Raw genomic sequence first — 55,006 nt, 5'->3', positions numbered from 1 at the left:
CAACAAGCCACGACGAGCGATGTCCTCGGCCAACTCTTCAATCGACACACCGGCCTTGATGCGCCGGACGTTGGACTGGCTCAGCACCAGTTTGTCAAAGGGGATGTCCCGTGAGGACGACAGGGTGATCTTCTGGGCAGCTTGGGCCATCAGGTCTTCTCCACGGCGGGCGCCGGGAGCCACTCTCCCGATCTCACTTCCCGCCACCCTCAAACCGACCATTCTCTCACTTTTGTACTGGACATAGGTGCCAACGACAGACCGGCAGGGCGGCGCGTTTCAGTTGGATGATTTATGTAGCAACGCAAAGTTGGCCATGGCCAACTCTTGTCTTGGTGCAACCGGCTAGGATCCTCGATAGGTAGCTATCAGGGCTTTTGACCTGGTCGATCTTGCAGGCCATTTGATCTGCCACCTGAATGGCTTCTGCCAGGCCAAGCAAAGACACCGCCCTACCCAAAAGAGCGCTGTCTATTCTCAGCATCTTACCAAATTCAAATAGCAGCTGTAGGAGGCCGTGTTCTGTGGTGGGGTGGTCTGGATAAAAGGCCGGGATTTCGGTCAAGCAAGCCCACAGCTCTGTCATCGAGCGCGGTAAGGTTTTTTTTGTATATGATTTTTGAGTCTCTTTGTGCCGGACATTTTGTCCGTCTGAGCCGGTCGTTTTCTTCGAGTTAGAAGACGGTGCTTGTTCTTGGCGTTGTTCGTGTTCTGGATCGTTGGCCGTGGCCAACTCTTCCAAATGCGGTACGCTTGGAGTGACTACCTTACTCTGCAGGATGCATTTAAGTCTGCTGATGACGCTGCTTGCCTGAAGTAAAGTTACTCCGGTTCGACGCATAAAGTTGCGGGCAGCTTCGACGAACTCTAAGGCCTCGCCTTGCAGGCAAAGGGTGAGGCATTCACCGCGCAGTTTTTGGATGTAGGCTTTCATGCCTCGAAGTTCGTCGGCTTCCTGACGATGTTTCTGAGACAGTGCAAGGATTTCGCCAGACCGTGCGAGCAGGGGCGATAAGTCGATGCCGAACGCGCCGATGACTTTACCGTTGCGCATAATTGGGAATCGTTTGCCGTTGGAACTGTCACGCCGTTGGATCAGATTTGCAGCTTCAAGTTTCTCAAGGTGCCGCCGAAGTTGCCTGTCCGTTATGCCTTTCGCGCGAAAACATAAAGTGTCGTTGCAAGCGAACACGGTCAGCAGGGTGAGTGGCGTGATTGGGCTGTCATTCCCGGTTTTCGGATCGTTGCAGGGAAGGCAGCTCAAGAGTGCGTCAAGCACAACGACTGAAGACGGTCGCAAGCCGAGTGCGCGACTTGTGGTGTTGACGGCCGCCATGAGCGCGCGCCGGGTTACAGGTGCGAAGTTTGGCTGCTGTTCGATCGTGCCAATACCGGCGAAAGAATCGAAGATTGAAGGCGCACAACTCAACTGTGCCTCGACCTCGATGGTCGTGACTGCTTCTTGTTCCATCTGTTTTCAGACAGCAAAAGGATACCGGTCACCGAAATCGGTGTTGCAGTGATTCGATTTTTTGGGTACCAATAGATTGCGAGTAAATCGGGACCCTCTGGAGTGCTTCACCGCCTTCGGGGGGTTTCTTTTTGCGCTACGTCTGCCTCCTTTTTGATTGTTTCTTGTCTGTTTGATCAGGGTTGACCATGGCCAACCCTATAAAAATCAATCACTTAACCGTTTTGGCTTCATGATTTTTCTTTCCACTCCTTGTAGAGGCGCTCAAGCTGTGCCTCCACGAAGTTGATGAACCCGCGCTCCTTTTTGTCGGAAACCTCGATCAAGAGACGCTGGCCTTTGGACCTGAAAGCCACCGAAGTTGCGGGCATTTGTTTGAGGGGGGCAGGAGAGGGGCCCTTGGCGGCAGACTCCGCTGCGTTCTGCTGTGCATCCGCGACCTTCTGCAGCGCATCGATGACAGCGCTGAGCTTCTCGGCCGCAGTGCCTTCTTCAGGAACAAGCAAGAGGACAGAGCTGTCTGAAGGGGCGTTTTCCGTTTTGACCAGACGACGCAGTTCCAGCCATGGGCGCCGGCCTGCTTCATGCGCGGCGCCAATTTTGTAGATCACTGCGTCGGGCACGTCTCGGGCAACGCCAATCAGCTTGCTTAGCGTTCCCTTGTCGACAGCTAGCACATCGCCGATCTCGGCCCGGGTAAAGCCCTGGTCCTCCAGCTTGGTGGCGAAGATGGCTTGTTCGATGAAGCTGCGCTCTAGGCGCGCAGAGTTTTCCAGGGCCTGCGAGACAAGCGCCTCGCGGTGGTCCATTTCCTTGACATAAGCCTTGACCTTGATCCCAAGCACTCGGCACGCGGCAATTCTGCGGCGTCCGTAAACCACCTCATAGCGAGGGCCAGGGCCGCGGCGATAGCGGAGCAGTGCAGGGAGCTGTTGTCCTGATGTCCTGATGGACTCGATCAGATCATCGAGCCCTTCTGATACGTCAAAACGATCCGCGATTTCAGAATCGCCGATCTCATTGACATCCACGTCCTGGGCTGCCTGTGCCGAGACCTGAGAAAGGACGTCTGACATGCTCTTCAGGGAACGAGGCGAGCTTTCGTCCACCTTCGACCCGGCCTCGGCAGCAATTAAAGGCTTTGAGCCCATTTGTGCTAGGCTCTTGGCAAGAAGATCACGCTTCATTTGTGCCCCCTCGACCCCATGCTGACTGGATCATCTTCTCAATGTCATTTGAAAAGCTCATCACCGACTCTAGGGCTCGCTCATAAGTCTTTCGGTTCTTGGTCGTAGCGAGGTCCACTTCGAAGATTGTCTTCTGCGAAAGGCCAGCCTCGCTAACCGCCGAAGACTTCACGAAGGGCGTCTTGATCACACTGTCGCCTAGCAATTGCTTGAGCCATTCAGACAAGTCCTGCTGCGTGCTGATAGCGGTGTCGAAGCGCGTCAGGAGGTAGGCGAAATTGTCATACGCGCCGATGCCACCGTTCGAGTACAGGACTTCCAAAACGCCCGACGCCATCGTCAGGAACTGGCTGGCCGAGGCCAGGTCGACACGCTCAGGGATGATGGTCATGAGAAGCGACGTCGATGCACAGACCGCTGCCATCGTCAGATAGCCAAGCTGAGGCGGGCAGTCGATTAAAACGATGTCATAATCGTCTTCAACCTGTCGTAGCGAGTCGCGGATCCGATTGAAGAAGACGGGTTGTTCGCCACGGCTCAGCGCGGTTGGAGTTTCGGTTTCGAATTCCGAAAGCATGATCCCACCGGGCACTAGATCCAGGTTCGGGAAGTAGGTCTTGCGCAAAACGTCCACGATTGGCACCCGGGACGTTTCGCCATCGTTGTAGCGAATTGCATCATACAGCGTGCCGCCGTGGCGGAAGTCGATCTCTGGCTGGTATCCAAAGAAGGTCGTCAGCGAGGCCTGAGGGTCTGCATCCACCAAACACACACGGTATCCACGCAGGGCGAGCCGCATCCCGAGAGTCACGGTGGTCGTAGTTTTGCTGGATCCGCCCTTGAAGTTGACGGTTGACCAGATTTGAAGCTTGTCACCATGTCGCCGACCGGGAAGGAACTGAAACGGATCCTTTGCATTCTGAGCCAGAATGTTGCGGATCTGGAGGATGTTCTCGGCGGAATAAAGGCGCTTGTTACCCGGTCCCTGTTCGACTTCTGGAATTCTGCCGTCGAAATGCGCCTTGCGCAGATAGCCGTCGCTCACCCGCAACAACTCTCCGACCTCTGCGCTTGTGAAGGCGCGGAGTGTCTTTTCTTCCTTCGGTGCCAGAAAAAGCTTCGACATATGTTCAAGGGCTTCAGAAAGCCGCTCTGCGTCTGCCTTGAGCTTGTCATGCAACACTTGGTGCATCATCATTCGCCTGTCTCGAGACATCTCTTAAGCGTTACCCGTGATCTGCAGTCGATCGGTGCCAGCAGGAACGCAGTGGACGTCGTTTTCTTAGTTTTCGCGTTACAGATATGACGCCCGTCGGGAAGAAACTCAAGGCAAATCTTGTGCAGCTATCTTGTGTTTTCTGCCGACCATGGCACCATATGATGCGAAAAGGCTAAAGTGACCTGTTAAAGGTTGGGCGTAGGATATTGTAAAGATTACAGAAAATGTTGTGAGACTTATCCACAGGACCCGACGCCCTCGAGCCCACGCGTGATGCTTGGAAAATCTCTGACAAGGCTCAGTAACGCTGCAGCATACCTGACCAGGGCGATCGTGTTCGCGTGAGCATCGCAAGCGATTCTTCGTCTGAGCCTGTCGGTAGAATGCCTTTTGGCCTAATGGCACCGAAAAGCGTTACCTACTATAACAGTCCCAACTTCTTCGCCCGCTCCAAGATCATCTTGACCGATGACGGCTCCCACTTGCTGCGGCCCCTAGGTGTCCGTTCGCGCATGGTCTCTAGCCGGTCGCAGATGGCTTGAAGAGTCATCTTCGGATCTGCGCCTTTGATGCCCGCGACGATGGCGGGCAGGCGATCATCCTTGTCGGACGCGGAGGCGCGGGAAAGGATGGTGTCCGGCAGCAGGCCTTCGCGGACGAAGCTTTTGGCAGCACGGATCAGGCGGGGCAGGGACCATGGCTGCGCCTCGCTCGGCAGACCTGAATTGACGATGCGCAGCACGTCTTCCCAAGGCAGGCCCGGTCTCAGACGGCGCACTTCCGGCACCCAATGTTCAGCACTGGCATTAAGCTTCTGGAAATGGCTTTCCACTCGCGCGGCTCTTGCCTTACGGATTGCCACGGGATCGCCCGACTTTAGCCCTGGGTTGCCGCCAACCCGCCCTGCCGCCTTCGCAGATCGCAGCCCGGCCTTGGTGCGCTCGCGTATCAGTGCCCGTTCAAACTCGGCGGCTGCGCCCAGGACCTGCAGGGTAAACTTGCCCTGCGGCGACGCCGTGTCGATCGGATCCTGCAAGGACCGGAAATGCGCACCTCTTGCCTCCAGCCGCGCGATGATTTCCAAGAGGTGAGAAAGCGAGCGGGCAAGGCGGTCGATCCGAACCACGACAAGTGTATCGCCAACGCGCAGTTGATCCAGCACACGCGCCAGAACAGGCCTGGTGCGACTGCCGCCCGAGGCTTGCTCTTCGACAATTTCCACGCAGCCTGCGGAGCGCAACTCCAGAACTTGGGGCAGGGCGGTTTGATCTTCGGTGGAAATACGCGCGTATCCGATGAGTGGCACGGGGCAGGGGGCCTCTTTGCAATTGCGGATGTCAGGAGTAAACGACCGTTTGTAAACGGATGCAAGGGCGCTCTCTATTGCTGAGGTCAGCGAAATGCCCTTGGTTTCCTAGGGCTGCGCGCGATCAGAGAGATCTCGCAGGCATTCGCGCGCGCGTGCCATATAAGGAGTGCAGACGCACCCCAAGAAAACCCTTGGGTAAAGTGCAAAACGTGCGTATTTTGCACATATGAAGCCTCAAGCATCTGCTCTACATGATAGTTTTGATGACCCTCTGACCGGGGTGGAAGAGGCCGAGGAGAGATCGGAAGACGATTTGTGGTTCCTGCCCGGTCCGATCGAAGACGAGCCCGACGATCTGCCGCCCGGCCCCAGAGCCGAACCCCGCGCGACGGCGGTTCTTGATGACTGGCGGAAGGCCGAGGCGGGTCATGCCGCGCGGCTCGCCCGCGTCGCGGGGCGGATTGGCGCTCTGGACGAACGATTGAAGCGTGGGCCTGAGGGCTGGCGCCACAGGCTCGCCCTGATCGAAGCAGCCGACCTAAGCTGGTTCGCAGGCGACCGCATCGGGCCGGATCGACTGGCGCTCTGGATCGCCCTGCGCCTGTCTGGAGTTCAAGACGACACGGCCGCCTTGGCACGCGTCGGATGGGCGGTGCGACGCCTGACGGGAGGGCCAAGGCCGGAGGTGGACCTGGCCGCTTTTGTGGATCGCCGTGACCCTGAAAACTTGGCGAATGAGGCGGAGTCCTTCGCGGATCGTGCGGGGGGTTGGCTGGACGTGATGGCGCAAGCTGCTGATCTCCACCCGATCAGCCGCGCCTGCATGGGGTTCCACCTTTGGAGTTTGGCGGGTCTCGGGCAGCACGGAGACCGTGTGGAAGCGGCTGTAACGGCCGCGCGGATTGCGACCAGCGAGGGCAGGGGAGCGATATTTGTCCCTCTCGCCATGGGCGGGGCAGGGGGGCTGCGCGCCGGTGGTACAGCCGCTGACCGACTGGTGCGATGGTTCGACGGGATGGAGTCGGCAAGCCGGACCGCGATGCGGCACCTCGACGACATCGAGGCTTGGTCAGCGCGGTCCGAAACCGAGATGGCCACGCTCTCGGGCAGGACACCCCCAGCCTTGCGCGCGGTGCTGACCGAATGGCCTCTTGTATCCGCCCCAATGGCTGAGGTGCTGACCGGCGCCAGCCGCGCCGCCGTCCAGCGCAACCTCGCCTGGATGGAGACGCGGGGTCTAATCCGCGAGGTGACGGGGCAGGGGCGGTATCGGATGTGGCGCGCTGCGAATTGACAGCCCTTCACAGGCGTGGGGTGTCAGCCGTCCGGAAAAAAGTTGTCCTCAACATGCATCGTGCGGTTCAGGATGTGAAGGACGATGATCGGATCACCGCAAGACTGGAGCGCATGCGTCGTTCCGACTGCTCTGTCAACGGGTATCAACAGCTTCTGCGACAGCAGTAGGTTGCTCCCGCCCGTCTTCCGGCATCAATCTGAAGAGAAGGGATGCGAGAGCAAGCCAACCGATCAGGCTCAGGCCGAGTACCCGGGCACTGTAGAGCGCGGCCAAATCCGGAGGAATGACCGGGACGGAAGCAGGTGGCTGCGGTGCCCCGAGAAGGTGGGGGGCCACCATCAAGGCAAGCCCTGCGAGACGCCCAGGCCAGGACTTGACCCCACTGGCGAGGAAAAGCCCCGCCACCGTCGCCGTCGCCGCCGCCGACATGACCCACCACATTTGCCTGTCCGACAGATCAGCGGCCAGCATGCCTGGCAACTCCGGTGGCAGTCCCAAGCTGGGTGACAGGGCGAAAGCAGCGAAGCCGGAAAGGGCGAGCGCGGGTGCAGAAATGCTGTGTGGACCCCACAGGGCACGGTGTGTTGCAAGAGCAGCTCCCGCGACCAGGCCAAAGCCTGACCAGGTCAAGACCAAAGTCAGGACCGTCAGGCCGTTTCGCACGACGATACCAACCTCTTCGTCAGCGTCGTCGGCATCGTGCGCAGGCAGGACAGGATCGCCACTCGATCCCGAGGGGTCATCTTGCGCCACCCCCATCAGGACAAGTTCGCCGGTCTCGTATCGCTCGGCTTCGATGATGAGTGGCTGGATCAGAAAAAACTGCAGAAAGGCAACCGCGAGACCTGTAATAGCACCCGCAATCACCCCGCCGGACAACAGGGATCTCGTCATGTCAGCGAACTCGATCTGTCAGTGGCAGGGAAAGCCAGTGGCGTGGCGGGTATCATGTGTTGCGGCATGCAGCGCATCTGAAGAGGCAAAACCTGCCGCAAAGATGAGAAACGTACCAAGGACAGCACTGGTCAGGATGGGCCGAACCAGACCTGCGTGCTGTACGGACGCGGTGGAAAGAGTGGTGGCAGACATGATGTTTCTCCGCCCGTCACACCCGACGGGATTGGGGTTAAGCCTCCTGTCTGGCCGGTCTCCTGGCTCACGGTCACTGCAACCCTTCGCCTTCCCGGGCAGTTGCCCAGTGGCATATCGAAGGGCCACTACCGCATACAGTCGCGGGGGCGGCTGAGGCGTCGGGTGCCGCTATTGGGTCCACCCTTCCTCATTCCCGATTGAGTTCGGGGACTCTGCATCCCATGAACACCAAACAAGATCACGATCATGCGCAGGCCGTAGAATGTCAATGCGCTTGAAGCCCGGCAGCCTTTTCGGAGCGGGACGCGGGAGTTCGTTCATCCTGGCCACCATTACTGCCTTGATCGGGGCCATTCACGAGGTCTGCTAGGATCGGACAGTCCGGGCGGTGATCGCCGCAGCACGCATCCGCCAGATGGCGAAGCGTGTCCATCATTGCCTGCATTTCACGAATTCGAACTTCAAGACCGGCGATCTGCTCAAGCGCAATCTGTTTCACATCGGCGCTCTGCCGTGAACGATCCTGCCAGAGCGCCAGCAACTCCTCGATCTTCTCGACGGAGAAGCCCAGATCCCGCGCCCTTCGGATGAAGCGCAGAAGCTGAACATCGGTCATCGTATAGACGCGATATCCTGCAACCGTCCTTCCTGCTGCCGGAATGAGTCCGATCGACTCATAGTAGCGGATCATTTTGGCAGAAACGCCCGAAGATTTTGAAGCTTCACCGATGTTCATCTCAGGTCCTCCTTACACGGCGATTGAAGGTGCAAAGCGCCGCAGTCGCAGAGCGTTGCCAAGGACGAAGACCGACGATAGCGCCATCGCGGCGGCGGCGAAGATCGGCGACAGCAGGATTCCGAAGGCGGGCCAGAGCGCGCCTGCCGCAACCGGGATCAGCAGGGCGTTGTAGATGAAGGCCCAGAACAGGTTCTGGCGGATGTTGCGCATGGTGGCCTTGGACAGCGCGATGGCATCCGAAACCGCAGTCAGCCTGCCCGACATCAGTACGACGTCCGCCGCCTCGATGGCAATGTCGGTGCCGGTGCCGACGGCAAGGCCCACATCCGCTTCGGCCAGGGCGGGAGCATCGTTGATCCCGTCGCCGACATAGGCCAGCGGCCCCAACGCCTTCAGACGTTTCACAGCAGCGACCTTGCCGTCGGGCAGCACCTCGGCCGCAACTTCGTCGATGCCAAGCTGGCGGGCGATGGCGTTCGCCGTGCGGCCATTGTCGCCGGTGATCATGGCAACCTTCAGCCCCAGCAGGTGCAATGCCCGGATCGCCTGCGGCGTGGTTTCCTTGATCGGGTCCGCAACGGCGATGATCGCGGCAAGCTTGCCGTCGATGGCGGCATAGAGCGGTGACTTGCCCTCGTCGCCGAGCCGGGTCGCGGTATCGCCGAAGCCCGAGACATCGAGGCCGAGCTTGACCATGTAGCGGTCGGCGCCGACGTCGACCCGCTGTCCGCCCGCCGCCGCCGTCACACCGAAACCGGTGACGGAATCGAAGGCAGTGACCTCGGGAAGGATCAGGCCCTCGGCTTCGGCCGCGGCGACGATGGCGCGGGCGATCGGATGCTCGGACTTCGCTTCGACAGCCGCCACCACTGCCAGCACTGCGGCCCGGTCGAAGCCCGGCGCCAGCGCCATGTCGGTCAGGCGCGGCTTGCCCTCGGTCAGGGTACCGGTCTTGTCGAACGCGACCACCTTGACGCTCTGCAAGGCTTGGAGGGCCTCACCCTTGCGGAAGAGCACGCCCATTTCGGCACCACGCCCGGTGCCGACCATGATCGACGTTGGTGTGGCCAAACCCATGGCGCAGGGGCAGGCAATGATGAGGACGGCGACGGCGTTGACCAGGCCAAAGGTCAGGGCCGGATCAGGCCCGAAGATCAGCCAGACGGCGAAAGTCAGGACGGCAAGCGCCATGACGACGGGAACGAACCACATCGTCACGCGGTCGACCAACGCCTGGATCGGCAGCTTGCCGCCTTGCGCGGCTTCGACCATGCGGATGATCTGAGCCAACATCGTAGCCTCGCCCACCGCCGTCGCCCGGAAACTGAAGGCGCCGGTCTGGTTTACTGTGCCGCCGGTCACGGTGCTGCCCGGTGCCTTCTCGACCGGCACGGGCTCGCCAGAGATCATGCTTTCGTCGATCCAGCTTGCGCCCGTCGTCACCTCGCCGTCGACCGGCACCCGCTCGCCCGGGCGGACCTCGACGACATCGCCCGGGCGGACTTCGGCGACCGGCACTTCGACCAGGCCGCCATTGCGAAGGACACGGGCGGTCTTGGCCTGAAGTCCGACCAGCCGCTTGATTGCCTCTGAGGTCCGGCCTTTTGCGCGAGCTTCAAGCAGACGACCAAGGAGGATCAATGTGACGATGACTGCCGCCGCCTCGAAATAGACATTCTGGGTGCCTGGGGGAAGGATTCCGGGGGCAAAGGTTGCCACGAGGGAATAGCCGAAGGCAGCCAACGTTCCGACCGCGACTAGGCTGTTCATATCAGGCGCCAGACGCGCCAAGGCCGGAAACCCCTTGCGGTAAAACCTGAGGCCAGGGCCAAGGAGGACCACGGTCGTCAAGGCGAACTGAATGTACCAGCTGTTCTGCATGCCAATGCTGTTCATCACCGCCATGTGGACCCACATGAACAGATGCGATCCCATCTCGAGGACAAAAACCGGCAGAGTCAGAGCCGCAGCAAAAAGCACATCGCGCCTCAATGCGGCTTCCTCGGCCGTTTTCTTCGCGGCGGACTCTTCTGACATGATGGCGGTTTCGGTCGCTGCCCGTGCCACGTAACCCGCATCCGCGATTGCGCCGATCAGGGAGGCAAGATCCGCCGTTCCGGTGGCCGTGGCGCGTTCCGTGGCCAGATTGACATTGGCTGCGGTCACACCGGGTACCGTTTTCAAGGCCCGCTCCACCCGTGCGACGCAGGAGGCGCAGGTCATCCCCTCGATGATGAGATCGATCGGGCGCGTTGGCACATCATAGCCCGCGTCCTCGATTGCCTTGACCAGAGCCGACCGGTCGAGGTCTGGCCCGATGATTTCTGCCCGTTCCGTCGCGAGGTTGACGGCTGCGGTTTTTACCCCGGAGACCGCCTGCAGTGCGCGCTCAACGCGCCCGACACATGATGCGCAGGTCATGCCCTCGACGTCGATCACGATCCGGCCGAGGTCTGCCGTGGCGTTCTGAGGGGCTTGTATGTTCATCGCGGCACTCCAGTGGCGAGTTACTCCGCTGACTGAGATAAGGCTTCCCATGATGGTAAGGTCAAGCCCTGATTTCAATTTGTCTGTTCACGGATTTGTTCCCTTGACCTTACAACGGTGGGAAGGCCCATATCGAGTTGCATGAGGCGATTGTCCAAAAGGAGACACTCATGCAGTTCCATATCGAGAACATGACCTGCGGCGGCTGCGCACGCAGTGTGACCAAGGCGATCCAGGCGGTGGACCCCACCGCTAAGGTGAGCGCAGATCCGGCCTCGCACAAGGTCGAAGTGAAATCAGCGGCTTCTCGCGACCGATTGGTCGCTGCGCTGACTGAGGTCGGCTACGCGCCTGCCTGACAAAACATAACCATCGAAGGAAAATCTGAATGAACAAACGTACTCTCGCGCTGTCTATTGTGGCTGTTGCTGTTGTCGGCGGGATCGCATTTGCCCAGCAAACCATGCAAGGCATGGACCACTCCAACATGGGTGGCATGGGCATGGGGGATATGGGCATGATGAGCCATGCGACCCTGATACCCCCGGAACTCGCCAATGACCCGGCTACCGTCGCCAGCGCTGCCGCGATGGACAAGATGATGGCCGACATGATGGTCCCCTATACCGGCGACCCGGATATCGATTTCGCCCGGGGCATGATCCCGCACCACCAGGCCGCCATCGACATGGCGAAGATCCAGCTAGAATTCGGCACGGATCCCGGGATGCGCGAGCTGGCTGAAGCGATCATCGCGGCGCAGGAATCCGAGATCGCCACGCTCAAGGCCTTTCTCGCCACCAAGGGCTTGTAAGCCCGGGATGATCTTAGGCGGCGCGGTCGGGATCGGCCGCGCCGCGTGCGATACGAGACGCAAAGGAGTTCGGTTTGATGGCCAGTAACGCGCAGAAACCGGACATCCACCCGCCGATGGCCGGAATGGACCATGCCGGGATGGGCCATGGTGCTAAGCCCGCCGTTGATCACACCGCGATGGGGCATGCGCCACAGGGGGGTAGTGCACACGCAGGACATGGCGACATGGTGGCCGATTTCCGCCGCCGGTTCTGGGTATGCCTCGTCTTGACTGTCCCAGTCTTGGTGCTGTCGCCGATGGTGCGGGACTTTACGGGGCAAGGGATGGCACCCCTGTTTGCTGGCGAAGAGTGGGTCGCGCTGGCCCTGTCTTCGATCATCTATTTCTGGGGCGGCTGGCCCTTCCTGAAAGGGGCACTTCCGGAAATCCGCAGTGGTCGTCCGGGCATGATGACGCTGGTCGCGCTTGCCATCTCTACAGCCTATTTCTACTCGGCTGCCGTCACGCTGGGACTGCCCGGCGGAGAGCCGTTCTATTGGGAACTGGCCACGCTCGTCACGATCATGCTTTTGGGCCATTGGCTTGAAATGCGGTCCGTCCTCGGCGCTTCTCGCGCTTTGGAGGAACTGGTCCGCCTGCTGCCCGATACCGCACTGCGCGTTACCGCGGACGGTGGAACGGAGGACGTGCCCGTCGCGGCCTTGATCGCCGGCGACCGGGTCGTGATCCGCCCCGGTGCGAAGGTGCCGGTCGATGGAAAGATCATCGAAGGCACATCATCCTTCAACGAGGCCATGCTGACCGGGGAATCGAAACCTGTCACGCGGTCTGCGGGCGAGGTTGTCATCGGCGGTGCGGTAAATGGCGAAGGTGCCGTTACCATCGAGGTGAAGGCGACGGGCGAGGCAACCTACCTGTCGCAGGTCATCGCCATGGTGAAAGTGGCGCAGGACAGCCGCTCGCGTACACAGGATCTGGCCTCGCGCGCAGCGACTGTCCTGACTTGGATTGCCATCACCGTCGGCCTCGGATCGTTCGGTTACTGGTATGCGGTCGGAGCGGGGGCGACCTTTGCGCTTGAGCGGATGGTGACAGTCATGGTCATCGCGTGTCCGCATGCGCTTGGCCTTGCCGTGCCGCTTGTCGTGGCCGTCTCGACATCGCTGGCAGCGCGCAATGGACTGCTGATTCGCGACCGTGCCGCTTTTGAGCGTGCGCGGGATCTGAATGCCGTGGTCTTTGACAAGACCGGCACGCTGACTGAAGGCAGATTCGGCGTGAGCGATCTGGTGTTGCTGCAAGATGGCGACGAGACGACCGCCTTGCGTTTGGCGGCATCGGTTGAAAGCCAGTCGCAGCATCCTATCGCCACGGGAATTGTCGCCGCAGCAAAGGCCCGTGGCATTGAATATCCGGCCCCGGAAGGCTTGCAGAGTATCACGGGTGCGGGCGTCAGGGCGCGCGTGGACGGGCGGGAAATCGCGATTGTCAGCCCCGGTCATCTCCGGCGGCAGGACAGGCCTGTAACCGACCCCCGCCTTGCTCTGCTGGAGGAGGCAGGCAAGACAGTCGTGGTGCTGGAGGTGGGCGGCCAGCCCTATGCGCTGCTGGCCCTGGCCGACATCGTGCGCGCGGAATCGCGTGATGTCGTGGCGCGTCTCAAGGCCAGGGGTGTCCGGTCAATCATGATGACGGGAGACGCAGAGGGTGTCGCGAAGTCAGTCGCCGCAGAACTCGGCCTCGATGAATACTTTGCCCAGGTCCTGCCGGATCAGAAGGCTGCCCGTGTGAAGCAGCTGCGAGCCCGGGGTCTGAAGGTTGCAATGGTCGGTGACGGCGTAAATGACGCGCCAGCGCTCGTCGAAGCCGATCTTGGGATTGCCATTGGTGCGGGAACGGATGTCGCCGTGGAATCCGCCGACGTGGTCCTGGTGCGTTCTGACCCACGGGATGTGGAGGCCATTCTTGGCCTGTCTCGAGCGACATATTCGAAGATGGTGCAAAACCTGATCTGGGCGACCGGATACAACGCATTTGCCATTCCAATGGCTGCTGGCATCACGTTCGGCACCGGCTTCCTGATGACACCCGCAGTCGGCGCCGTATTCATGTCGGCATCGACCATTATTGTAGCGATCAATGCACAACTCCTGCGGCGATACAGATCGAGCTAAGAAGACATTGAGCGCTTGGGACGACCAAGCGGGCTTTTCGGTAAGCTGTGAGGGGCGGCGCGATCAATCCAGAATGGCCATTCAAGCCATGCCGAGCGGGAACCTGGAGCAGGCTGCGTTGCGCTCTTTCAGCCCATGCCGTGAAGTCCGTGGAAGCCGCCTGTGACAATCACGGGTACGACGAACACAGCGGCCAAAATGACGATCACGACGCGCTGCCAGAGTTTTCGGTGCCGCCAGCAGAGAAAGACAGTGGCGAACAGAACCAGCCCAAGTTCCACCACGCCGATGATACCGCCGTAATAGTTCGGGTCCCAGTAGCTGACCGGACTGCGGAATACCCAGTCCGACACGGGCCAGAATTGGCGGCGGGCATCGTCACGATGGGTGACGAAGTCGGTGGCCGCATGCAAAAAGCCTGCTCCTGCAAAGGCGGTGAGAATGAGGTGACGTCGCCAGTGTCCAAGAGCAAGAAGCAGCCCCCAGACGAAAAAGCTGTGATCGACGGCAAAGACGGCCTGCCATGAGTCCGAGTAGAAGAGGCTTCCGAAGACTTCATGCTGGGGAATTCCAGCCAGGCGGGTCGACCAAAGCACCAGCGCAAACATCGGAACATCAGGGGCGAGGCCGCCCAGCATGGCCGCTACCAGAGTGGTCGGCACGACGGCACGCGCAAAGACTACAGCCCCGATCAACATATGGGTTGGTGTGTTCATCGTATCAACAGGCCGGAATTGGTTCGGCCTTCTCCTCTTGCGCAATCTGCCGAAGGAGTGAGAGGGGAACCGCACCGCTGAGCACGGTCCGTCCGATCACCAGACCTGGGGTACCGATGAACCCGAAGAGATCGGCAAGTGCGCGTGTTCGGTCGAGCTCAGCCTGAACCCCGGCGGAGGACATGTCGATCAAGAGCTGCTCGACATCCAGATCAAGGGTCTCCGCAACACGCCTTACCGAGGCCTCTTCGGCAACCATCGGTGTCCGCATGAAGCGGCGGCGAAGCTCCTGTTGCTTGCCCTGACGTGCGGCGGCAACAGATGCCCGGGCGGCCAGTTCAGACGGCGGCCCGAAGATTGGAAGTTCGTGTTGCACGAGCCGGTACGCAGCCGGATCTTCGGCCAGCAGGGTCTCAAGATCCCGCTCGAGTGCACGGCAGAAGGGGCAACGAAACTCACTGAAGTAGGCGATCGGAACCACAGCATCCGGGGAGTTATTTCCGAACAGGGCTGGGCATGGGTCAGTGCGCAGGGTCTCCATGCGCGCCCTGCGTGCTCCCGCATCAGGTAGTGGCCCATCGAGACCGACAAGGGCGATGTTTGCCGTGGAGGTCTGACCGGCCAGCTCCAGTCGACGAAATGGCGGCACACCCTCGATGTCGACATAGGAGAGCCCGCGTCCGCCAAGCCGGTCCCAAGGCAAGGCCCGCAGTCCATAGATCAAGGCTATGATTCCCCCCACTACAAAGAGATCACGACGGCGGATCGTCACAGGACTGTCACTGGTGTTCCGACGGGTACGTGCTCGTAGAGTTGGATCACATGGTCGTTCAGCATCCTGATGCAGCCGTTCGACACTGATTGTCCAATCGACCAGGGCTCTGTCGTGCCGTGAATCCGGTAGTAGGTGTCGCGCCCATCGCGGTAGAGGTAGAGGGCTCGGGCGCCCAGTGGGTTGCCCGGACCGCCCGGCACCCCTTCGGCGAATTGGGCATAGCGATCGGGATTCCGGCGGATCATGTCGTTTGTCGGGCGCCATGACGGCCATTCGGCCTTGCGTTCGATGATTGCCGAACCCTTGAATGCCAGACCGGCCTTGCCGACGCCGACACCGTACCTGACGGCCCGCTCGGAATCGAAAACATAATAGAGAAAGAAGCTTCGCGGGAAGACGAGGATCTGACCGGGGGCATGTTGCTCTCGGACTCGGACCTCGCGAGGTTGAAATTCGTCGGCCAAAACAAAGGGTTCTTCGGTATGGGCACGAAGGACAGTTGGCATCGACAGGGCTGCGGCGGCTACGCCGGTGAGAAAGTTTCGACGGAAAATCATGCGGACTCCTGAGGGGAACGTGAAGGACGAGGGTTCACTCAGAGAAAGGTTCGCGGAGGAGGACGTTGGGGGGCAAAGGCTCGGCTCGAAGCTGAGACCGGCGTGATCACGAACTGCGCTGGCTTGGCAGACGGTGCCACCTCGAAAAATGACAAGGTGGCAGTTGCAACAAGCTGGCAGGAGGCATGGCCTGAGCCGTCGCTGCAAAGGGCCTCCTGGTCCACAGCTGCGGTTTGAGCATGATCGACATGCGCGCCGTGGGATGAGTGATCAGGAAGCGCCGCCCAGAGAAGGGCGACGAGCAAGCACAGACCACACAGAATGTTCGCGAGCTTACGCATGGGAGCAGAATAGCGCTCTTGGTGTATGGGAGAGGTGTTCACATCGAAGTGAGCAGAGAATTTCCAAACAAAATCGGCGAAAGCGTCACGGCTTCACCTCTTTGTTACCCCTGTGAGACGGGAAGCGATTTGACCTTCCCACGTTGGAACCCGGCAGAGGTTAAAAAAAGGAGGAGCAGACCATGCGATTCAGTCGACGACTTTTCGTTGCCGGAGCCCTTGCCGCGCCTTTCTTGACGGGCCGGGCAGCCTTCGCAACCGAGGATAACCAAGGGCCCGTCCGAAACAACATCTCGGCGTTCCGTACCCATGAGTGGCAGGACCACTTCGACTCGCTTGGGGTGGGGGTTATCATCTCTGACACCACAGCCAAGGTTCTCCAGCACTGGACGAGCGATGGTCAGATGTTTCTCTACCCCACTTCGGTTCCGCTGTCGGATGAATTGACCCGGCGGGGATATACCGAGGTCGTCGAGAAGCGGGAAAACCCGAGCTGGGCTCCGACGCCCTCGATGCGGGAGCGCAACCCGGAATGGCCAGCCTTTGTGCCAGGAGGCGATCCGACCAATCCGCTCGGCACCCGCGCCCTGTATCTATCGTGGCAGTACTACCGGATTCATGGTACCCACGACACGCGCAAGATCGGTCGCCGCTCGTCGAACGGCTGTATCGGGCTTTACAATGAGCACATCGAAGAGGTGTTCGATCGCACGCCGGTCGGAACGAAAGTCAAGCTGATCTGAACAGATGAAATCGACAGCAACCCCTTTGGCCCTCCCGCAAAACCTGCTTGTCCGCAGGTTGTCGCGCTTCGTGTCGATGTGGCTTCTGACTGTCGCTCTGGTCATGGGCTTGGTGTTGGGACAGTCTGCAGAAGCAGCGTCTGGCAACGAGCATCATTCCGACCTCACCGTCGAGGCTGCCGATACACCCGACCAGCAATCTTCCGCAACGCCTGCCTGCCACCCCGGCGTGATTTGCACGGCGTTCGTTTTGCCAGATGCTCTGTCATCGATACAGCCCACGGTCGTTCCGGCTGTGCTTCAGCCCGGCGCTGAGCAGTCGCAACGCCGTTTTGGCGGTCCGGCCATCACACTCCCTCCCCCGCGAATCCTGACCTGACAGTCGGGCCGAACGATTGTTCGATGACCAGACGAGCCGGTTTGAAAGACTGGCTCAGGTTCAACTCTTTCTCAGCCTGACACGAGAATTCGTCCCAAGCTGTGACCCGCCTGACCGGCAGGGCGCAGCCAATGATCAACAACAAGAAACCAAGGGCAGTCAGGCCGATGAAATCACAATGGACGGGCGCGATCGCGCTTGCCGCTTCCGCCGTCGCGGCAGTGGCGCTGGCACATACGGGGGCGACGGGCGTCGTCCTGGACCGAATGAACGGAATGACGGCAATGCGCGACACCATCGCGGAATTGGCACCGATGATGCAGGGCACCGTGCCCTACGACAGCTTCATTGTGTCTGAAGGTGCCAGCGTCATTGCAAGTCATGCGGGCGGGACGATGCTGTCGCTCTTCCCTGAAAACAGCCTTGAAGGCGTCACCTATGCCAAGCCGGAAATCTGGGCTGATTGGCAGCAGTTCGCGGCCCTCTCCGAAGAGCTGAAGGTCTATGCTGATGCCTTGGCTGAAGCTGCCCCGAACGGCCTCGAGCCCGCGATTTCGCCAGCTGGCGAGATGGCTGGCATGGATCACTCGGGCATGGACATGACGGGAACACCGCAACCAGCGCAGGGCTTCACGGTCGCGGAATTGATGGGATACGGAGCGGCTTCGGAAAAGATCGCGGTGACACGCGGGACATCCGACCCGACAATTTTGGAGCTCGATCTGACGACACTGGCGGCGGACGACCTCTTCAACCGGATCAGCGCGACATGCTCTTCCTGTCATGCGCAGTTTCGCGCGGGCCGGAACTGACCATGCGAGGTTTGATCCGGCTTTCCTTTGTCTTCCCAGCCATCGTGGCAGGGATAGGTGCCGGGGTGTTGGCACTGTGGCCGATCGGGGAGGTCGAGCCCGCGAGCTTTCCTTCCGGCGATGCTGAACGTGGGGCCTATCTCGCGCGCGCAAGTGGCTGCGTGTCCTGCCATACCAACTCGGCCGCCAAAGGACTGGCGCTCGCGGGAGGTACACCTCTTGACACACCTTTCGGCACCTTTGTGCCACCGAACATCACACCACATCGGGAGGCCGGGATCGGGCGCTGGACTGTGCAGGATTTCGCCAGGGCCGTGCGCCAAGGGGTGTCGCCCGACGGCGACCCCTACTATCCGGTCTTCACCTACTCCTTCTACGCCGGTTTTTCCGATCAGGACATTGCCGACCTCTGGGAGGCGTTCCGCACTGTCCCGGCTGTTGGCGATGCAGCCCCATCCCATGACGTCGGCTTTCCCTTCAGTTTCAGATCGGGACTGAAGCTCTGGCGCGCGGCCTACCTTGAGACGCCCGATACGGATGCACTTATGGGCACGTCTTCCCCGTGGAACCGCGGGCGGGTGCTGGTCGAAGGGGCTGCACATTGCGCTGCCTGTCACACGGGCCGGACCCTGGCAGGGGGCCTTGATGACGGCGCCCGCTTTGCCGGGAACGACAGCCTTCCAGGGGGCAGCAAAGCACCGCCAATTCTGAGTGACGCTCTCCTCGCAAAAGGTTGGGGCATTGCGAACCTGGCTTACGCGCTTCAGTCCGGGATTCTGCCCAACGGGGATGCTTTCGGCGGCAGCATGGCCGAGGTCGTCGCTGAGGGCACGTCTTTCCTGAGCGCTGCCGACCGCGAGGCCATTGCCACCTATCTCCTCGACCCCGAAGGCACGGGCGACATTCCTGCGCCCGCACCGACGCCGGTCGAGACCCCAATGGCTGGAATGGATCATTCACAGATGGATATGGGAAATGGGAACTAGAGCGCTTGCCGTCATTCTGGCTCTGGGCGTTGCCGTCTTCGTCGGTGTCTTCATCTGGACGACCGTCTGGTCCCTCGATCCGCGCGAGACGATCTCCGCTGATCCATCGGTGACAGCCACAGTGTCCGAAGCGCTTTCGGACGGACGGATGGACGTCCAGGTCTACGCGCTCGGTGGTCGTGACGTTCGGGTCGAAATCCAGTTCGTGCCCAATACCGACGCCGGCGCAGCTGCCGGCATGCGGCCAGATGTGAACTTTGCGATGGTCGACATGCACATGGAAGGTGTAGCGCCGCCGCTTCAGCTGGTCGAGGCAGGCGTCTGGCGGGCAAAAGTGAAGCTGCCGATGGCCGGTCGGTGGGTCGTCAACGTGGGCTTTGGTGAAGAGTTTGCAGAGGTCGAGTTTGATGCGCGATAACCCAAGTCCGGCAACTTTTCTGAATGATGACAGCCTTCGCCGCAACCTGCGCGGCCTGGCTGTTGGCATCACCCTGTTCGTGGTCCTCGGCACGGTCACTGCCGTATGGGCGAACCCGCTTTTTGTCAGGATGACTCCAGTCGGGCCTTGGGAGTTCGTCGCGACCGTTCTGACGGCCTTCCTCGGAGGTGTGACAGCGGCGATGTGGGTCCCTCAGTGCACCTTGCGCGCTTCCGGGACGGGTGGGCTTGCCAGCTTTCTCGGAATTGCCTGCCCAACCTGCAACAAGGTGCTCATGCTGGTCTTCGGTGGACCCGCGCTTCTTGCCTGGTTTGATCCGCTCCGGCCGTGGCTTGCGACTGCCGGGCTCGCCATCATGGGCATCGCCGCGTTTGGCACGTGGCAACGGTTTCGCGTTGTCCGCACTGGCGAAAGGGAGGTGCAGGGACTGCGGTGCCTTGATCGGGGTGACGTGAAATGAAGACAGTCACGGTCCATGACCCAATGTTCCGACGGCTAAGCCGGAATGTACTTTTGCGGCACGGGCTGATGGCCCTCCTCTCTGCTGGCCTCGTTCTGATTTTTGCGGCTATCCATGGCGAGTGGAGTCCGATGCACCGCTGGAACCGGGCACTTGGCGACGCCTCGCTGGTGCTGGTTGCGCTTTCGATGGGTCTGGGTCCTCTGGCCCGGCTCCTCAGACCCGCAGTGTTGGTGCTGCCCTACCGCCGCGAGTCGGGCATCTACGGTTGCCTTCTGGCGCTTGCGCATGCTGTGGTCATCCTTGTCGGATGGGTCGAATGGGAACTGATGCGGCTCTTCGGCTTCGAATGGCATCCCGAACTCCTCACCTATGTCATGTTTCAGCATGGCTTTGGTCTGGCCAATGCGATCGGGATCGCCGCCATGCTCCTCGCGGTCCTCCTTGCCACAACCTCAAGCGATGTCGCGATGCGCCGCCTGGGCGTTTCCGGCTGGAAGTTCCTGCAGATGGGTGTCCTGCCACTCTGGTGGCTGTCTGTAGCACATGTCGCCTACTTCCTGTTCATGCATTTCCTCAGCTTTCACCGGGCGACGCCCGAGCCGAACCCCCTGCAGTATTGGTTCGTCGGGCTGGTGGTCTTGGTCCTGGGACTGCGACTTGCCGCTTACCTGAAAACCATCGGCGGCAGACGCATGCCGGAGTCTCAGGACGAGGGGGCCAAGCATGCGCCGATCTGAACGAGATCTCGCTCGGGCCGCACGGGTAACGACGCGTCGGTCGCTGTTGCTTGGCGGTGTGATGACCTCGGTGGTCGGCGTGCTTGGTTTCCGGATGTGGCAACTGGGTGTACGCGATGCTGAGGAGTATTACCTCCTGGCCGAGGAAAACCGAATCAATTTGCGGCTGGTGCGCCCCGACCGGGGCCGCATCTTCGACCGCGCGGGCAAGATCGTCGCGGACAACGAACACACCTACCGGATCACGCTCGTGAAGGAGGAGGCCAGGGACGTCGATGACGTCCTTGCGAAACTGCAGCGGCTTCTTGGTCTGACGGGTGAGGACATCGACCGGATTCGGGAGCAACTTGACCGCGTTCGGGGCTTTGTCCCGGTGACCGTGAAGGACAGGGTCACTTGGGAAGAGTTGTCAATCATCGCCTTGAACACCCCGGCTCTTCCAGGTGTCCACCCAGAGATGGTCCTGTCTCGGGTCTACCCCTTCGGGCCGGACTTTGCCCATCAGGTCGGCTATGTGGGACCCGTCAGCGACAGCGATCTCACAGCCAAGGACGGGGAACCAGATCCGCTTTTGCGCTCGCCGGACTACCAGATCGGCAAGACCGCGATCGAGCGGATTCACGAGCGCGCGCTGCGCGGTGAGCCGGGAGCCCAGCGGGTGGAGGTCAACGCCGGCGGCAGGACCATGCGCGAGCTGGCACTTGATCCGCCGACCCCCGGCTCGGACATGCAGATCACACTGGATCATCATTTGCAGAACTTCATGCGTGTGCGCCTCGAAGAACAAAGCGCGGCGGCTATCGTAATGGATGTCACGAACGGTGATCTCCTTGGCTGCACGTCTGCCCCTGCATTTGACCCGAACCTCTTCGTGCGGGGGATCTCGAGCAAGGACTACAGCGGACTGCGCGACAGCGAGTTTCGCCCGCTTGCCGACAAGACCGTTCAAGGGGCCTATCCGCCGGGGTCCACGATCAAGATGGCGAATGCGCTCGCGGCTCTGGAAAGCGGGGTCATGGATCCAGCAGAAACCGTGACCTGCAACGGGTACGTGGAAATCTCTGGTCGCAGGTTCCATTGCTGGAAAAGCGGCGGCCATGGGCGGGTCGACATGGTCGGTGCGTTGCGGCAGTCCTGCGACGTCTACTTCTACGAAGTTGCGCAACGGATCGGGATCGATGGCATCTTTGCGATGAATGACCGTCTCGGATTGGGCCAGAAATACGACCTTCCACTGTCGGGAATGGTTCACGGCAACAATCCCTCGCGCGCTTGGAAGCAAGAGCGGTACGGTCAGGATTGGTTGATTGGCGACACGATCAACGCGTCCATTGGCCAGGGCTTCACGTTGACCTCGCCAATTCAGCTTGCCACGATGACCGCGCGCCTGGCCTCAGGAACGGCAGTCCTCCCGCGTCTCGTGCGCCCGCTCGGTGGGGCCGGTCCGGGTGAGCCTGTTCCTGCTTCACTTGGTCTGTCGGCGGAGGCGCTTGCGATCGTGCGCCAGGGGATGTTCGAGGTTTCGAACCATGAGCGTGGGACGGCCTATGCGTCGAGGATCGCGGATGTGAACAAAGCCATGGCCGGGAAGACGGGCTCGAGCCAGGTGTTTTCGATCACGGCGGCCGAGCGCGCTGCAGGTGTCCGGTCGCAGGACGAACTCCCCTGGAACAGGCGGGACCATGCGCTGTTCGTGGCCTTCGCCCCCTTTGATGCGCCTCGATATGCCGTGACAGTGGTTGTGGAACATGGCGGCGGAGGGTCAACGGCTGCGGCCCCGATCGCGCGCGACATCATGCTTTTTGCCCAACACGGCGGCCTGCCGCCCGAAGATGCCTATCCCACTGCGCAGCGGGCCCGAATTCGGGAGGATCTGGCTCAACTGTCCGAACGAATTCTCCCGCCGGATGGGGTGACACCGATCACCGTGAGCCGGACATGAAGGCCACCAAGCCAAGAAATGGCAAGTTCCGAGGCGCTGCGATTGTTGCGCGCGCGGCAATCTTTCTGCTGTTTGCACCGCAAGCGAACGCGTTCTTCCACAATAGCCCCGATCTCGAACAAGGTCGCGCCATCTATGAAGCGGAATGCGCGTCGTGCCACGGCGCCGATCTGGAAGGACATCCCGACTGGCGGTCGGCGAATGAGGACGGGACCTATCCCGCCCCGCCGCATGACGCGAGCGGCCACACTTGGCATCACGGCGACATCATGCTGCGCGACTACATCAAACGCGGCGGGCAGGCGGTCCTTGACGAAATGGGCGTTGCCTTCACCTCCGGCATGCCGGCTTTCGGCGACCGTCTGACAGACAAGGATATCGAAGCTGTTCTGGATTACATCAAATCGACTTGGCCCGACGGCATCCGCGCCACGCAAGCAGAGCGCAGCGCCACCGAGGCCCTCGCCCCATGATGCCTGGCCGAACGATAGGCTATCGGTCCAAGTTCGAACTTGCCCCTCGTGTTACTTGAGTAAGCATCAACCCTCAAAGAATTTACGAAATGAAAGGTCCGCCCGATGCGAATGAAATCCCTGCTGCTTGCCAGCGTCTTCTGCTTCCAAGTCGCCATGCCGGCCTTCGCGCAGGAGGTCTCGGATGAACGCATCAAGGCTCTCGTCGCCGAGGCCCTGCGCGAAAACCCCGAACTGATCCTCGAAGCGCTCCAGGCCCTCGAAGAGCGGCAGGCGGAAGCGCAGGCAGCCGCCGCAACCGCAGTATTGGCCAACGAGCGCGACACATTGGAACGTGACCCTAACGCACCGGTTTTAGGCAATCCGAAGGGCGATATCACGGTAGTCGAGTTCTTTGACTACAACTGCCCCTACTGCAAGCGCGCCATGCCGGAAGTCGACGCTCTTCTGGCCGAAGACGGCAACATCCGGTTGGTGATGCGCGAATGGCCAATCCTCAGCGAGGGATCTGCCTTTGCCGCACGCGCCGCGCTCGCATCCCGGAAGCAGGGCAAATATGCTGAGCTCCACAATGCTCTGATGGGTATGCGCGGCAAGGTAGAAGCCGACACGGTGCTGCGTGTCGCCGGCGAAATCGGCTTGGACTTGGACAGACTCAAGGCAGACATGCAGGCGCCAGAGATCGACGAGCACATTGCAACCTCGATGCGTCTGGCCGAGGCGCTCGGTTTCAACGGGACGCCATCCTTTGTCGTAGGCGATCAGCTGGTCCCCGGTTTTGTTGAAAAGGCGCAGCTTTCCGAAATCGTGGCTTCTGTTCGGGCATCAGAATGAGTGGTTCGAAACGAGTCGCTTCGGAATGCTCCTGTTGCACCGCCTTCCCTGCTCGCAGGACGATCCCGGCCGTCCCGGCCCTCGCGGCGGTACTATGGATCGCTCTGTCTGGAATTGCGGCAGCGCATTCGTTCATTGCAGCAATTCTCGTCGTCAGTGAGAATGTTGAGCAAGACCTTGCGGAGGCTGTCCGAGGATTCGTGTTGGCTGCCGACGAGCGGGACGGGCACCCAAACGAAACCTCCGACGGGCATCTGGGCGGCGTTGACGTGCATGTTCTTCCGCTTCCGGCCGAAGCCACCAGACTTGTCCAGAAGTTGACTGGCTCACCAGACGAGCCGGCTGATGTCGTCATCGTCCTTGGACCGAAGCCTGCCGCCGACGACGCGGCGAGCAAGTACAGCCGTGCGAGCACCGTTCTGGTGCAAGCACTCCTTGCGGAGGGCTGGAATGGTGATGACCGCATGGACGGTTTCGTCACACGATACCGGCTCGCCTACGGCAAGGAGCCCGGTCTTTTGGCCGCCTCAGCCTACCACGCGGCGCGCAGGTTGGATGTCGCGATCAGACCGCTTGACGGAGCGGGGCCGCGGGATGTGCTTCTGGAAGCCTGGCAAGCATCCGAGGTCGGCTTGCAAAGATGAGCCTATGGTCTCTCGCGCGGCGCGCACCGGGTGGGGATCTCACGCCGCCGGATAGCTGGTGAAGACCGTACTGCTTCCGTCCAGACCGACCATAACGACATCATAAGCCTGACGCTCTGTCTCTGGTCCCATTCCCGGTGAGCCGAATGGCATGCCCGGAACGGAAAGTCCCACTGCCAAGGGGCGTTCGGCCATCAACCTGCGGATATCCGCTGCTGGAACGTGCCCTTCGATGGTGTAGTCGCCGATGGTCGCCGTGTGGCAGGACGACAGGTTCTCCGGGATACCGCGCTCCCGCTTATAGGTCGCGAGGTCTTCGACACTGCGCTCTTCAAAGCTGACGTTGAAGCCGCTTTCGCGTAGGTGGCCGATCCAGGCGTTACAACACGGACAGCCAGGGTCCTTCACCACATGGATCCGTTCGTCCCCTTCGGCCAGCAAAGGCACAGTGCTCATGGCAAGGATGGCCGGTCCGGCAAGAAGAAGAGTACGGCGCGCAAGGATCATCAAAAGCCCCATTTTATGTGTCACCGCAAAATACTGCCAAAGGCCGGGCGTGGCGAGCGCAGTATGGCTCCCAATAGGCCTGATCACCAAGAAACTACCGAAGACGCGCGTCCCCGGCCTGCACCAGAAGGACGCCGTGATTCTCATCTGCGTCATCGTCCGTAATCCGACGGGTCTGAACGCCCGGCAGATCTGCGAAACCTTCCATCATCCGTTTCGGAAACCAGGTCATTCGCAGGCTTTCGAAGCCGGGAACGCCTTCCAGTACGCGCGATATTGCAATTGTGCAGTTCGCCTTGGGCACCGCGCCGTACGCTTTGGCACGCGCCATGATCAGGTCCGCAACTTCTGGTGAAACCATGATTGTCTGCTCGACAACGTCGTAAGTTTCGCGAGCATGGTAGTCGATGTAGAAGTCGACCATCTTCGGCGTGATCCCGAAATGGACGTCGTTGCGCTCTGGAAGCTTCGGATGTCGCCAGGTTCCCGCCGGGTCAAAGAGAACACGCTCTGAGCCATTGATCAAAAGCCCGGCGTGCGCACCGGCGCCGCTGCGGGTCGACAGGACGGTATAGAGCGTGACCGAGGTCGGGCCGACATGTTCATAGCGCGCGTCGGCCACGGCTTCATCCGGCGCCCAGATCGGTTCGGCGCCGCAGGCGGACAGCAACAGAGTTGCGAAAAGGGCGAAGACCAATCGTTTCATGGTGTGTACCGTCAGATCATTGAAGTTTTCGCGACCCGCGTTCGGTTGCCAGTAAACTCTGCGCTATCAAGTCAAGACGAGGGAAAACGCGGCAATTCTGCTGCAGTCGATGTCATCGCCATATTGCCCAGACACCAAACTGTCAGATGACGGCACCAGACCACACTGATACACATGACGTCATGACCCGCTCGTTGTTTCCTATGCGTGCACTGATCCTCGCCGCCTATCTTCTGGCGGCGATCCTGCCAATGCTTGCCTTCTCCGAAGGTCGGCAACAGTCTCAGGCCGACCATGAGCAGATGATGGCGATGGCTGGCCATGGCGCGCATATGTCATCCGCAGGCAGCCCGATTGACGATGCACAACGGCTGCTTTGCCAGCAACATTGTCTTTTTGCGGCTGCGGCTCTTCCCGCCCCAAGCCCGGGCGTCGTCGCCATCGCGCGTTCGGTTGAAATCAACCTGAACAATGACCTGCTGGCTGCATCGCTTGCGCTCCCGCCACCTGGCCCACCTCCGAAACGCACACTGATCTGACCCTATAGCTCCGGTTCGCCGGGGCCTTCAGTCTTTTCACGTTGCGATACAGGAGAATTCGCATGATCACGTTCTCTCGCCGCGGCTTTCTGGCCGCTTCTGCGGCTACGGCCGCCTCACTTATCCTGCCTGCGCGCGCTCGAGCCCAATCAGCCCGTATGTCGCTGACGGCGACGACCCGGACGCTCGATATCCGGGGCAGGGCCGCCACCGTCTGGGGGCTGATGGACGGCAACGGCCGGTCTGGATTGGTCCTCGACCCGGGTCAGGCATTCGCCGTCGATCTGACGAATACCCTGACCGAGCCGACCATCATCCACTGGCACGGACAGATCCCGCCAAACGCTCAAGACGGCGTGCCGGACATGCCCATGGCCACGCTGCAACCCGGCGAAAGCCGCGCCTATGACTTTGCCGCGCGCCCGGGCACGCACTGGATGCATGCCCATATCCCCGCGCATGAGATGCTGCTGCTGGCCGCCCCCCTGGTCGTGCGGCGGCCCGAGGATGTTGCGGCCGATCGGCAGGACGTGACGCTGTTCCTGCACGACTTTTCGTTCAAGCCGCCTGCGGAGGTGCTGGCAGAGATTACCGGCGGCGCGTCCATGGCCGGGATGGACCACAGCCAGATGGGTCAGGACGGCATGGCCGGCATGGACATGGGCGCAATGGGTCAGGGGGACATGATGGCCATGCCGGGCATGGACGGCATGGCGATGGACCTGAACGACTACAACTTTGACGCCTACCTTGCCAATGACCGGACGCTGGACGACCCCGAAGTCGTGCAGGTGGACAAGGGCAGCAAGGTCCTTGTTCGGGTGATCAACGCGGCCGCCGCGACGGTGTTCTGGATCGACACCGGCGCACTGACCGGGCGGCTGGTTGCTGTGGACGGAGAGCCGGTGCAGCCCCTTCCTGGCAACCGTTTCGGAATCGCGATGGGCCAACGGCTTGACATCGAGCTTAATGTTCCAGCCGAAGGCGGGGCCTTCCCGGTCCTCGCCCTGCGCGAGGGTGCAAGAGAACGGACGGGTCTCGTCCTTGCCACCCCGGGGGCCACGGTGACGAAGGTCGCCAACATGTCCGACGCCGACCATCCTGCCTTCAGCGCCGATCTGACGCAGGAAGCGGCCCTGCGCGCCGTCACCCCGCTGCCGGAGCGCGCGGCATCGTCGCAGCCGATGTTGATGCTGGGCGGCTCGATGATGCCCTACGTATGGACCATCAACGGGCAGACCTGGGGCAAACATTCCCCGGTGACCGCGAAAACCGGCGAGCGTGTCGAGATCATGTTCCACAACATGTCAATGATGGCACATCCCATGCACCTGCATGGCCACGCTTTCCAGGTGGTCGGCGTGGGCCAGAACCGGATCGCGGGTGCTGTTCGTGACACCGTTCATGTGCCGCCGATGGGGATGGTGACGGTCGCGGTGGATGCGGGTGAAGCGGCGCGGTGGATGCTGCATTGCCATCACATGCCGCATCTCTCGACAGGCATGATGACTGAGTTCGCGGTTTCGGCCTGACGACGATCCGGACCCGCAGATTGCCTGCGGGTCCGGCCTTCCGCGATGGGAAAACCAATGCCTGTTCAGATGGGTCGTCGACCTCTCCTTGCCGGTCTTGCAGCGAGCTTCATTGCGGGGCCCGCCCAAGCGCGACCGCCTTTCCGGCTGCGAAAGGACCCGCAGCCTCTGCTTTCCCCGCCTATCCAGGATGAAGCAGGAACCACCAGGGTTCTTGGGGACTTTGCCGGGCGTGTGATCCTTCTGAACATCTGGGCGACTTGGTGCCCGCCCTGCCGGGAAGAGATGCCGGCACTCGAACGTTTGGAAGGGCTGCTTGGAGGCCCGGATTTTGCCGTGCTACCCCTTTGCATCGACGAGGGCGGGATCGAAAGGGGCCGAGGTTTCTATGATGAGATCGGGCTTGTAAACCTGCCGCTCTACTGGGCGGAACCGTTGCGGGTTCAACTGGCTTTGGCCTTCATCGGACTGCCGACGACGCTTCTGATCGACCGCGAGACGCGTGAAATCGGGCGGCTTCAGGGCCCCTTCGACTGGGGAAGCGACGAGGCTGTCCGTCAGATATCGGATCTGCTTTGATCGGTCGCCATTCCCTTGATTAAATCCCTGCCTAGCACGTTGAGTTCGGAAATGGACAGATCAGGCTGCCTGATAGCTGGTGAAGATTTCGAGACTTCCATCCCGGCGAACCAGCAGAACGTCATAGGCGTCTCGACTGTCTTCTGATCCCATGCCGGGGGAGCCGTAGGGCATGCCGGGTACTGCGAGGCCGACTGCGTCAGGACGCTCGTCGAGCAGCCTGCGGATATCTGCAGCCGGGACATGGCCTTCGAGCGCATAGCCGTCAACGGTTCCTGTGTGGCAGGAAAAGGCCTTTGCCGGAATGCCCTGATCCATCTTGAAGCGGATCAGCAAGGTTCCCATCGACACCTCATCCGTTACTGTGAACCCTTTTTCGCGCAAGTAATCCACCCATGCCTCGCAGCACTCGCAACCGCGCCCTTTGACGACATGGATCGGTGGTTCTTCCTCTGCCCTGGCGGCAGGGGCCAGGGCGAAGGCTGCTGATGCAAGCATGAGTTCACGGCGACCGATAAAATACCTTTTCATCCACGTTCCCCGTCGGTTGTTGGCATGAAGCCGGTTTCGCTGCGCCAAGTGGCAAGTGCATCAAGGTCAGCAGCAGTAGCAATCTCTTGCTCCGGCAGGGCGTCCTGGTCTTTCGGGTCGACCGGTCGGCCATCGACACGCACTTCGTAATGGAGGTTCGGGCCGCTCACGAGCCCTGTCGCGCCGACCGCGCCAATCTCGTCGCCCGCCTTGACCCGCGTTCCGACGCGAACGTCTTCAGCAATCTCAGAGAGATGCGCATATCGCGTGACGACCCCACCGCCGTGGTCGATGTCGATCGTGATGCCATAACCGCGGATCGAGCCCGCAAAGATCACCCGACCGGCACCAGTCGCCGAAACCTCGGTCCCCACGGGGGCCGCGTAATCGATCCCGGTATGCATTCGAACTCCGCCCAGCACGGGATGGTTCCGGCGGCCAAAGACGGACGACAGGCGGGCACCAAGGATGGGGGCCGCGGAACGCTGCACGGCTTCGCCATCTTCAAAGACGATGACCGGACCAGCGGCTTCGGTCGCAACAAGTTCGAGGACGCGATCAGTAAGCTCCAGCCGTGCGTAACTCAGGCGCGGCTCTCCCGCGATGCTGCCATCGGGAAGCTGATCTTCTTGCCAGACCAGCGCGAAAGTCTCTCCACCTTTGAGGTCGCGCCTGAAATCGACCTGGCCCGCAAGAAGTGCTGTCAGGTCAACCGCAAAGCGTTCCGGTGCATTCCGGGCCGTCAAAGCGTCGTAAAGGGTTCCGTCTAAGGTTAAGGTCTCACCCCGGTCCGTCACATGAACCGGTGGGTCAAGCCGTTGTGCTGCGATCGGCCCGTCGAAGGTGAGGGCAATTTCTACTCCATCTTCCACGAACAGTGAAAGGCGTGTCAGCGATGCCGGATCCCCGGACGCTGCCGTCCATTTGATCCGGTGACCAGGTCGCAGGTCGGTCAGGTCATAGACCCCAGAAAGTGCCAGTGCGGCTTCTGCCCGGATCGTCGCGGGGATTCCTGCGTGACCAAGGACGCTGTCCAAAGTGTCACCGGGGGCGATCGTGGTTTCGAAGGCCGCTGGCAAATGCGCCGTCGGAGGATCGGCCATTGCCTGGAGCGGGGCGAAGGACGCGACAGCAAGGATGAGAAATGCAGAGCGGATCATCTGGCAGAATGACCTTTCAACTGAGGGTTCGGCGGATTTTGGGAACGGCGAATCGCCGGTCCTCGTGAAAGTCGATGATGCTGACGAAGCGCCCATCGGGGTGGAACAGGAACACACCGGCGGTGTGGTCCATCGTGTAGTCGCCGCCATCCTTGTCGACACGGCGATAGGTTACGCGGAAATCTGCGGCGGCCTGCGCGACCTCCTCGGCGGGACCCGTCAACCCGATGATACGCGGGTCGAAGTTGCTGACGTAGTCCGCAAGGACGACGGGCGTGTCGCGTTCCGGATCGACCGAAATCAGCGCCACGATCAAACGGTTCGCGTCGGCACCCAGGTCTTCGAGCCAGAGCGATATGTCGCTCAATGTGGTCGGGCAGACGTCGGGGCACCAGGTGAAGCCGAAGAACACCATGACCGGGCGGCCGGCCCAGTCTTTCGGTCGGACTGAGCGGCCTTGGTGATCGGTCAATGCCCAGGACATCTCGCCAATTGGCAAGGGCAGGAGCTCGTTGCGGGCTGGCCGATTGCGCGTGCGATAGGCGCCGACGCCCAGCATGAAGGCGACGGCTCCGATGGCACCTACAGCGCCGAGGATTACTGCCCTGCGTCGGCGCAATCCGGCCCCTCCGCACGCAAGGACAGGACGTCGACGTTTACCGTGACCTCACCAGCCTTTTCAAAGCTGAGGGTGACCGGAAAGCTGTCGCCTTCCTTCAGGGCATTCGTCAGCCCCATCAGCATGCCGTGATACCCCCCCGGAGAAAGTTGCACGCTCTGGCCAGCCGGCACGGGGATGGACATCGCATGCGGCATCGATGCGATGCCGTCCTGAACAACAGTCTCGTGCAGCATCGGCATACCGGCTGCAGGCGTCGCGATGCCAACCAGCGCGTCGTCGGTCGATCCGGTGTTCGTGATCTCCACATAGAAGACGCCGGGACGCCCCGCGCCGATTGTCGCCTTGGACCAGGCGTGCTCAACCGTCAGATCGCCGATGGTCACGGTCTCGCAGGCCATCGCTGCAGATGCAGAGAGGATCAGGGCTGCAGCAAGAAGAAAGTGATTCATGGGTCAAAGTCTCGATTGAAGGTCGGAAAGGATTTCGGCCGCCGGTGTGCCGTAGGTGAATTGACGCAGCCACGCGCCATCCGGGCCGATGAGATAGAGGCCGGGACTGTGCGCCATCGTGTACCCGCCTTGCGAAGCGGTATCGGCCTCCCGCTCATAGAAGATCTTGAAGCTTGCGGCCGCAGCCTGCGTTTCGGCCTCGCTGCCGGCCAAGCCGAGGATCGCTGGATGGAAGGCTTTGGTGTAATCAGCCAGCCCAAGCCGTCTGTCCCGTTCAGGATCGATCGAGATGAAAACTGGCTGCGCCGATCCTGCGTCAGATCCAAGGTCATCCATGACTTGCGCGACTTCGGAGAGCGTAGTCGGACAGACATCCGGGCAGCTTGTGAAGCCGAAGAACACCAAAAGGAATTTTCCACGGAATTCCTCCGTCGTGCGGATGCGACCTTCGCTGTCAGCAAGCGCGAAGGCGGGCGTGAAGACAGAAGCTGCTGCTTGGGTGTCGTCCGTTGCGGGCCACCACCGCACCGCCGCGAAAGCGAGGACCGCCGCCGTCGCGGCGACCCAAAGGATGATCTGAAGAGAACGAAGACGCATGACCAGTCCAGACAATGAGAACGGCGTGCGGTCTAAAACCTCGAGCAACTAGAGGTTCAACCCACAAAGAGGTGAAGAGTTAAGCACCGGCGAGGTTTCGCCGATCAGGCCGCCCCAAGAAATCTGGCGAGGGCAATGCCGAGGAGGGTGCCGAACAGCCCGAAAGCGATGGCGAAGCCTGCGCCATACTGCAGGCGGTCAAGCGTCTTGCCGCCGCGCTGTCGGGCGAGATAGTAGCCCCACAGAAATCCGACGATCCCGAAAACTGGTCCGATCATGAAAACTCTCCTTTCAGGATACTCTTGTTCCGCCAACTCCAGAAGGCGAAGCCTCCCCAAAAGCAAAGGATAAGGAGGAGTACGGACCAGTCGCCAATACGGGCGTAGAGCGTCGGTTGCAGGGGCCTCGGCAAGCGCATGTCGATTACGCCAGAAGTCTCGATGTCCAGCATCGCCAGTGTCTTTCCGTAGGCGTCTATCACTGCCGAGATGCCCGTATTTGCGGCACGCACGAGAGGAAGTCCCTCCTCGATGGCCCGCATCCGAGCCGAGGCCAGATGTTGCTTTGGACCAATGGACGCACCGAACCAGGCGTCATTGGTCGCGTTGAAAATCCAGTCCGGTCGGATGGCATCATCGACCACATGCCCGGGAAAGATGATCTCGTAGCAGATAGCGATACCCGCATAGGGATGTGGGCCGAATGCAAGGGTGCGGGGACCCGGACCGGGGAGGAAATCACCTAGAGATTCGACCAATCGCTGGAATGGCAGGACACTCCGCCACGGAACGTATTCACCAAAGGGAACAAGGTGATGCTTGGCGTAGCGCGTCAGGACAGAGCCATCCGGCGCGATGGCGAGCACTGAGTTTCGGTACACCGTCCCGTCAGCGGTGACCTCCCGCTCAGGACTGCCAGCCAAAAGGACGGCAGTGTTCGGCAAGAGCCACCCAAGCATGACACGGGCCCCAGTGTCTTCGGCGAGAAACCCCGGCCATGCGGTTTCGGGCCAAAGCAGGATATCGTAATCGCCCGGTCGTGCAGAAAGCGAGAGAAGTCGGAGGATGTTGGCCTTCCGGGATCCTTCGTCCCATTTGGCGCTTTGCGCGATGTTCGGTTGCACGACGCGGATATGTGCGCCGCGCTCCGACGGGGGATCTGACAAAGTCAGGCGCGCAGCGCCGAAACCAGCCACGATCACCGCAATTGCGGTGGCGCTGGCGAAACAGATGACCTGCAACCTGCGAGCGGGCGCGGGGAAAGCTAGCCCGACCAGTGCTGAACAAAGCACCAAGAGGAACCCCAGCCCATAGCTGCCGACCAGGGAGGCCACCTGCGCGAAGGGCAACCAATCGGCCAGCGTGTAGGCAGCAAGGTTCCAAGGAAACCCCGTCAGAACATGCCCCCGCAGCCATTCAAGGCCGGTCCAGCTTGTCGCGAGCGAAAGCGCCAGCGGCAATCCGGCGCGCGCCATCCTGGCCGATAAGGTGCAGGCCAACGCAGGAAAAACCGACAGGACGGCCGCAAGGCCCAGAACGGCCGGCAATGCCAGCCAGCCGAAGCGATCAGCATCCACCTGGAAACTCTCGGTGACCCAGAACAGCCCCGGCACGAACTGTCCCAGACCGAACAGGTATCCGAGGCCGAGCGCCCTCATGGGGGCTGCATCTCGCAGCAATAACGACAGTACTGCGAAAGCAACCATTCCGAGCGGCAGGATTGAGTACGGCGGCAAGGCGAAGACAATGCAGGCTCCTGCCAGGACAGAGGATACCAGACCCGCCATGCCACGCAGGTTCGTCCTGCTCGAAATCCTTTGTTCCTCCGATTTGACCAAACTTGACACCGCCTCCCGATTTCATCGAGAGGGCTAGCTGCTCTAGCAACTAGAGGTGCAACAAGTGGTTTGATGCATCACGGCATTGTCAGGTCGAAGGGGCACATCGCATGATTTCCTTGCCCATGCAGGCTGCGAAACAGCTCGACCTTAACAACAGGTGTCCGGTCACACAGACTTGACTGGACACGAGGCGCGCTTTTCTCAACGGCATATTGAACGGTGCAGGTGTATTCGACGGCTCCGCGCTGCAGCATCCAGAAGAAAGCCAAGCTCATGTTCACACGACGCCACTTCATTGCCACGACAGCCGCATTGTTTTCGGCACCGATTTCCGCCCCGGCTTTCGCTTCATCGCACTTGCAAGACCAATGGGCAGCCTGGGATGCCGAGGTCACCCCGTCAGGCTATGACCCTGCCACGACCAACCCATGGGGATTGCATCCTCGCCTCCTTCCGACCCGCGTCGAAGCGCGTGCCGGGTTGGTGCCAGGCGATGTCCATGTCGACGCGATTGCGCGGTATCTCTATCACATTCAGGCTGACGGCACGGCGATGCGCTACGGCGTCGCCATTGGCCGGGACGGTCTCTACGAGCCTGGAACATATACGATCCGGCGCAAGGCAAAGTGGCCGAGTTGGACCCCCACGCCAGCCATGATCGAACGCGAGCCGGAAATCTATGCGAAGTTCGCAGATGGCATGGACCCTGGCCCAGCCAACGCCCTGGGATCGCGGGCTCTTTATCTTTTCGTCGGCGGCCGCGACACTTACTTGCGGATCCACGGGACACCGCTTCCACGTTCGATTGGTAGCCGAGCAAGTTCGGGCTGCGTGCGCATGGTCATGCCACATATCAACGATCTGTTCGACAAGGTTGAGACTGGCGTTACCGCGTATCTCTATCCCGCAGAAGAGGGGAACGTGGCGACCACCAGCTAAAAGGAATCGCATGGGGCTTCGTTTCATGGAACGCTAGATGCGCAAGTTCGACCTACCCACAAGCGGGTCGCTGACATGCGGTTTCTTGTCCTCGCTGCCGGCGCGCGGCTTAGGCAGCAGTACTGTCAGCTCGAAACAGTGGGTTTGGCGGAAAGCTGTGTGCAGATTGGCCTTCCTTCGACCGTTCGCAACGGCAACATTGTCGTTTCAACCGGCCCGACATGGCGGTACCAATAGCAGCCGTCCTCAGGCTTGAAGATCACCTCCTCAAGATTCTGGTAGGGAGCCGCAATCAGCGCGACACCTTCGGGCAGTTCCTTGAGAAAGCCGGTTGACTTGTCGGTGGCCTGATCGATCGGGACAGTGCAGGCTCCGAGCGCGAGAAGAGCGACAGCAACAAAGACTCGCCGACACTTTTTCACCACGCCGGTCGTGGTGGTGCCTATCGGCTTTGAGGATTCGCTTGGTATTTCTGTCCCACAATTATCAATCCTTGACATCGAACTTCCCTGCTTCTTGTGTCGATCGCGAGCGTGATCTTGGCCAAAGGTCTTTGGCCAGCTATCAAATGAGTCATACTTTGATCAGCGCCGCTGTCACATACATGAAGGCGATACCCCCAAGGAAGCCACCGAGAACGGCCGGAGAGAACAGGATCGCCTGTCGATCACTATTCTGCCGCTGCAGATAGGCCGAGACCTCGACCATCACCTGCAGGATGGCACCGGCACCGACCGCAAGTGCCAAGGCTGACCATTGTGGCGCGTAGGCAAGGCTGCCAACCCAGATGCCAAGCACAGCTGGTGCACCTGCCAGCAAAGTCAGCGCAGCAAAGCTCCAGAGCGGCGGGCGGATGCGCAGCATGGGGGCTGCGATGCCGATGCCTTCGGTGACGTTGTGCAGTGCGAAGCCGAGGACAAGGAAGGTGCCAAGCCCCGCCGCACCGGCGGCAAAGGCGCCGCCGATGGCCAGACCCTCGCCGAAGTTGTGCAGCCCGATGCCGAGCGCGATGTAGAAGGCCAGGGCCAGCCCCTCGGGTCGCCCGCGCCAGCGCCCAATGGCCATCAGCAACAGGAAACTGGCCAGCGCCGACAGCCAGACCATCGCCGAGCCCTGGAACATTGCCGCCGCTTCGGCGGCCAGTTCCGTGGCCTCGGCAATCATATCCAGAAGCAGGAAGGCCAGCATGCCCACCGTCAACGCGAGCACGAAGTTCATGCCAGCGGTGCCAAAGCCGCGCATGGCTGGGTAGAACATCAGACCGAGCGCCACCGGCAGCAATCCGACCAGCGCTCCCACCAGCGCCTGCATGCGGAACTGTCCCGCAGTGGCCTGCGGCGTAGGCACCGCCACGGCAATCTCGTGCCCGAATACGGTGCCGGTGTTCGACACCAGGGCCACATGATGCGCCTCTCCCAGAACCCAAGGGTATGGGATCTGGAGCCACACGGCGCTGCCGCGTGCGATTGGCCCTGGCGGATTCTGCGTGAAGGTCCAATAGGCGTCATCGACGGCAATCTGGGCGATCTGCATCGCCTCCGAGCCGCCCGCTCGCACCAGAATCTGGATGCCGGTCTGGTCGAGAACGGTTCGCTCTACCGTCAGGGACTCGACCGGCGGCGCGCCGTTGTTGAAGCTGCGAAGTGGATCGAGTGACGCGATCCAGACGAAAGACCCAAGAATGGCAGCCAGCGGCAAAAGTACCAGCAGAAGCCGTATGGCAGTGGGGCGGGTGGGCTGGCTCTGGTCGCTCATGCGCCCGGCCCCCGCACGTCGAACATGCCCACCCAGCCAAGTTCGGTGAATTCGGATTGATGCGCGTGGAACATGTACATCCCGTCCTCGTGGTCGGCAAAGCTGAACTCGAGAATGCCGCGCTGCGCCTGGCACTGCATGATCAGGTCGACTGTGCGCAGGGTCGGCGTCAGTGTCGTTCCAGTGTCGAAGTAATCGAAGAAATTCGCGTGTAGATGGAACGAGTTGATCGGGTCGAACTCGGTCACGTTTACCAGATAGACCCGCACAGGCCGTGTCTTGTCGATGCGGATCGGCACGTTCATGTAGGCTTGGCCGACCGTGTTGACGGCATAAACCTCGTTGCCGCCGTCGAAATTGGTGTCGAAGGCATTCATGACCATCGCCAGTTCCTGCCAGTTGCCATTCTCGGGACTGCCAAGCATACGCGAGGCGGCAACGGCGGAAAGCGCCGGGTCGGATTGACGGGTTGGGTCGGGGTCGATCACGAAGAGGCCGTACATACCCTTGTGCATGTGGCGCTTCAGCGGCAGCGCGTGGCAGTGGTAGAGATGGCAGCCGAAAGGCTTGGCATCGAACTCGTAGATGAACTCTTCCCCGGGACCAATCAGCCCAGCCCCTGGAACTCCGTCCATCCGCGCCGAATGGATACCGTGGAAGTGCATCGAATGCGGGTGCGAGCCATGGTTACGGAAGATGATCTTAAGCCGCTCACCTTCCTTGGCTCGCAGGGCCGGGCCAGGGACGCGGCCGTTGAACGTCCATGCCGGAAAGAGAACACCGGGGGCGATCTCGATCTCCCGGTCGATGGCAGTGACTTCGAATGTGCGCAGGGTTCGGCCATCGGGCAGAAGCTCGGTTGTTCCAGTATCCCAGTCCGTCAACATTGTCGAAGGATCGAAACCGTTCGCGTCGTGGTCGACGCGCCCGACCGTTGTCATGTTGCCATGCGCCATGCCGGACATCGGTGCTGCGTAGGGATCGGCCGACATCGCAGACATGTCGTGTCCAGCCATCGGGTCAGGTGCTGTTTGCGACCGTGCCGTGCCGACGGCAACGGCTGCGCCACCGGCGGCGGCCAAGCCCCCAACGAGCAAGGCGCGCCGTGACGGATCAACCGATGTGTTCTCGTCGGCAGGCATGGATGGGACTTCCCGAACTGGGCACCAAAGTCTTGGCGCGAAATGTTAGACAAGGCTAACAATCTGCCCGCAGGGTTTACCTGTCAACCCAGATCGTGCGAGACTGTGACCACGATGCACGATGATCCTCATGAAGTTCTCCATGCTGCCAGTGACGACCGCTCTCCCGACTTGCGCGCGGAGGCATTTCAGGGCGTGCGCGCAGCGCGGCGAAACGAGCTGGCAGAAGATTACGTGGAGCTGATTGCCGAACTGATCCACAGCCACGGCGAGGCGAGGCCGGTCGACATCGCTACCCGAATGGGTGTCACGGCGCCGACGGTGGCCAAGACGCTGGACCGTCTCGCCCGCGACGGCCTGATCACCCGGGCCAAGTATCGTTCAATCTTCCTGACGGAACAGGGCAGGGCGCTGGCCAAGGAATGTAGGCACCGGCACGAGATCGTGCTGCGGTTCCTGCTTAGCCTCGGGCTTGACGCCGAGACGGCGGAACGCGATGCCGAAGGCATCGAGCACCATGTCAGCGAACGGACACTGGCTCTGTTTTCGGCTTTCGCCAACCGGTCCTGACGGTCGTCAGCTATTCTCGACTGCGAACCGCACATCGGCCATCAAGCTATCGGCACTGAAATTCTCCAGCCGTTTGCCATTAAGGAAGAAGGTTGGCGTTTGGCGGATAGCCAAGGCTTCCACGTCGGCCGCATCCTGATTCAGGATACCAGTGATCCCCGGGAAGAACTGGTCCGTCTCGGCCTTTTCGGGATCAAGGCCCGCAGCCCCGGCAATCTCCCATGCCACATCCATCTCAGGCGAGCCATGAACAGCCCAGCCAGGCTGCTGCTCAAGAAGTGCATCGAGGACAGGCTCGAACTTGTCTTGCATCCGCGCAGCCTCGAGGATGCGCACAGCCTCGTCCGAGCCTTCGTGGAAAACGGTGTAGCGCAGCACGACGCGGACCTGCGTCGGAAACTGCCGCCGGATTTCCTGCACCACGGGGTGGTATGCACGGCAGGCCTCGCAAGAAGGGTCAAAGAACTCGACAAGAGTGAATGGTGCGTCGGCGGGGCCGAAGCTGGGGGAGTAGTCACGGACCAAGAGGGCCTGATCCTCGGTTGGCGTGGCGGCGGCCACCGCTTCTGCCTCGGCGTCGCGGCGCTGTTTCAGCACGAAGGCGCCACCCGCGAAGGCAGCAACACCAAGTGCGGAGGCTCCAAGGATAAGGGTGCGGCGGTTCATGGGCGGTGTCCTTTCGGCAGGATGAGACAGGCAAGGATCGCCGCGAAGGCGACCGCAGAAAGATAGGGGATCGGCAGGCCAAGGATCATCTGCGCCTCGCCGGTGCAGGATGGGCCATTTTCAGTGCAGGGCACGATCGGCGCGGGCAGGATCCCTGCGTACAGGCCCGAATGCCATGCCGCAAGTGCGAGCCCGGCGAGGGTCAACGGCAAGCCGTAGGTGCGCGCCATCGCGTCCCCCCGGCCAGAGCGACAGGCCAAGGATCGGCACCAAGGGGAACATGGCGATACGCTGATACCAGCAGAGCGTGCAGGGCATCTGACCCAGCACCTCTCCGATGAAGAGCGCACCAAGCGTGGCCGCCAGAGCGATCAGGAAGGCCGCAGTCAAGGAAAGGTCGTCGCGCGACATGGATTGCGGATCAGCTTTGGTCAAGAACCGGCTCCTTGCGGCGGCGAAGGGGAAGCGAGGCGAAAAGGATCAGGACCGCGCCCAAGGTGATGCAGATATCCGCAACGTTGAACGTGGGCCAGTGCCAGTCACGCCAATAGAAATCAAGGAAATCAGTCACGGCACCCTGCCGAAGCCGGTCGATGATGTTGCCAAGCGCCCCGCCCACGACCAATGCAAAGCCTGCCCTTTCCAAAGCATTTTGCGCCCGGAATGCCATGACGGCGAAGGCGAAGGTCAGCGCGCCCGTCAGCGCCGCCATCAGGAGGGGCTTACCTGCCATGAACCCGCCCATCATGCCAAAGCTCGCGCCCGTATTGAACCCGAGGGAAAGGTTGAAGCCCGGCAAGACCGGGACCGCAGTCCCCTGCGACAGCAGCGACAGCGCTGCGGTCTTGGTCAACTGGTCTCCCACCACTGCGGCAGCAATCAGAGAAATCAGCATCACCCTGGTCATTCTACGGCCTTGCTCTTGATGCCGATCCAGCGTGGGACCGACGCGGCGTAACGATCATAGTCCGGCCCGATTGCCATCCGCAGGGCGGCCTCTTCGGACCGCACTTGCGTGCTGGCCGACCAGAGAAACAGGACTGGGGCGAGGACTGTCGGCAGAGAGGGAACCGCCATCGCAACACCTGCCAACAGTGCCGCTTGCCCCACAAAGGTTGGGTTGCGGCTGAAACGGTAAAGCCCGCTGGAGACCAGATCGCCGGTTTCGCCGCCGACCACGCCGACGCGCCAGGATGATCCCATCGACATCTGCGCGGCAAAAGCCACCATCGCGCCGAGCCCTGCGACAAAGACCCCGATCAGGCCAAGGAGGACGGCGCGACCCTCAGTCCAGAGCAGGTCGACCTTGTGGAACCCGGCCACGGCGAGCCAGAAGAGCGGCCCGAAAAACGCCAGCGCAAAGGCCGCGCGGAAACCGATTGCCGCCAGCCGATCGCGCCCGGTGGCGCGCGCGAACAGCCAGATCGGACGCCCCGCCGCTTGTGCTGCCATGGCGCTGCCCCAGAAGAACAGCGCCAGATAGCCGAAAAGAAGGGCCAGCGCGGCCCAACCAAAACCGGAGATCATCAGCTCAGCCCTCGCGTTCCGGGTTGAACCGCAGCAGACGCAGGGCGTTCAGCGTCACAAGCACGGTTGCACCGGTGTCGGCGAGAATTGCGATCCAGAGGCCAGTCAAACCGAATACCGAGGTCACGAGGAAGACGGCTTTCAGCCCGAGCGCTATGGTCACATTCTGGCGGATGTTGGCCATTGCTGCGCGCGACAGACGGATCGTGGCGGGAATGTCGGTCACCCGGTCACGAAGAATGGCCGCATCGGCCGTTTCCAGCGCCACATCAGTGCCCGATCCCATCGCCACACCAACGCTTGCCTGTTTGAGCGCGGGGGCGTCGTTGATGCCGTCGCCGATCATCATCACGCCACCTTTACTTCCGATCTCGCGGATGTAGGCAAGCTTGTCCTCCGGCATCATGTCGGCCTCGAACTTCAGGCCGAGGCCTCCTGCGATCGCAGCGGCCGTGCGCGGGTTGTCGCCGGTCAGGATGACCGCAGTCACCCCCATGGCTGTCAACTGGCGCACCGCGTCTTTCGCATCCGCACGCGGCTCGTCCCGCATGGCGATCAGACCGAGCGGGGCCTTTTCGCGAAACACGGCGACCGCGGTCTTGCCGTCCTCCTCAAAAATCGTCGCCTGCCGAAGGCCAAGGCCATCCAGCCCGCCATGCTCCATCGCGTAGCGGGGCGAGGCCACATAGGCCGCAGCGCCGCCCACGGTTGCAACAACGCCCTTGCCCATCAGCGCCTTTGCGTCTTGCGAGGGCAGCGCAGAAACGCCAGCGTCCTTGGCCTTGTTCAGGATCGCAATCGCCAGCGGGTGGCTCGAGCCGGTCTCGACGCCTGCCGCCACGGCCAGAAGTTCAGCTTCGGTGGTCGTCCCGAACGGCACCAGATCCGTCACCTGCGGGCGACCATGCGTCAGCGTCCCGGTCTTGTCGAAGGTCACAACATCCACCTTCGCCGCCGCTTCGATCACGGCACCGCCCTTCATCAACAGCCCACGCCGCGCCCCGGTGGACATGGCCGAAGCGATGGAGGCGGGGACCGAGATGACCAGCGCACAAGGGCAGCCGATCAGCAGGAGGGCAAGGCCGCGGTAAACCCAAGTGTCCCAGGGCTGGCCGAAGACCAGCGGTGGCACCACGATGACCAGCGCCGCGACGGCGACGATGGCAGGCATGTACCAGCGGCTGAACCGGTCGATGAAGCGTTCGGTCGGGGCACGCGCCTCTTCGGCCTCTTCAACCAGACGGATGATGCGGGCGATGGTGTTGTCCTCGCGACCTTTGGTCACTTTGACCCGCAGGGCCGCCTCGGTGTTGATTGCGCCTGCAAAAACCGCGTCCCCGGGGCCGCGCGTCTTGGGCACGCTTTCCCCGGTGACCGGGCTTTCGTCCACGCCCGAAGTGCCATCCACGATCTCGCCATCGGCCGGAATCCGGTCACCGGGGCGGACAAGGACTGTCTGGCCCACAGACAGGCTTGCGGCTGGAACCTCGCGCGTGCTGTCACCTGTAACGAGTTGCGCCGTCTTCGGCACAAGATTGGCCAGCGCCCGGATCCCGTCTCGCGCCTTGCCGGCGGCCACGCCTTCCAACACCTCGCCCACGGCGAACAGAAACACCACCAGTGCCGCCTCTTCCGCTGCGTTGATGAACAGCGCGCCGACGGCGGCAATCGTCATCAGGCTTTCGATGGTGAAGGGCTGTCCCATCCGCAGCGCCGCAAAGGCGCGCTGCGCTACCGGGGCCACGCCGATCAAGCAAGCGGCAACGAAGGCCCACTTACCGATCTCGGGGGCAAGATACTCGATGACCCAGGCGGCACCCAGCAGCAGGGCGGTAAAGATGACCAGCTTGCCCTTGGCGGTCTGATACCAGCGCTTGCCCCGGTCGGCGGGGTCGTCATGAACGTGGCCGGGGCTGCCGTGACCGCTATCGTCGCGCTTGGTGCTGGCCGCCTTAGGGCCGTGGTCGTGACCAGAATGATCGTGGCCAGCGGGAGCGTGGGCGGAGTGATCATGATCTTGATGCATGTCGCTCTGCTCAGGTGCGGATTGAGCCCCCGGCAAAACGAAGTCCTTCTTCGCACCGGCGGCGCGCGGCGCAATCTCATAGCCAAGCGCACGGACGGTCTTCTCGATCTTGTCCCGCCCGGTTTGTCCCTCATCCAGCGTCAAGCGCAGGCGTTCCGACATGATGCCAACCTCGACGCCGCTTACCCCCGGCAGGCGCGTCACCGCATCCTTGATCTTGGTCGCGCAGGACCCGCAGTCCATGCCCGTCACCGTCCAGTCACAGGATGTTTCGCGTGCAGCTTCCGACATCGTCATTCCTCCTGCCGCTGAGCGGGCAGTTGCTTTCATCGAATCAGCAACCTAATGTCTCTAGCAACTATAGCTTCAAGGGGAATCTGATGCTGACTATCGGAAAGTTGGGCGAGGCCGCCGGGGTGAAGGTACCGACGATCCGCTATTACGAGCAGATCGGCCTGCTTCCCGAAGCCGAGCGCAGCGCGGGCAACCAGAGACTCTACAGCCGCAAAGCGATGGAGCGTCTGGCCTTCATCCGGCACGCCCGCGATCTGGGCTTCACGCTCGAAGCGATCCGCGACCTGCTGAGCCTGTCGGACCGACCGGATCAGTCCTGCGCTGCTGCCGATGCCATCGCGAAGGCTCAGCTGGCAGAGGTTGAAAGCCGCCTTGCGCGATTGACAGCGCTGAAGGCCGAACTTGAACGAATGGTCGTGCAATGTGCAGGCGGCAAGATCGCCGATTGCCGCGTTATCGAAGTTCTGGGCGACCATTCGCTTTGCGCGACCGATCATCGGCATCCGGAGATAGAGGCGACGCAATAACCGCACCCGCAACACTCGCCATTTAAGCCAGCACCGCCTTTTCCGAAAACGCCGCCCCGGGCCGCTCGAGCATCAACGGTACTCCGTTCAACCGGATGTGCGTTGCCGAATTTTTCTTCTCATGTCATGCATTCTGGATGTCGTGGATGGTCCGACCCCTTTTAGCAGTGCTTTTGGCTGTGTCCCTGTTCGGGGCCGCAGTCAGTGAGGTATCGGCCGGACTTGCAGCGGAGATTGCGGCAGCTGCCGACCCGTGCTGCGAAGGCGATTGCCCTGAGGACACGGCATGCGGCGTCGCCTGCGAAATGATGGCGCGTGGCGGAATGACAATGCTCGCTCTGGTACAAGTCCCAGGGCTGTCCGTTACCGAGGAGGCATCTGCTGCTGTCCTGATGCTTCCTGACCGGCATCCTCCATCCGGGCTTCCGCCGGATGGCTTGAGGCGACCTCCCCGCATTTGACCCTGCCGCGTGCGTCAGCGCGCGGATGATGCCGTTTGCACCTGCGCCAGTTGGCTTCGCGGGTGCGCGATCGTTGCAATCAAAGGGTCTTCCTCATGACAAGCATGTTCCGCCGCATTTGCGGCTCCGTTCTGGCACTTCTCATCGGCGCATCTGCCCTCTGGGCAGGTGCCGACGACTACCGTTTCGAAGTCGTCTCGACCGACCATCGAGTCGGATCTGGGGTGACGATTGAACTTCGTCTGACCGATCTTCGCACCGGCCAGCCGGTCGAGGGCGCGGTCATTTATGCCACGCGCATGGACATGGCCCCCGACGGGATGGAGGCGATGACCTCCGCTGTCACCGCATTGCCGGCCGAAGGCCCGGGCACTTACCTGTTCAGCACGGATCTCACCATGGCGGGGGGATGGCGGTTTTCGGTGGCGGCCAAGGTGCAGGGTGAACCGGAAACCGTGAAGGCAGAACTGGAATTGCGAGCCGAGCCATGAGCGCGGTTGGCAAGTTGACTGCCGCAGTCCTTGTTGCAGGCAGTGCCGGATGGATCGGGCTGACCGCTGGCGAAAAGGGGATCACCGTGGCCAGCCTGATGGGCATGGCCGAGATGCAGATTGCCGTGTTGATGGGCAATGACGCAGTCGCCATGCCGGGTGCTGACGCCCCTGAAGCAGAGCCGACCGGCCCGGTGATCTACTGGAGGCACCCGGATGGGTTGCCCGAATGGTCGGTATCCGAGCGGCAAACGGAAGATGGGCGGGCCTTCCTGCCTGTTCTCGCCAGCGAGGATCTCTCGCTGGGCCCTGCGCCCGAGCCCAGTTCAGAAATGGCGATGGCGGAAACAGGTGAGCGGACCATCCTCTACTACCGCAACCCGATGGGCCTGCCAGACACCTCGCCAGTACCGAAGCAGGACTCAATGGGGATGGATTACATTCCCGTCTATGAGGGCGGAGACAGTGACGATGGGTCGGTCACCGTCAGCCCCGGCAAGTTGCAGCGCACCGGCGTGCGAACTGCCGAGGCAGTCTTGGCGCCCCTGGCGGCCACATTGCGCGCGCCGGGAATCGTGGAACTAGACGAACGCCGGATCAGTGTCATCTCGCTGCGCGCAGACGCCTTCATAGAAACGGTTGCCGATGTGACTACGGGCAGCACGATCGCCGAAGGTGCACCGCTCGTGACGCTCTATTCACCCGAGATCGCTGCCGCTCTTGCACAGTTTCTGACCGACGTGCGGTCGGAAGGGCGGCTAAGGGAGGGCGCACGGCAACGACTGGAAAACCTCGGCGTGCCGGGAGAGGTGATCGACCGCATCGCGACCGAGGGCCAGACGACGGTGAGTATTCCGATCATGGCCCCGCGCAGCGGCGTGGTGCTGGAGCGGATGGCGGTCGAAGGCATGATGTCGGAAGCGGGCGATACCCTGTTCCGCATCGCTGACACCTCGACCGTCTGGGTGATCGCCGAAGTGCCTGAAGCGGCGCTTATGGAGATTGCAGTAGGAACAGGGGTTCGGGTGAGCTTTCGTGGCCTCACAGTTGGCCCGATTTCGGGCCGTATCGACACCATTTACCCCGAAATCGATATGATGACCCGCACCGGAAAGCTGCGGATTGAATTGCCGAACCCGGACGGGCGCCTACGCGCCAACATGTTCGCCGAAGTCGAAATCATGCTCGGCGGCGCACCCGTGGTGCAGGTACCAGAGGGTGCTGTGATCGACACCGGCGACAGACAGGTGGTGATCCTTGATTTGGGCGAAGGGCGGTTCCGGCCTGAACCAGTGACCGTAGGGCGCAAGGGCGGCGGCATGATCGAGATCGTCAGCGGCGTGAGCGCGGGCGACGTAGTGGTGAGCTCTGCCACCTTCTTGATCGACGCCGAAAGCAACCTCAATGCGGCTTTGGCTGCCCTTGCAGCGCCCGGATCCACCCCGGAGGCCAACCCATGATCGCCCGCATTATCGAATGGTCGGCCCGCAACGTGCTGCTTGTGCTCTTTGCCACCGTCTTTACCGTGGCTGCGGGCCTTTGGTCCCTGCGCACACTGCCGATCGACGCCATCCCCGATCTGTCGGATGTGCAGGTGATCGTGCTGACCGAATACCCGGGGCAAGCGCCGCAGGTGGTCGAGGATCAGGTCACCTATCCCCTGACCTCGGCCATGCTGACCGTGCCGCAATCAAGGGTCGTGCGGGGGTTCTCGTTCTTCGGCATCTCTTTCGTCTACATCATCTTCGAAGATGGCGTAGACCCCTATTGGGCCCGCTCGCGCGTGCTGGAATACCTCAATGCTGCGGCCGCGCGTCTGCCGGACGGGGTAACACCTGCGCTCGGGCCGGATGCAACGGGCGTGGGCTGGGTCTATCAATACGCGCTGAAGGGCGAAAACCTGAGCCTGGCCGAGCTAAGGTCCTTGCAAGATTGGGTGATGCGTTTTGCCATCAGCGGTGCCGATGGCGTGTCGGAAGTCGCCAGCGTCGGCGGCTTCGTCAAGCAATATTCGATCACCGTCGATCCGGTGCGGATGCGGGCGCTTGGCATCACCCTGTCCGAGATCGGAGAGGCCGTTGCGGCCAGCAATATGGACACCGGCGGGCGCACGGTCGAGCTGTCGGAATTCGAGTTCATGGTGCGGGGGCGCGGCTATCTGGACGGCATCAGTGATCTTGAGATGGTCCCGATCCGTGCCGAAGGCGGCGTCCCGGTCCTCTTGCGCGATGTAGCGTGGGTCGAGATCGTGCCCGATGAGCGTCGGGGCATCGCAGAGCTTGACGGCGAGGGCGAAGTGGCCAGCGGCATCGTGCTTCAACGTGTGGGTGCCAATGCACTCGATGTGATCGACAACGCCAAGGCCGAGATCGACACCATCGCGCAAAGCCTGCCCGAGGGGGTGGAGATCGTCACCGTGTATGACCGGTCCAGCCTGATCCTGTCAGCCATTGAAACCCTGCGGACGACACTTCTCGAGGAAAGCATCGTCGTGGCGCTGGTCACATTTGTCTTCCTGCTGCATGTCCGCTCGTCGCTGGTCGCCATCATCATGCTGCCGGTGGGCCTCTTGATGGCCTTCACCGCCATGCGCGCGCTTGGCATCGGGGCCAATATCATGAGCCTTGGCGGCATCGCTATCGCCATTGGCGCGATGATCGACGCCGCCATCGTGATGATTGAAAACGCCCATAAGCACCTGGAGCGAGCCGAACCCGGCAAACCACGGGTGGAAGTGCTGATCGAAGCGGCGTCAGAGGTCGGACCGGCACTGTTCTTCAGCCTGCTGATTATCACCGTCTCCTTCCTGCCGATCTTCGCGCTGGAAGGGCAAGAGGGCCGCCTATTCGGCCCCTTGGCTGCAACCAAAACTTTCGCCATGGCAGCAGCAGCGCTCTTGTCGGTGACGCTGGTGCCCGCGCTGATGGTGATCTTCGTGCGCGGCCGGATCGTGCCGGAACACCGCAACCCGGTGAATCGCGCCCTGATCGCGATCTACCGACCCGTCATCCAATGGGTGCTGCGGGCGCGGGTGTTCACAATCACCCTCGCGCTGGTGGCACTGGTCGCCACAATCTGGCCCGCGCGGCAGTTGGGGTCCGAATTCATGCCCGCTCTGGACGAGGGCACGATGATGTACATGCCCACCACCCTGCCGGGCCTGTCCGTCACCAAGGCCGCGGAGTTGATGCAGATGCAGGACCGCATCATCCGCAGCTTCCCGGAAGTCGAGACAGTCTTCGGCAAGGCGGGACGTGCGCTGACGGCAACCGACCCGGCCCCGACCGAGATGTTCGAGACGATCATTCAGCTAAAGCCGAAGGATGAGTGGCGCGAAGGCGTCACGATGGAAAGTCTGCGGCTGGAAATGGACGCCGCCCTGCAATTCCCCGGCGTCTCGAACGCCTGGACCCAGCCGATCCGCGCCCGCATCGATATGCTGGCCACCGGCATCCGCACGCCTGTGGGGGTGAAAGTCTTCGGCACCGACCTTACAGAAATGGAGGCAGTCGCGCGGCAGGTCGAGGCGGTGTTGCGGAATGTTCCCGGCACCACCAGCGCCTATGCCGAACGGGTCATCGGCGGCTATTACCTCGACATCGTGCCCGACCGGGAACGGCTGGCGCGTTACGGCCTGTCGATCCAGGACGTGCAGGAGGTTATCGCCATGGCGCTTGGGGCCGAGGCGATCACCCAGACCGTCGAGGGACGCGAGCGCTACAACGTGGCATTGCGCTATCCCGCGGCGCTGCGACAGGATCCCGAGGCCATCGCGCGGGAGGTGCAGGTGGCACTTCCGGATGGTGGCACTGTGCCCCTGGGCGAGGTCGCCGCTGTCGAGCGTACACGGGGTGCGACGTCGATCCGCACTGAGAACGGTCAGCTTGCCGTCTACATCTTCGTGGACATCGCGGGCCGCGATCTGGGCGGCTATGTCGCCGAGGCACAAGCGGCAGTGGCTGGCGAAGTGATCCTGCCGCCCGGCTATTCGCTGGGCTGGAGCGGTCAGTTCGAATACCTCGAACGTGCCAAGGCTCGGCTGGCAATCGTCGTGCCGATCACGTTGGCGGTAATCTTTCTGCTTCTCTTTCTGAACTTCCGCCGCCTGACCGAGACCCTGATCGTCATGCTATCGCTGCCTTTCGCGCTCGTCGGCGGGGTCTGGCTGATGTGGTGGATGGGGTTCAACACCTCCGTGGCAGTCGCTGTCGGGTTCATCGCGCTGGCCGGCGTGGCGGCGGAAACCGGCGTGATCATGCTGATCTATCTCGACCATGCGCTGGCGGAACGCCGAGCTGATGTAGTCCGAGCGGGCCGCGCCTTCACCCGCGCCGATCTGGATGCCGCGATCATGGTAGGTGCGGTAGAACGGGTGCGGCCTAAGATGATGACCGTGGTGGCCATCATGGCGGGCCTGATGCCGATCCTCTGGGCACATGGCACAGGGTCCGAGGTCATGAGCCGTATCGCCGTGCCGATGATCGGCGGCATGGTGTCGTCCACCATCCTGACGTTGGTCGTGATTCCGGCTGTCTACGCACTGATCAAGGGGCGCGGTCTGGCGAAGGCAAAAGACATAGCCAACGGTGGTGCCGTCATGAAGCCAATGGGTCAATCCCTGGCCTGAAAGTAGTCGGAGAAACCCCAGCAAAAATGATTGGAGCACGCAAGTCCGAGGTCTCCCTTCCGCATCAAGCCATCTCATCGGGAGATTTCTCCTGCCAAAACGGCGCGTCCGTGCACGGCGAGGATTGCAGTGAACGTTGGACAGCCGAACTGTCGGACGACATCTAGGATACGAGCATCGTAGGCGGCTTGGCCAATCAGGCTGCACAAATCCGATGCGTGAAACTGTCGGTTGGCGCTCGGAGCAGCCCGAATCTGCTGATGGAGCTCGAGCGTTTTGGGATCTTCTTTGGCCAGCGGCTCCGGCTTCGATGAAAACGCTGGAGCCCGGCTTGACGAACTGGTCCGCCAGCGCCGCATGAAGCCGAGCAAGTAGCCAGCCGGGACATGGGCATTGCCGCGCGACCGGTTGAAAGTCAGGAAACGTTCCCAGATGATCTGCGTATCGACGTTCCAGCAGGCCAGCAAGGCCTTCGCTGACTTGATCAATTCTCCCCAAGGCGTGTGGTAGACGCTGGCTACTGCGCCGATCTCGATCTTTCCTGCAAAGATAGTTTTGTTCTTAGAGTCTCTAGATAGTGATGTGTCGCCTGCAGATGACACGACATCTGGCGCTGTTCCAGTTGCGATATGCCCCCCGAACCGGAACAGCCAGGGCGCAAACTTGCCATTGGGCTTCCACCGGGCCAGCGCCAAGCCGGACGCCGCGAGCTCGACCAGGAGCGCCGTCAGATGCTGCCGGGAAACCCCCATCTTTTCGGCGAGGTGCGCCAGCGTGAACGCGGCCGTTCCGCGTTCAAGCCCGTTGTAGCCATCCTTCCAGGCGATGCCGTCGAGGATGATCGTCGCGAGCTTATGGGCCGCAGTGGAGAGCGGTGTTTCGGTGATGCGGCGCAGGATGGCGCCGGTCGTGAGTTCCATGATGTGTCGTTCCGTCTTGGGGCGACACCAGACCGTGAGCCGTGCAAGATTTCGTTCCGGCAAAGGCATTTGCCGGTTGAACGGACCCAAAGCTCGCGCTAGATTCCCACTACCACGAGGAAATCAGTGCGGCGTCGGGCCTATGGTCTGGCGTCGTTTCTGTTTCTGGGGATCCGGTCTTTCGATCGTTTCGAGGGAGGGCGGTCGTTCAGGTTCTCAATAGTGAACCTCTTCGTGTCCGTAGCTGCCTTCATAGTCGCGCCACTCGACGAAGACAGACCGGTGCCAATAGCTGCGACAGTCTGCCGGCACGGCGAGATCTGAGGCCGTCGGAACTGCAGAAACGCTGCTCCGACGACGGCTGTATTCTCCTTGATCGCCGTAGCTGCCCATGTAGACACTGCCCCAACTGTTGCAGTCGCCATCAGAGCTGCGCCGCTGCTGATATGTGATCTCGAACACGCGGATCGAGCGGACGAAGTCAAACGCCGGGTCCGATATGTCGACATCCGCCTGATCCTGGACAAGCTGAAGTGCAAAGGGCGTTTCCGGAACTGAGACGAGCGGCACAAGCTCACCACGCACAGCGATGTCGAACAGGCGCTCTATCGGCTTCGCCTCGCCGCGGAAACTCACCCGCATCGGACAGTTCCAGATTTGCAATGGCGGCTCAATGGGCCAAGGCGTGATGCGGCGGATGAAAACTGCGCGGGCATAGGCGCATTCGGCCGAAGCAGGCCAACCCCCGGCGAGACAGAGAAGGATCGCGCAATCGACGGGGTAGGCAGCTGCCGGTGTGATGCTTGCGGTGGAGATGCCAAGACCAAGGAGCAGGGCAGGGAGGAGAGGTTTCATGGGAGGTCCTTCTGGGCTGAGGGGATGTTGAGGAAGGCGGAATAGGCCTCGGTGGCCACACGGGCTTCCGACAAAGCGCGACTGCGCTCTGTGTCGAGACAGGCGATGTGGGAGCTGACGGCCGCGAAGTAGGTCTCGAACTCGGCGGCGATTTCTGTGCGGTACTCGGCGAGAACTGCGTCGGGAAGGTCGGTGAACGGCACTTCGGGCGGAACGCAGCGAATCACCTCTGGTTGTGCGAAAGCTGCGGAGTTCGCGAAAGCCGCAAGGATGATCCCGGCCAGATACAGCGCTGTTCGTCGCTTCCGATGAGCCTGGCCACACCATGAGACCATTCTCGAGACTGGCAAGAATACCAATATTTCTTGGACTTTTCTCAACGTCTGCGTCTCACAACCTTGCTCCAGTTTCTCGAGGGCCGACCGGTGCAGCTGCCCGCATGGCACGCCCGCCGGATCAACCGCAGGTTCGGCCGCACGCCCTTCTTTTATCGTGTTTGTCATTTTTGTGTTGAATGCGCCATACTTTCTGTTAGGCATCGCCTCACAAAGAAATCTGCGATACAACGTTCCCAACAGATGATCCGAGGGGACCCCATGAATACCAAACGGCGCGCATTGCCTGTCTTGCTCGAGCGTGACTTTCGCAAGCTGGCCGCTACCGAAGGAGCGACTGTTGAGATCGAGTGTGTCAGTGCGCCCAACCCCGACGAACGGTTCTCGGGGGAATGGCTGTTTTACGTTGTCAGCCCCACGGGCGAGCGTTTCCTGCTGGTCACGGCCCTTGCGCGGGAACGTATCGTCAACTCGCCAATCGGCATGTTTGGTCTCGCCTTCGGCAAGCTCAACCTCGACCATCTCGACGTACCTGCTGTCGCTGGCGCTGTCTGCACTGGCATGCGGAGCCGCCCAGGCGGAAGTGATCCGCTGGAATGAACCAGCAGGGCAGGGCGGTGAAGTCCAGCTTGCAGCACTTGATTCATCCGTCCTGCGCTATGATGGTCAGGGGCAGCTCATTGTTCCTGTTCACCCTGAACCAGTTGAAGAAGAGACCCGGGAAGGGGAGGGGGCAGAAGCCGCCGCTGATGTCTCCTTCAGCACCAAAGGGGTTGCAGCCCCACGGGATGTCCTGCCGTCGATTCGGCTGATTGCCACCCGCTATCAGGACCACCCGGCTCTGGCGCGGCTGGACCTTACACCCGCCGAATGGTCCGCTTTCTTTCAGGCGATGATCAAGGTTGAAAGCAATTACACCCAAGGGGCTGTCAGCCATGCTGGTGCCCTCGGTCTCGCGCAGTTGATGCCTGGGACGGCTGACTACCTCAACGTCGATCCTGCCGACCCTATCGAAAACCTCGACGGCGGCGCGCGCTATCTTCTGGAACAAATGGCAACCTTTGGCAGCTTGGAGCTTGCCCTTGCCGCCTACAATGCCGGCCCCGAAGCGGTGCGCAAATACGACGGCGTGCCACCCTACGCCGAGACCCAATCCCACATCGTCAAGGTGATGGCGGTCTATGACCGCATCCTCACCGAACTCTGAACCAAGAAGGACAATTCACCCAATGCGTAACCAAAACGTGGCTCTTCTGGGCCTGACCCTTTGCACCCTTTTTCTGGCGCAAACTGAGCCTGCGCTGGCGCAAGTGGTCTTCACCAAGGCCGAAACGGTTGCAACCGGCGTTCTGGCCTCGTTTCGGGGCACCCTTGCGACGGCCTTCTTCGGGATCGCCTTCGTGGTGACAGGCTTCCTCGCGGCCTTCAACCGCATCTCTTGGGCCTGGGTTGCATTGGTTGTGGTCGGCGCTTTCCTCGTCTTCGCCGGCCCCGCCATCGTCGCCAACCTGCGCTCGTCCTTCAGCTGAGAAATAACCAGGTCATGGAGAAAAGCGCGGTCATCCTCGGGCTCTCGCGGCAAGCCAAGTTTCTTGGCCTGCCGATGCCCTATGCCATGGCAGTGGGTGCAATGACCGTGCTGCCCTTCATTCTGTTCAAACCGGTCTGGTGGTTCCTGACCGCCCCGATCTGGTACGGGCTGGCGCGCGTGGCCACCAAGCTGAACCCGAATGGGCATCATGTCTTTGCGGTCATGATGCAGGTGACGCCGATGGCCATTCTACGGAAGGGGCGGCGTCATGTTTCTTGAACGAGAGGGTTTGAAGGGCAGGGCGCGGGCGCTGATCCCGGCTGACCCGAGGATCTATGCACATCTGCCTTATGTCATCGAGCTGGATGACGAGGTGGTGCGCACCCGCGATAACGGGTTGATGATCTCCCTCGAAGTGACCGGCATCGACGGGATCACATCCGGGTCGTCGGCGATCACCGCGCTGCGGGCCGGATTCGCCCATCTCCTCGACACGCTGGATGAGCGGTTCAGCTTCTACCTGCACCGGATGATGCGGCCTACCCGAGCCCAGCTGAAACCGATCCACGGCCAGAGCTTTGCCGCCGATATCGACCGGGTCTGGGGCGGCGAGCTACAACGGCGCAATCTGCAGGAATCCGTGCTGATCCTGACCGTGGTCCGGCGGCAGGTTGCCCCGCTGGCCGTGCCGCTCTTTGGCAAGGCGGCCGCAAAAGTCTGGGGCGAGGATACCGACCGGCGCCTCGAAGAATTGCGCGAAGTGGTCTCGATCCTCGAGACGGGTCTTGGCGTCAAATCCCACCGTCTCAAGATCAGTGATGGCAGCCTGATTGGTTTCTACGCCTCGCTTTTGACCGGAGAGCTTCGTGCTAAATCACGCAGCGCCTTCGGCATCATCGCCGAGGATGCCAGCGATGCCGCCATCCGCTTTGGCAAAGGCCAGTTCACGGTTGAAGAGGGCGCAGACACGCCCCGCGTTGGTGCCGTTCTCTATGTCAAATCATATGCCACTTCGACCTGGCCCGGCATGCTTGATGCACTCGGGGCCAGCCGCGACACCATCATCACCCACAGCTATACGCCGATCGAACGCGGCAGCATCACCGAACGGGTGAAACGCCGGGTTGCGCAAATGCGGGCCTCCGAAGACATCGCCGCCACGATCGAGGCGCAGCTTTTCGAGGCTGCCGACAAATCGGAAAGCGGCGAGCTTGGCTTTGGCATCCACCAGATGACCATCACCGTTTTTGCCAATGATCAGGCAGCCTTGGACGCCGAGGTCGCCCGCATCCGCGGTATTGCGCATCAAAACGGCATGCGGCTCGTCCGTGAGGTCACAGCCCTTGAAGCTGCGTTCTTCGCCATGCACCCCGGCAATATGGATTACCGGGCGCGGGACATGACCGTCTCGTCCCTAAACTTCGCCGATATGGCAGCGCTGCACGCCGCCGACACCGGGACGGAAAGCGCACGCCTGCCGTGGCAAACGCCGCTGACGCTGTTCCAAACCCTGCAAGGCTCGCTGCATCGGTTCAGCTTTCATGAACCCGGCGATCCAACAGCCGAGCCGACCAACGGCCACACACTCGTCCTGGGCAAGTCCGGCGGCGGCAAGACTACGACTGTCGCCTTCCTCGCAGCCCAGGCCCAACGAGCAGGGGGCCGAACGATCATCTTCGACAAAGAAGCTGGTCTCAAAATGGCGGTTCGCGCCCTTGGTGGCCGCTACGCCGAAATCTGTGCCGGACGGCCGACTGGGTTGAACCCGCTGGCCACGGAATCCGGTGAGCGCGGTGAAGCGTGGTTTCTGGACTGGCTCGTGGCGTTGTTGGAACAGCGCAGCGGGCCGATGACACCGCTGCAATCTGAGGCTCTGAAGTCGGCGATTTCCCAGAACGGCAAAGCCCGGGAAGGTCTTCGGAACTTCCGCGCGTTTCAGGAACTCTTCGGTGATGTCGGCGATGGCCTCGATCTCGCGCAGCGGATCAGCGAATGGGGGCCCGAGGGTCGTTATGGCTGGGTTTTCGGTGAGGCCGCCGAGCCGGTGGTGGATTTCACCAGCCATGACGTCACGGCCGTCGATCTGACAGAGATCCTCGATCTCGGCACCGAGCGCACCGCGATCCTAGGCTATCTCTTCCGCCGCATCGAGATGCTGATCGAAGAAAAGCGCCCGACGCTCATCCTGATCGACGAGGCTTGGAAAGTGCTCGACGACGAATACTTCGCCAAGAAACTCGCCGAATGGCTGGTAACGGCCCGCAAGAAGAACGTCGTGGTCGTGATGATGACGCAGTTCCCAAGCCAAATCCGAGGGTCAAAAGCTCGTTCGATCCTGGAGGCGCTGCCGAACCAGCTGCTGTTCCCGAACGGCGAAGCGGCAAGTTCCGACTATGACGGGTTTCGGCTGACAGATGGCGAGTTGGACTTTGTCCTGAGCCCGATCCCGGGCCAGCGGATGGTGCTGTCGCGCACCCCGCGCAGTTCAACGGTGCTGAATGTCGATCTCAAGGCCCTTGGGCCGCTTCTGACAGCCCTTGGCGGTGGTCAGGCCGGGCTGAATGCCTTCGGCGCAGACTATGCCGCGCGACCCAAATTCTGGAAGGAATGATTGTCCAATGAAATCAATATATTACATAACCTTG

At 61.4% G+C, this 55,006-nt stretch carries 59 protein-coding genes and 1 riboswitch (1 of these 60 cut by a window edge); of the genes, 27 read left to right on the top strand and 32 right to left on the bottom strand.

Annotated features, from left to right (window positions below):
* The 5 genes from L0H65_RS00295 to L0H65_RS00275 form a co-directional block, all read right to left on the bottom strand.
* Positions 1-150, bottom strand: the beginning of a protein-coding gene (locus L0H65_RS00295) for a ParB/RepB/Spo0J family partition protein (RefSeq protein WP_301456766.1). It extends 2,043 nt beyond the left edge of the window; the window shows 150 of its 2,193 coding nt (coding positions 1-150); its start codon is at positions 148-150; its stop codon lies off the left edge, out of view.
* 142 nt (positions 151-292) lie between these two features.
* The gene (locus tag L0H65_RS00290; RefSeq protein ID WP_301456765.1) at positions 293-1,471 is read right to left on the bottom strand and encodes a helix-turn-helix domain-containing protein; all 1,179 of its coding nucleotides are present in this window, start codon (positions 1,469-1,471) and stop codon (positions 293-295) included.
* Between the two features lie 230 nt (positions 1,472-1,701).
* Complete coding sequence (repB, locus tag L0H65_RS00285; protein WP_045682721.1) at positions 1,702-2,658, bottom strand: plasmid partitioning protein RepB; 957 nt, start codon at positions 2,656-2,658, stop codon at positions 1,702-1,704.
* Complete coding sequence (gene repA, locus L0H65_RS00280) at positions 2,648-3,850, bottom strand: plasmid partitioning protein RepA (protein ID WP_301456764.1); 1,203 nt, start codon at positions 3,848-3,850, stop codon at positions 2,648-2,650. Before repA ends, repB begins: the two co-directional genes overlap by 11 nt.
* 448 nt (positions 3,851-4,298) lie before the next feature.
* A complete protein-coding gene (locus L0H65_RS00275; protein ID WP_301456763.1) occupies positions 4,299-5,183 on the bottom strand; it encodes a recombinase family protein in 885 nt (294 codons plus the stop codon).
* A 229-nt stretch (positions 5,184-5,412) separates the two neighbouring features.
* Between L0H65_RS00275 and L0H65_RS00270 the strand changes: the two genes are divergently transcribed.
* Positions 5,413-6,480, top strand: coding sequence for a hypothetical protein (locus L0H65_RS00270; protein WP_164738204.1), 1,068 nt, complete (start codon positions 5,413-5,415; stop codon positions 6,478-6,480).
* Between the two features lie 135 nt (positions 6,481-6,615).
* Here L0H65_RS00270 and L0H65_RS00265 read toward each other — a convergent pair whose 3' ends face one another.
* From L0H65_RS00265 to L0H65_RS00250, 4 genes are all read right to left on the bottom strand, one after another.
* Positions 6,616-7,377 carry a CbtA family protein gene (locus L0H65_RS00265; protein ID WP_301456762.1) on the bottom strand — a complete coding sequence of 254 codons (762 nt, stop codon included), beginning with the start codon at positions 7,375-7,377 and terminating at the stop codon, positions 6,616-6,618.
* A gap of 18 nt (positions 7,378-7,395) precedes the next feature.
* The gene (locus tag L0H65_RS00260; protein ID WP_126976236.1) at positions 7,396-7,572 is read right to left on the bottom strand and encodes a CbtB-domain containing protein; all 177 of its coding nucleotides are present in this window, start codon (positions 7,570-7,572) and stop codon (positions 7,396-7,398) included.
* 34 nt (positions 7,573-7,606) lie between these two features.
* Positions 7,607-7,823, bottom strand: a riboswitch (cobalamin riboswitch).
* 17 nt (positions 7,824-7,840) lie between these two features.
* Complete coding sequence (cueR, locus tag L0H65_RS00255; RefSeq protein ID WP_126976237.1) at positions 7,841-8,311, bottom strand: Cu(I)-responsive transcriptional regulator; 471 nt, start codon at positions 8,309-8,311, stop codon at positions 7,841-7,843.
* A 12-nt stretch (positions 8,312-8,323) separates the two neighbouring features.
* The gene (locus L0H65_RS00250) at positions 8,324-10,801 is read right to left on the bottom strand and encodes a heavy metal translocating P-type ATPase (RefSeq protein WP_126976238.1); all 2,478 of its coding nucleotides are present in this window, start codon (positions 10,799-10,801) and stop codon (positions 8,324-8,326) included.
* Between the two features lie 170 nt (positions 10,802-10,971).
* Here L0H65_RS00250 and L0H65_RS00245 point away from each other — a divergent pair, with 170 nt between their 5' ends.
* The 3 genes from L0H65_RS00245 to L0H65_RS00235 all read left to right on the top strand — a co-directional run bounded on the left by L0H65_RS00245 (position 10,972) and on the right by L0H65_RS00235 (position 13,792).
* Positions 10,972-11,160: a heavy-metal-associated domain-containing protein gene (locus L0H65_RS00245; protein ID WP_126976239.1), complete on the top strand. Its 189-nt coding sequence runs from the start codon at positions 10,972-10,974 to the stop codon at positions 11,158-11,160.
* 29 nt (positions 11,161-11,189) lie between these two features.
* Positions 11,190-11,615, top strand: a complete 426-nt coding sequence (locus L0H65_RS00240) for a DUF305 domain-containing protein (RefSeq protein WP_301456761.1) — start codon at positions 11,190-11,192, stop codon at positions 11,613-11,615.
* Positions 11,616-11,692: 77 nt separating this feature from the next.
* Positions 11,693-13,792 carry a copper-translocating P-type ATPase gene (locus L0H65_RS00235; RefSeq protein WP_301456760.1) on the top strand — a complete coding sequence of 700 codons (2,100 nt, stop codon included), beginning with the start codon at positions 11,693-11,695 and terminating at the stop codon, positions 13,790-13,792.
* A gap of 128 nt (positions 13,793-13,920) precedes the next feature.
* Here L0H65_RS00235 and L0H65_RS00230 read toward each other — a convergent pair whose 3' ends face one another.
* The 3 genes from L0H65_RS00230 to L0H65_RS00220 are packed head-to-tail and all read right to left on the bottom strand — an operon-like array spanning position 13,921 to position 15,840.
* On the bottom strand, positions 13,921-14,508 hold the full coding sequence (locus L0H65_RS00230; protein WP_301456759.1) for a cobalamin biosynthesis protein CobQ: 588 nt from the start codon (positions 14,506-14,508) through the stop codon (positions 13,921-13,923).
* Between the two features lie 4 nt (positions 14,509-14,512).
* The gene (locus L0H65_RS00225) at positions 14,513-15,232 is read right to left on the bottom strand and encodes a DsbA family protein (protein WP_301456758.1); all 720 of its coding nucleotides are present in this window, start codon (positions 15,230-15,232) and stop codon (positions 14,513-14,515) included.
* Between the two features lie 44 nt (positions 15,233-15,276).
* Positions 15,277-15,840: a L,D-transpeptidase gene (locus tag L0H65_RS00220; protein ID WP_301456757.1), complete on the bottom strand. Its 564-nt coding sequence runs from the start codon at positions 15,838-15,840 to the stop codon at positions 15,277-15,279.
* 523 nt (positions 15,841-16,363) lie between these two features.
* On the opposite strand from L0H65_RS00220, the gene L0H65_RS00215 reads away from it, so the two are divergent.
* From L0H65_RS00215 to L0H65_RS00170, 10 genes are all read left to right on the top strand, one after another.
* The gene (locus tag L0H65_RS00215; RefSeq protein WP_168775668.1) at positions 16,364-16,924 is read left to right on the top strand and encodes a L,D-transpeptidase; all 561 of its coding nucleotides are present in this window, start codon (positions 16,364-16,366) and stop codon (positions 16,922-16,924) included.
* A gap of 510 nt (positions 16,925-17,434) precedes the next feature.
* Positions 17,435-18,115: a cytochrome c gene (locus L0H65_RS00210; protein ID WP_301456756.1), complete on the top strand. Its 681-nt coding sequence runs from the start codon at positions 17,435-17,437 to the stop codon at positions 18,113-18,115.
* 2 nt (positions 18,116-18,117) lie between these two features.
* Complete coding sequence (locus tag L0H65_RS00205; protein WP_301456755.1) at positions 18,118-19,101, top strand: cytochrome c; 984 nt, start codon at positions 18,118-18,120, stop codon at positions 19,099-19,101.
* Positions 19,091-19,519 (top strand): hypothetical protein, encoded by a 429-nt coding sequence (locus tag L0H65_RS00200; RefSeq protein WP_301456754.1) that lies wholly within the window; start codon positions 19,091-19,093, stop codon positions 19,517-19,519. Before L0H65_RS00205 ends, L0H65_RS00200 begins: the two co-directional genes overlap by 11 nt.
* Positions 19,509-20,000, top strand: coding sequence for a hypothetical protein (locus L0H65_RS00195; protein ID WP_301456753.1), 492 nt, complete (start codon positions 19,509-19,511; stop codon positions 19,998-20,000). The genes L0H65_RS00200 and L0H65_RS00195 overlap by 11 nt, the downstream gene beginning before the upstream one ends.
* A 68-nt stretch (positions 20,001-20,068) precedes the next feature.
* Positions 20,069-20,740: a ferric reductase-like transmembrane domain-containing protein gene (locus L0H65_RS00190; RefSeq protein WP_301456752.1), complete on the top strand. Its 672-nt coding sequence runs from the start codon at positions 20,069-20,071 to the stop codon at positions 20,738-20,740.
* On the top strand, positions 20,727-22,682 hold the full coding sequence (gene mrdA / locus L0H65_RS00185; RefSeq protein ID WP_301456751.1) for a penicillin-binding protein 2: 1,956 nt from the start codon (positions 20,727-20,729) through the stop codon (positions 22,680-22,682). Before L0H65_RS00190 ends, mrdA begins: the two co-directional genes overlap by 14 nt.
* Entirely contained in the window at positions 22,679-23,155 is a 477-nt protein-coding gene (locus L0H65_RS00180) for a cytochrome c (RefSeq protein ID WP_301456750.1), read from the top strand. The genes mrdA and L0H65_RS00180 overlap by 4 nt, the downstream gene beginning before the upstream one ends.
* Positions 23,156-23,260: 105 nt before the next feature.
* Positions 23,261-23,989 (top strand): DsbA family protein, encoded by a 729-nt coding sequence (locus L0H65_RS00175; RefSeq protein ID WP_301456749.1) that lies wholly within the window; start codon positions 23,261-23,263, stop codon positions 23,987-23,989.
* 203 nt (positions 23,990-24,192) lie between these two features.
* The gene (locus tag L0H65_RS00170; protein ID WP_126976248.1) at positions 24,193-24,633 is read left to right on the top strand and encodes a hypothetical protein; all 441 of its coding nucleotides are present in this window, start codon (positions 24,193-24,195) and stop codon (positions 24,631-24,633) included.
* A gap of 39 nt (positions 24,634-24,672) precedes the next feature.
* Here the strand turns inward: L0H65_RS00170 and L0H65_RS00165 are convergent, their stop codons facing one another.
* Both L0H65_RS00165 and L0H65_RS00160 read right to left on the bottom strand, forming a co-directional pair.
* On the bottom strand, positions 24,673-25,227 hold the full coding sequence (locus L0H65_RS00165; RefSeq protein ID WP_301456748.1) for a DUF411 domain-containing protein: 555 nt from the start codon (positions 25,225-25,227) through the stop codon (positions 24,673-24,675).
* 7 nt (positions 25,228-25,234) lie between these two features.
* Entirely contained in the window at positions 25,235-25,846 is a 612-nt protein-coding gene (locus L0H65_RS00160) for a membrane lipoprotein lipid attachment site-containing protein (protein ID WP_112312873.1), read from the bottom strand.
* Positions 25,847-26,049: 203 nt separating this feature from the next.
* Here L0H65_RS00160 and L0H65_RS00155 point away from each other — a divergent pair, with 203 nt between their 5' ends.
* The 3 genes from L0H65_RS00155 to L0H65_RS00145 all read left to right on the top strand — a co-directional run bounded on the left by L0H65_RS00155 (position 26,050) and on the right by L0H65_RS00145 (position 28,496).
* The gene (locus tag L0H65_RS00155) at positions 26,050-26,385 is read left to right on the top strand and encodes a hypothetical protein (RefSeq protein WP_112312871.1); all 336 of its coding nucleotides are present in this window, start codon (positions 26,050-26,052) and stop codon (positions 26,383-26,385) included.
* A gap of 62 nt (positions 26,386-26,447) precedes the next feature.
* The gene (locus L0H65_RS00150) at positions 26,448-27,917 is read left to right on the top strand and encodes a multicopper oxidase family protein (RefSeq protein ID WP_301456747.1); all 1,470 of its coding nucleotides are present in this window, start codon (positions 26,448-26,450) and stop codon (positions 27,915-27,917) included.
* A 45-nt stretch (positions 27,918-27,962) separates the two neighbouring features.
* Complete coding sequence (locus tag L0H65_RS00145; protein WP_332872078.1) at positions 27,963-28,496, top strand: TlpA disulfide reductase family protein; 534 nt, start codon at positions 27,963-27,965, stop codon at positions 28,494-28,496.
* A gap of 60 nt (positions 28,497-28,556) precedes the next feature.
* Here L0H65_RS00145 and L0H65_RS00140 read toward each other — a convergent pair whose 3' ends face one another.
* From L0H65_RS00140 to lnt, 7 genes are read right to left on the bottom strand one after another with little or no spacing between them, the layout of a single operon-like run.
* Positions 28,557-29,027, bottom strand: a complete 471-nt coding sequence (locus tag L0H65_RS00140) for a DUF411 domain-containing protein (protein ID WP_112312868.1) — start codon at positions 29,025-29,027, stop codon at positions 28,557-28,559.
* A complete protein-coding gene (locus L0H65_RS00135; protein WP_164738205.1) occupies positions 29,024-30,187 on the bottom strand; it encodes a M23 family metallopeptidase in 1,164 nt (387 codons plus the stop codon). The genes L0H65_RS00140 and L0H65_RS00135 overlap by 4 nt, the downstream gene beginning before the upstream one ends.
* A 16-nt stretch (positions 30,188-30,203) precedes the next feature.
* Entirely contained in the window at positions 30,204-30,746 is a 543-nt protein-coding gene (locus L0H65_RS00130) for an SCO family protein (RefSeq protein WP_205749070.1), read from the bottom strand.
* A gap of 38 nt (positions 30,747-30,784) precedes the next feature.
* Positions 30,785-31,258, bottom strand: coding sequence for a copper chaperone PCu(A)C (locus L0H65_RS00125; protein ID WP_301456746.1), 474 nt, complete (start codon positions 31,256-31,258; stop codon positions 30,785-30,787).
* Between the two features lie 3 nt (positions 31,259-31,261).
* The gene (locus tag L0H65_RS00120; RefSeq protein WP_301456745.1) at positions 31,262-31,903 is read right to left on the bottom strand and encodes an SCO family protein; all 642 of its coding nucleotides are present in this window, start codon (positions 31,901-31,903) and stop codon (positions 31,262-31,264) included.
* Between the two features lie 56 nt (positions 31,904-31,959).
* A complete protein-coding gene (locus L0H65_RS00115) occupies positions 31,960-32,133 on the bottom strand; it encodes a hypothetical protein (RefSeq protein WP_164738206.1) in 174 nt (57 codons plus the stop codon).
* Positions 32,130-33,641 carry an apolipoprotein N-acyltransferase gene (gene lnt, locus L0H65_RS00110; RefSeq protein ID WP_126976254.1) on the bottom strand — a complete coding sequence of 504 codons (1,512 nt, stop codon included), beginning with the start codon at positions 33,639-33,641 and terminating at the stop codon, positions 32,130-32,132. The genes L0H65_RS00115 and lnt overlap by 4 nt, the downstream gene beginning before the upstream one ends.
* A gap of 327 nt (positions 33,642-33,968) precedes the next feature.
* On the opposite strand from lnt, the gene L0H65_RS00105 reads away from it, so the two are divergent.
* Entirely contained in the window at positions 33,969-34,634 is a 666-nt protein-coding gene (locus L0H65_RS00105; RefSeq protein WP_126976354.1) for a L,D-transpeptidase, read from the top strand.
* 125 nt (positions 34,635-34,759) lie between these two features.
* Here L0H65_RS00105 and L0H65_RS00100 read toward each other — a convergent pair whose 3' ends face one another.
* From L0H65_RS00100 to L0H65_RS00090, 3 genes are all read right to left on the bottom strand, one after another.
* Entirely contained in the window at positions 34,760-35,134 is a 375-nt protein-coding gene (locus L0H65_RS00100) for a hypothetical protein (protein ID WP_328590519.1), read from the bottom strand.
* Between the two features lie 73 nt (positions 35,135-35,207).
* Complete coding sequence (locus L0H65_RS00095; RefSeq protein ID WP_126976255.1) at positions 35,208-36,389, bottom strand: metal transporter; 1,182 nt, start codon at positions 36,387-36,389, stop codon at positions 35,208-35,210.
* Positions 36,386-37,531, bottom strand: a complete 1,146-nt coding sequence (locus tag L0H65_RS00090; RefSeq protein ID WP_126976256.1) for a multicopper oxidase domain-containing protein — start codon at positions 37,529-37,531, stop codon at positions 36,386-36,388. The genes L0H65_RS00095 and L0H65_RS00090 overlap by 4 nt, the downstream gene beginning before the upstream one ends.
* Positions 37,532-37,645: 114 nt before the next feature.
* Here L0H65_RS00090 and mntR point away from each other — a divergent pair, with 114 nt between their 5' ends.
* Positions 37,646-38,101: a manganese-binding transcriptional regulator MntR gene (gene mntR, locus L0H65_RS00085; RefSeq protein ID WP_126976356.1), complete on the top strand. Its 456-nt coding sequence runs from the start codon at positions 37,646-37,648 to the stop codon at positions 38,099-38,101.
* Between the two features lie 6 nt (positions 38,102-38,107).
* Here the strand turns inward: mntR and L0H65_RS00080 are convergent, their stop codons facing one another.
* From L0H65_RS00080 to L0H65_RS00060, 5 genes are all read right to left on the bottom strand, one after another.
* Entirely contained in the window at positions 38,108-38,767 is a 660-nt protein-coding gene (locus L0H65_RS00080) for a thioredoxin domain-containing protein (RefSeq protein ID WP_126976257.1), read from the bottom strand.
* 120 nt (positions 38,768-38,887) lie between these two features.
* Positions 38,888-39,202, bottom strand: a complete 315-nt coding sequence (locus L0H65_RS00075) for a disulfide bond formation protein B (protein WP_367651960.1) — start codon at positions 39,200-39,202, stop codon at positions 38,888-38,890.
* Positions 39,189-39,662 carry a signal peptidase II gene (gene lspA / locus L0H65_RS00070; protein WP_255469726.1) on the bottom strand — a complete coding sequence of 158 codons (474 nt, stop codon included), beginning with the start codon at positions 39,660-39,662 and terminating at the stop codon, positions 39,189-39,191. The genes L0H65_RS00075 and lspA overlap by 14 nt, the downstream gene beginning before the upstream one ends.
* A gap of 8 nt (positions 39,663-39,670) precedes the next feature.
* A complete protein-coding gene (locus L0H65_RS00065) occupies positions 39,671-40,294 on the bottom strand; it encodes an isoprenylcysteine carboxylmethyltransferase family protein (protein ID WP_168776487.1) in 624 nt (207 codons plus the stop codon).
* A 4-nt stretch (positions 40,295-40,298) separates the two neighbouring features.
* Positions 40,299-42,617: a heavy metal translocating P-type ATPase gene (locus tag L0H65_RS00060; RefSeq protein ID WP_301456769.1), complete on the bottom strand. Its 2,319-nt coding sequence runs from the start codon at positions 42,615-42,617 to the stop codon at positions 40,299-40,301.
* A gap of 83 nt (positions 42,618-42,700) precedes the next feature.
* Between L0H65_RS00060 and L0H65_RS00055 the strand changes: the two genes are divergently transcribed.
* From L0H65_RS00055 to L0H65_RS00040, 4 genes are all read left to right on the top strand, one after another.
* Positions 42,701-43,141: a helix-turn-helix domain-containing protein gene (locus L0H65_RS00055; RefSeq protein WP_126976261.1), complete on the top strand. Its 441-nt coding sequence runs from the start codon at positions 42,701-42,703 to the stop codon at positions 43,139-43,141.
* Positions 43,142-43,697: 556 nt separating this feature from the next.
* A complete protein-coding gene (locus tag L0H65_RS00050) occupies positions 43,698-44,093 on the top strand; it encodes a FixH family protein (protein WP_301456744.1) in 396 nt (131 codons plus the stop codon).
* The gene (locus tag L0H65_RS00045) at positions 44,090-45,553 is read left to right on the top strand and encodes an efflux RND transporter periplasmic adaptor subunit (RefSeq protein ID WP_301456743.1); all 1,464 of its coding nucleotides are present in this window, start codon (positions 44,090-44,092) and stop codon (positions 45,551-45,553) included. Before L0H65_RS00050 ends, L0H65_RS00045 begins: the two co-directional genes overlap by 4 nt.
* On the top strand, positions 45,550-48,720 hold the full coding sequence (locus L0H65_RS00040; protein WP_301456742.1) for an efflux RND transporter permease subunit: 3,171 nt from the start codon (positions 45,550-45,552) through the stop codon (positions 48,718-48,720). The genes L0H65_RS00045 and L0H65_RS00040 overlap by 4 nt, the downstream gene beginning before the upstream one ends.
* 74 nt (positions 48,721-48,794) lie before the next feature.
* Here the strand turns inward: L0H65_RS00040 and L0H65_RS00035 are convergent, their stop codons facing one another.
* The 3 genes from L0H65_RS00035 to L0H65_RS00025 all read right to left on the bottom strand — a co-directional run bounded on the left by L0H65_RS00035 (position 48,795) and on the right by L0H65_RS00025 (position 51,352).
* Positions 48,795-49,640, bottom strand: coding sequence for a hypothetical protein (locus L0H65_RS00035; protein ID WP_301456741.1), 846 nt, complete (start codon positions 49,638-49,640; stop codon positions 48,795-48,797).
* 216 nt (positions 49,641-49,856) lie between these two features.
* Entirely contained in the window at positions 49,857-50,495 is a 639-nt protein-coding gene (locus tag L0H65_RS00030; RefSeq protein ID WP_301456740.1) for a hypothetical protein, read from the bottom strand.
* Positions 50,492-51,352 carry a hypothetical protein gene (locus L0H65_RS00025; protein WP_301456739.1) on the bottom strand — a complete coding sequence of 287 codons (861 nt, stop codon included), beginning with the start codon at positions 51,350-51,352 and terminating at the stop codon, positions 50,492-50,494. Before L0H65_RS00025 ends, L0H65_RS00030 begins: the two co-directional genes overlap by 4 nt.
* Between L0H65_RS00025 and L0H65_RS00020 the strand changes: the two genes are divergently transcribed.
* From L0H65_RS00020 to L0H65_RS00005, 4 genes are all read left to right on the top strand, one after another.
* Positions 51,318-52,037 (top strand): lytic transglycosylase domain-containing protein, encoded by a 720-nt coding sequence (locus L0H65_RS00020; RefSeq protein WP_301456738.1) that lies wholly within the window; start codon positions 51,318-51,320, stop codon positions 52,035-52,037. The two genes, L0H65_RS00025 and L0H65_RS00020, sit on opposite strands and share 35 nt — an antisense overlap.
* A 22-nt stretch (positions 52,038-52,059) precedes the next feature.
* Complete coding sequence (locus L0H65_RS00015; protein ID WP_301456737.1) at positions 52,060-52,359, top strand: TrbC/VirB2 family protein; 300 nt, start codon at positions 52,060-52,062, stop codon at positions 52,357-52,359.
* A 14-nt stretch (positions 52,360-52,373) separates the two neighbouring features.
* Positions 52,374-52,640 (top strand): VirB3 family type IV secretion system protein, encoded by a 267-nt coding sequence (locus L0H65_RS00010; RefSeq protein ID WP_038068035.1) that lies wholly within the window; start codon positions 52,374-52,376, stop codon positions 52,638-52,640.
* Between the two features lie 136 nt (positions 52,641-52,776).
* Complete coding sequence (locus tag L0H65_RS00005; RefSeq protein WP_301456736.1) at positions 52,777-54,972, top strand: VirB4 family type IV secretion system protein; 2,196 nt, start codon at positions 52,777-52,779, stop codon at positions 54,970-54,972.
* Positions 54,973-55,006 lie beyond the last annotated feature (34 nt).

Origin of the sequence: Pseudorhodobacter sp., assembly GCF_030452865.1 — a bacterium.
Taxonomy (GTDB): domain Bacteria; phylum Pseudomonadota; class Alphaproteobacteria; order Rhodobacterales; family Rhodobacteraceae; genus Pseudorhodobacter.
Note: the sequence above shows the minus strand (reverse complement) of the source record. Positions and strands in the feature narration are given on the sequence as shown.

What these genes read in the sequence shown, in the direction of transcription:
- L0H65_RS00290 (WP_301456765.1), bottom strand. Translation starts at nt 1,471, where the DNA reads ATGGAACAAGAAGCAGTCACGACCATCGAGGTCGAGGCACAGTTGAGT.
- repB (WP_045682721.1), bottom strand. Translation starts at nt 2,658, where the DNA reads ATGAAGCGTGATCTTCTTGCCAAGAGCCTAGCACAAATGGGCTCAAAG.
- repA (WP_301456764.1), bottom strand. Translation starts at nt 3,850, where the DNA reads ATGCACCAAGTGTTGCATGACAAGCTCAAGGCAGACGCAGAGCGGCTT.
- L0H65_RS00270 (WP_164738204.1), top strand. Translation starts at nt 5,413, where the DNA reads ATGAAGCCTCAAGCATCTGCTCTACATGATAGTTTTGATGACCCTCTG.
- L0H65_RS00265 (WP_301456762.1), bottom strand. Translation starts at nt 7,377, where the DNA reads ATGACGAGATCCCTGTTGTCCGGCGGGGTGATTGCGGGTGCTATTACA.
- L0H65_RS00260 (WP_126976236.1), bottom strand. Translation starts at nt 7,572, where the DNA reads ATGTCTGCCACCACTCTTTCCACCGCGTCCGTACAGCACGCAGGTCTG.
- cueR (WP_126976237.1), bottom strand. Translation starts at nt 8,311, where the DNA reads ATGAACATCGGTGAAGCTTCAAAATCTTCGGGCGTTTCTGCCAAAATG.
- L0H65_RS00250 (WP_126976238.1), bottom strand. Translation starts at nt 10,801, where the DNA reads ATGAACATACAAGCCCCTCAGAACGCCACGGCAGACCTCGGCCGGATC.
- L0H65_RS00245 (WP_126976239.1), top strand. Translation starts at nt 10,972, where the DNA reads ATGCAGTTCCATATCGAGAACATGACCTGCGGCGGCTGCGCACGCAGT.
- L0H65_RS00240 (WP_301456761.1), top strand. Translation starts at nt 11,190, where the DNA reads ATGAACAAACGTACTCTCGCGCTGTCTATTGTGGCTGTTGCTGTTGTC.
- L0H65_RS00235 (WP_301456760.1), top strand. Translation starts at nt 11,693, where the DNA reads ATGGCCAGTAACGCGCAGAAACCGGACATCCACCCGCCGATGGCCGGA.
- L0H65_RS00230 (WP_301456759.1), bottom strand. Translation starts at nt 14,508, where the DNA reads ATGAACACACCAACCCATATGTTGATCGGGGCTGTAGTCTTTGCGCGT.
- L0H65_RS00220 (WP_301456757.1), bottom strand. Translation starts at nt 15,840, where the DNA reads ATGATTTTCCGTCGAAACTTTCTCACCGGCGTAGCCGCCGCAGCCCTG.
- L0H65_RS00215 (WP_168775668.1), top strand. Translation starts at nt 16,364, where the DNA reads ATGCGATTCAGTCGACGACTTTTCGTTGCCGGAGCCCTTGCCGCGCCT.
- L0H65_RS00210 (WP_301456756.1), top strand. Translation starts at nt 17,435, where the DNA reads ATGATCAACAACAAGAAACCAAGGGCAGTCAGGCCGATGAAATCACAA.
- L0H65_RS00205 (WP_301456755.1), top strand. Translation starts at nt 18,118, where the DNA reads ATGCGAGGTTTGATCCGGCTTTCCTTTGTCTTCCCAGCCATCGTGGCA.
- L0H65_RS00200 (WP_301456754.1), top strand. Translation starts at nt 19,091, where the DNA reads ATGGGAACTAGAGCGCTTGCCGTCATTCTGGCTCTGGGCGTTGCCGTC.
- L0H65_RS00195 (WP_301456753.1), top strand. Translation starts at nt 19,509, where the DNA reads ATGCGCGATAACCCAAGTCCGGCAACTTTTCTGAATGATGACAGCCTT.
- L0H65_RS00190 (WP_301456752.1), top strand. Translation starts at nt 20,069, where the DNA reads ATGGCCCTCCTCTCTGCTGGCCTCGTTCTGATTTTTGCGGCTATCCAT.
- mrdA (WP_301456751.1), top strand. Translation starts at nt 20,727, where the DNA reads ATGCGCCGATCTGAACGAGATCTCGCTCGGGCCGCACGGGTAACGACG.
- L0H65_RS00180 (WP_301456750.1), top strand. Translation starts at nt 22,679, where the DNA reads ATGAAGGCCACCAAGCCAAGAAATGGCAAGTTCCGAGGCGCTGCGATT.
- L0H65_RS00175 (WP_301456749.1), top strand. Translation starts at nt 23,261, where the DNA reads ATGCGAATGAAATCCCTGCTGCTTGCCAGCGTCTTCTGCTTCCAAGTC.
- L0H65_RS00160 (WP_112312873.1), bottom strand. Translation starts at nt 25,846, where the DNA reads ATGAAACGATTGGTCTTCGCCCTTTTCGCAACTCTGTTGCTGTCCGCC.
- L0H65_RS00155 (WP_112312871.1), top strand. Translation starts at nt 26,050, where the DNA reads ATGCGTGCACTGATCCTCGCCGCCTATCTTCTGGCGGCGATCCTGCCA.
- L0H65_RS00150 (WP_301456747.1), top strand. Translation starts at nt 26,448, where the DNA reads ATGATCACGTTCTCTCGCCGCGGCTTTCTGGCCGCTTCTGCGGCTACG.
- L0H65_RS00145 (WP_332872078.1), top strand. Translation starts at nt 27,963, where the DNA reads ATGGGAAAACCAATGCCTGTTCAGATGGGTCGTCGACCTCTCCTTGCC.
- L0H65_RS00140 (WP_112312868.1), bottom strand. Translation starts at nt 29,027, where the DNA reads ATGAAAAGGTATTTTATCGGTCGCCGTGAACTCATGCTTGCATCAGCA.
- L0H65_RS00135 (WP_164738205.1), bottom strand. Translation starts at nt 30,187, where the DNA reads ATGATCCGCTCTGCATTTCTCATCCTTGCTGTCGCGTCCTTCGCCCCG.
- L0H65_RS00130 (WP_205749070.1), bottom strand. Translation starts at nt 30,746, where the DNA reads ATGCTGGGCGTCGGCGCCTATCGCACGCGCAATCGGCCAGCCCGCAAC.
- L0H65_RS00125 (WP_301456746.1), bottom strand. Translation starts at nt 31,258, where the DNA reads ATGAATCACTTTCTTCTTGCTGCAGCCCTGATCCTCTCTGCATCTGCA.
- L0H65_RS00115 (WP_164738206.1), bottom strand. Translation starts at nt 32,133, where the DNA reads ATGATCGGACCAGTTTTCGGGATCGTCGGATTTCTGTGGGGCTACTAT.
- lnt (WP_126976254.1), bottom strand. Translation starts at nt 33,641, where the DNA reads ATGGCGGGTCTGGTATCCTCTGTCCTGGCAGGAGCCTGCATTGTCTTC.
- L0H65_RS00105 (WP_126976354.1), top strand. Translation starts at nt 33,969, where the DNA reads ATGTTCACACGACGCCACTTCATTGCCACGACAGCCGCATTGTTTTCG.
- L0H65_RS00100 (WP_328590519.1), bottom strand. Translation starts at nt 35,134, where the DNA reads ATGTCAAGGATTGATAATTGTGGGACAGAAATACCAAGCGAATCCTCA.
- L0H65_RS00095 (WP_126976255.1), bottom strand. Translation starts at nt 36,389, where the DNA reads ATGAGCGACCAGAGCCAGCCCACCCGCCCCACTGCCATACGGCTTCTG.
- L0H65_RS00090 (WP_126976256.1), bottom strand. Translation starts at nt 37,531, where the DNA reads ATGCCTGCCGACGAGAACACATCGGTTGATCCGTCACGGCGCGCCTTG.
- mntR (WP_126976356.1), top strand. Translation starts at nt 37,646, where the DNA reads ATGCACGATGATCCTCATGAAGTTCTCCATGCTGCCAGTGACGACCGC.
- L0H65_RS00080 (WP_126976257.1), bottom strand. Translation starts at nt 38,767, where the DNA reads ATGAACCGCCGCACCCTTATCCTTGGAGCCTCCGCACTTGGTGTTGCT.
- lspA (WP_255469726.1), bottom strand. Translation starts at nt 39,662, where the DNA reads ATGCTGATTTCTCTGATTGCTGCCGCAGTGGTGGGAGACCAGTTGACC.
- L0H65_RS00065 (WP_168776487.1), bottom strand. Translation starts at nt 40,294, where the DNA reads ATGATCTCCGGTTTTGGTTGGGCCGCGCTGGCCCTTCTTTTCGGCTAT.
- L0H65_RS00060 (WP_301456769.1), bottom strand. Translation starts at nt 42,617, where the DNA reads ATGACGATGTCGGAAGCTGCACGCGAAACATCCTGTGACTGGACGGTG.
- L0H65_RS00055 (WP_126976261.1), top strand. Translation starts at nt 42,701, where the DNA reads ATGCTGACTATCGGAAAGTTGGGCGAGGCCGCCGGGGTGAAGGTACCG.
- L0H65_RS00050 (WP_301456744.1), top strand. Translation starts at nt 43,698, where the DNA reads ATGACAAGCATGTTCCGCCGCATTTGCGGCTCCGTTCTGGCACTTCTC.
- L0H65_RS00045 (WP_301456743.1), top strand. Translation starts at nt 44,090, where the DNA reads ATGAGCGCGGTTGGCAAGTTGACTGCCGCAGTCCTTGTTGCAGGCAGT.
- L0H65_RS00040 (WP_301456742.1), top strand. Translation starts at nt 45,550, where the DNA reads ATGATCGCCCGCATTATCGAATGGTCGGCCCGCAACGTGCTGCTTGTG.
- L0H65_RS00035 (WP_301456741.1), bottom strand. Translation starts at nt 49,640, where the DNA reads ATGGAACTCACGACCGGCGCCATCCTGCGCCGCATCACCGAAACACCG.
- L0H65_RS00030 (WP_301456740.1), bottom strand. Translation starts at nt 50,495, where the DNA reads ATGAAACCTCTCCTCCCTGCCCTGCTCCTTGGTCTTGGCATCTCCACC.
- L0H65_RS00025 (WP_301456739.1), bottom strand. Translation starts at nt 51,352, where the DNA reads ATGGTCGAGGTTGAGCTTGCCGAAGGCGAGACCAAACATGCCGATTGG.
- L0H65_RS00015 (WP_301456737.1), top strand. Translation starts at nt 52,060, where the DNA reads ATGCGTAACCAAAACGTGGCTCTTCTGGGCCTGACCCTTTGCACCCTT.
- L0H65_RS00010 (WP_038068035.1), top strand. Translation starts at nt 52,374, where the DNA reads ATGGAGAAAAGCGCGGTCATCCTCGGGCTCTCGCGGCAAGCCAAGTTT.